The sequence below is a fragment of the Dolichospermum planctonicum genome (assembly GCF_005402965.1).
Classification (GTDB): Bacteria; Cyanobacteriota; Cyanobacteriia; order Cyanobacteriales; family Nostocaceae; genus Dolichospermum; species Dolichospermum planctonicum.
Genome location: NZ_BJCF01000009.1, coordinates 1 through 57671 on the forward strand (window position 1 = coordinate 1; position 57671 = coordinate 57671).

The window sequence follows — 57671 nt, forward strand, 5'->3', positions numbered from 1 at the left end:
ACGGGCAAGGATAAGCCCCAGACTCTAGAACAAATAAGGTAATTTTACGAGTCAGGTCAATCAGAGAGCGAACTATCAGCAATTGACACTGTTTGACCAAGGTTTAACTACGTTAGTTGTGTATCCCGATTTTATTACTGAAATAGATTATGAAAAACGCTTTGGTGGTGATGGTAAAAGCGATTTTACCCTCACCGCTAACTCTTTAATTGGGGTTGAAGTCAAATCTCGTCACGGTAGTATTGATAGAGTTAGATGGTCAGTGAGTGCGGATATACTCAAGTAATTAAAATGAATTATCACTATAATTACCACTATATTAATGCTTATTATAACCGAGGAAATGCCCGATTAGAGATAGGAGATAAACAAGGAGCGATTGAGGATTTTCATAAAGCAGCAGATTTATATTGGCAAGAGGGAAAATTAGCAGAATATAAAGATACACAGGCTAGAATTATAAAATTGGAAATAGAAGCATCTTTAGATATTTTAAATTTTTAACTATAAGTAACTATAAGTAACTATAAGTAGGGCTTGCTGAATAAGTCGTCTGTGAGAGCAGGGAACAGGGGACAGGAGACAGGAGACAGGGGACAGGGGACAGTTTTAACTGTTTGGATATCCTCAATTTTCCAAATCCGACAAAGAAAAATGCACCTTTACAGAAACAAACCGATACAAAAAATAACCCCCTTGACTACCAGTATCAGGGGGTTTACAAAACTTAATATCCGCCTTCTTCTTCGTATTCCACCTGTCGTTCCTTGACCTTTTTCGGGATATTTACCGGCTTTGGTGCATCATCCCAAGCATCACCATCTAAATCATCATCATAGTCATCATACTGGTCAGCGTAGGTCTTTTTAGCAGGTTTGGCCTCGTATCTGGGTGCTTCCTGATAACGGTCAGAGACCGTCGCGTCACTCCAGTTATCTTCTTCATCTTCTTCATACCGAATTGACTCATAGGAACGGGCTTTCATAACTTGACGCTGAGGCCTTTCTTCCTCTACGTAGTCTTCCGTCCATTCCTCTTCTTTGGCTACGGGTTCAGGAATACGCACCTTGGGCCGAGGTGCTTCCAGAGGAACACCGCTGGGTAATTGATTACTCGGTGCAACCGTCCGAGGTGGGGTATAACCAAATTCTTCTTCTGCGTCCCTTTCCCAAGGGGCTTTACCAATACCTAGCCGTTCTAAAACGCCTACAGTTAACTGGTTAACTCTTTCTTCAGCACCTTCAAACACAATCAAGCGACTCGGTCCAGTGCTGACAACTTCATCTATAGAAAGTTCGTAGGTACTTAAAAACTGGTCAGGAATTTGGGGTAATCCCAAAGCAGCAATGACTATAGTGTATATTTTACCTGTTTCGCCATTAAATTTAAAGCCCCGTACCTTGCCTAAAACTTCACCTGTTTCTGTGATAACTTCCCAGTTCATGAGATTACTGAGAATCTCTATTTCCACATCTTCAATGACATCCTCATTATCAACTAAGATGACATCACCGATTTGGTTAATGGTGTTAAGATACATATTGCGAGGGAGACTAGAAATAGAAATAAGGCTGTCTCGCAAACTAAGCGCCACAACCTCTCTTTGATCTACATCAACCCAGACTTGACTCACGATACCTAACCGCTTACCGTTGTCGCGGGTAATTACCTGAGTGTTTAATATATCCGAACGTCTAATTACTTGCTCTGAGGTCATTATATACCTAGTCCTGATCTTTAATCCAGTTTATGTATATCACTATTTTTAACAGAAATTTGTCAGTTGTCACTTGTTAGTTGTCTGCTCCCTGTTACCTGTTGCTGTGGTGATTCTATCATCGGACAGCACCAACTCACAACTATCTTAAAACCAAATATCTCAAAACCAACTAAGTAGGTGAACGTAAAAAAACCGACACAAGTAACGAAAAGTAAAATTGCCCAAAACCTCTTCCCAGTTAAGAGTTAAGAGTTAAGAGTTAAGAGTTCCCTTGTCATAACGACAATTTTTAACGCCAACCTACTTATATCAAAAAATTGTAACTGTTTTACCGATTGTTTTTACATTTTAGCTAATCTTTCCCCATTTGTCCTATCTCAAAATAGACAGTTGTTAACAAAGTATCGCCAAAATGCCAAAATAGAGATCACCAAACCAGTTTTGACCCCACCCTAACCCTCTCCTTAACAACAGGAGGGAAAAATTGTGATCAATAATTGAACGCAAATAAACGCAGATAAACGCAGATAAGGAAGGATGATCATAAGATCCCGGACTTTTATGATAAGTTAAGACATTAATGAAAATAATTGAATTGAAAAAATCAGGGTTCTGAGGCTACTACACAAAATGGCAATTAAGAAAAGTGAACTTTACAGTTCTTTATGGAAAAGTTGCGACGAATTGCGGGGAGGTATGGATGCTTCTCAGTATAAAAATTATGTATTAGTTTTATTATTTGTTAAGTACATTTCCGATCGCTATGCAGGTGTAGAAGATGCCACCTTAGAAGTCCCTCAAGGTGGGAGTTTTCAGGATATTGTCAATTTAAAAGGAAAACCAGATATAGGGGCGAAAATCAATGAAATCATCCAGAATCTAGCCACAGCTAATGACTTAGGTAACATCTTTAATGATGCGGATTTTAATGATGGGGATAAATTGGGGAAAGGGAAGGAAATGCAAGATAGGCTTTCTAACCTGGTAGCTATTTTTGAAACCCCCGCTTTAAACTTTAGTAAAAACCGCGCTGATGGAGATGATATATTAGGTGATGCCTATGAGTATTTAATGCGGAATTTTGCCACCCAGTCAGGTAAAAGCAAAGGACAATTTTACACCCCTGGGGAAGTTTCCCGCGTCATTGCTAAAGTCATAGGAATTAACACCGCAACCAGTCAAGAACAAAGTATTTATGATCCTACCTGTGGTAGTGGTTCATTATTATTAAAAGCAGCAGATGAAACCGATGTAAAAATCAGCATCTACGGGCAAGAAATAGATAACGCAACCTACGCATTAGCGCGGATGAATATGATTCTACATGGACATCCTAGTGCGGAAATTTATCAAGATAATACCTTATCAACTCCCTATTTTAAAGATGATCAAAGTGGGTTAAAAACCTTTGATTTTGCAGTTGCAAATCCTCCTTTTTCTGTGAAAGCTTGGAGTAACGGCATTAAATTAGACAAAGATGAATTTAACCGATTTGATGGTTATGGAATTCCACCAGTTAAAAATGGTGATTATGCCTTTTTATTACATTTAGTTGCTTCTTTAAAACCTCATGGTAAGGGAGCGATAATTTTACCCCACGGGGTGTTATTTCGAGGGAATGCGGAGGCAGATATTAGAAAAAATCTGCTGCAAAAACGGATAATTAAAGGGATAATTGGCTTACCTGCTAATTTATTTTATGGGACGGGGATACCGGCCTGTATTATTGTCATAGATAAAGAAAACGCCGAAAATCGGCAAAGTATTTTGATGATAGATGCAAGTAAAGCTTATATTAAAGATGGCAACAAAAACCGACTGCGAGAACAGGATATCCATAAAATAGTAGATGTTTTCAATAAACAGTTAGAAGTTCCCAAATACTCGCGGATGGTGCTTTTTACAGAAATTGCAGCCAATGATTATAATTTGAATATTCCCCGTTATATTGACTCTCAAGAAGAAGAAGATATTCAAGATATTGCAGCCCATTTATTAGGGGGCATACCTCAGCGCGATATTGCAGCATTACAAGATTATTGGCAAGTTTACCCAACTCTACAACAAGATTTATTTGCAGCAACAAATAGAGCAGGATATGTACAGCTAAAAATTGCAGTTTCCGAGGTCAAAACCTGTATTTTTAATCATCCTGAATTTATCCAATATAGTCAAGAAATTGACAAGGTTTTTCAAACCTGGGAAAATAAACACACCCCGTTATTAACAGCTATTCAACCAGGGGATAAACCCAAGGAAATTATTTACACTTTATCCGAAGATTTGTTAACAGCATTTGCAGATAAAAACCTGATTGATAAGTATGATGTTTATCAGCATTTGATGACCTATTGGTTAAAAACAATGAAGGATGATGTTTATATTTTAGTTGAAGATGGTTGGAAAGCGGAATTAACGGAAATTACCAATAAAAAGGGGACTATTACAGATTATGTCTGTGAATTGATTCCTGAAGAATTGATGATTAACCGCTATTTTCTCACGGAACAGGGGAAAATTGCCCAGTGGGAAATACAGAAAGATGATCTAGTCCGACAACAGGAAGAAATGCAAGAAGAATATGGTGGAGAAGAGGGTTTATTAGCAGAAGTGACTAATGATAGTGGGAAAGTTACTAAGACTAGTATTAATGTGAGAATGAAGGAAATTCAGAAAAATCCGCTTTTTGCAGATGCAGATGAGTTAAAGGTGTTAAAAAGTTATTTAAAATTGATTGAAGCGGAGGCAGAAATGAGTAAGAAAATTAAGGATCTGACTCTATCTTTACATAATCAGGTGCTTAAAAAATATCAACATTTAACAGAGGAAGAGGTGAAAATTCTGGTGGTTAATGATAAATGGATGAGGACATTAAAACAGGGTATAATTGGGGAAATGGATCGGATTTCTCAACGGTTGACGCAAAGGATTAAGGAGTTAGGGGAACGTTATGATCTGCCTTTATCTGTGTTAAGTTCTGAGGTGGAGATTTTGACTCAGAAGGTTGAAGGACATTTGCAAAATATGGGAATGATTTGGTGATAGTTATCTTTTGTAAAGGTAGAGACGTTCCATGGAACGTCTCTACAAAGGTTTAAAACGACGTACAGATTTGCAAAATATGGGGATGGTTTGGTAATGGAAATTAATATTAAAGATGGTTATAAGGTTACTGAGGTGGGGGTTATTCCTGATGATTGGGAAGTGAAGAAATTGGGGGAATTGTTGAAGTTTAAAAATGGAATAAATGCAGATAAAAAATATTATGGAGAAGGAATAAAGTTTATTAATATATTAGAAATTATACAAAAAAGGTATCTTTTTTATCAAGATATACCAGGATTTGTAACTATAGATTCAGCTACTATAAAAAGTAATCTTGTGCAATTAGGTGATATATTATTTAATAGAACATCTGAAACACAAGAAGAAGTAGGATTAACATCAGTTTATTTAGATAATAAAGATGTAGTTTTTGGTGGTTTTGTTATCAGAGGAAGACCAATAAATAATTTACTAGATTACTTTTTTTCTCAATATGCTTTCTCTTCAGCTATTGTCAGAAATCAGATTATAAAAAGAGGACAGGGTGCTATTAGAGCAAATATTGGACAAAGTGATTTAAAAGAGGTTTGTATTCCCCTTCCTCCGCTTGCTGAACAAAAAGCGATCGCTCATGCACTGAGTGATGTAGATAACCTAATTACAGCCATAGATCAACTGATCACGAAAAAGCGTAACCTTAAACAGGGGACAATGCAGGAACTCCTCACGGGTAAGAAGCGTTTACCTGGTTTTAGCGGTAAGTGGGAAGTGAAGAAATTGGGGGAATTAATCAACAGTTTGCAGAATGGATATGGATTTTCTGCAAGGGGCTATATTAGAGTAGGTATTCCAATTGTTACAATGGCTCAAATTGGATTAGATGGTTCTTTTCAATTTGATGAGTCAAAAGTCAACTTTTGGACAAGTTCAGAATTTGAATCTCTTAAAAACTATCATCTCAAATATGGAGATGTAATTATTGCTATGACAGACGTAACACCTAGTAAAAATTTAATAGGTAGAATGTGTCAAGTAAATAGGAGAGAAACTTTTCTTCTTAATCAAAGGGTTGGTTTATTGAGAATAGACAGAGAAAAGATTAATCCATTATTTTTAGTAGCATTATCAAATTTATCAAATACTAAAGGTTGGAGAGATTACTCTAAATCAGTTGCTTCTCTTGGGGTACAGGCTAATATAAGCACTAAAGATATTTTAAATGGAACAATAAAAATACCAACTATAGAAGAACAAAAAGCCATAGCTGAAATACTAACAGACATGGATAAAGAAATAGAAGCATTAGAAAAAAAACGCGACAAATATAAAACCATAAAACAGGGAATGATGCAAGAATTGTTAACAGGAAAAACGAGAATAATTGATAATTGATAATTATAGGATCTTCCTTTGCGACTTGACGGGAAACCAAGACCCTATAAAATTGGTAATATTGACAGGACTTACGCAAAATATCTCTCAAATCCTCATTTCTCCGTGACCTCTGTGCCTCTGTGGTTCGTTATTCCATGAATCTTGCGTAAGTCCTATATTGAATAGAGCTTAAAAATTCGTGAACATAAAACCAACATCAGAAACAATATAAACCTATGACCTATACCCCAGTAAAAACCCTCACCTTTGAGCAATTTTTAATTGAATATGGGGACAATACCCGCTATGAACTAATTGACGGAGAACTCAGAGACATCGAACCCACAAGACCCCATGAAGAAGTTGCGGGAAATATTGCCGGCAGAATTTACACCGAGATTATTGATAATAAATTAAACTGGTTAATTCCCAAAACCTGCTTAATTAAACCCCCTGCTGCGTCAGCTACAGCACTGCGTCCAGATGTGATAGTTTTAGATAAAATCAAACTTAATCAAGAACCACTTTGGCAAAAAGAGCCAATAATTTGTCATGGTAATACTATTAAATTAGTTGCGGAAGTTGTCAGCACAAATTGGCAAGATGATTATGCTAGAAAAATAGAAGAATATGCCTTTTTAGAAATACCAGAATATTGGATAATAGACTTTTGGGCATTAGGTGGAATGCAATTTATTGGCAACCCCAAACAACCGACGTTAACAATTTGTCAATTAATTAATGGAGTATATGAACAAGAAAAATATCGTTTAGGAGATAGTATTTTTTCTCCTCTATTTGCAGATTTAAAACTTAAATTACATGATACAGCAAGTAGCTTTGAGTGAGGTAAATATTATGCGGGCAAGATGCCCGCACCACAAGAGTTTTATCACTAATATTTGTACTTCATAATAGCGGTAACTGCTGTATCATGCCATAAAATTTAATGAAAAATCAGGTTGTAGGTTGGGTAAAACGAAGTGAAACCCAACTTACAAATCTTTGTTTATTTGCGCTTTGGGGTGAAACATATCTGCTCATGTTGGGTTTCATGCTTCAACCCAACCTACAAATCTGCTCATGTTGGGTTTCATGCTTCAACCCAACCTACAAATCTATTTATAACATATTAATGGTGCGATCGCTTTGGTATAACGGTGAAATTGTGCAGTGGCATATAATCTTATTTAGTCAGACTGTCTCTAGTCATGCTCTTAAGATTCTTGAGAAAGAGCTAAGATACGCTGATATAGCTGGGGACTGATGCGAAAACCAGCCCGGTTGATTAAAGCATCCATAACAGGTTGAACTTGAGGGATAAGACTTCTTTGTTTAGCAACAAGCAGAATGCCCAGAATACCAATAATAGGTACTCCAAGCCGGAGAGCTTCTTGCCGTCCTAAGCGTTCATCAATGAGCAAATCATCGGCTTGTAGTTCAAGTGCCAAGGCTATAGCATTTGCTTCTCCGGCATCAAGTCCCCGTTCCTGTTGAAGTTGGTTAGCAAGTTGGAAGTTGTTGAGGAATTGGGTTTGAATCCAGTCTAGTTGGAGAATAGCTGAAATGGTAGGATTGCTGGCCGCTACCAGTTCACTGGCAACCACGTCAGGAATAATAACCTTATGGTAAATAGTTTCTAGCAACCCAAGACGATCAACAAGGGCAAGATTTGAGAGAGCAGAAGTATCACTGACGACAATCATAGCCAGCCCCGACTCCGCAGGTGTTGAACATCCTGCTCCAGGTCTTCCACATCATAATGGACGCAAATATTCCGGTCCGCCAGCAGCTTTTGAAAGTTCATTATGTCTATTCCGGCAATTTTGCTGGCACGGCTGAGGGAAATCCGCTGCTGCTGGAATAGGGCAATGGCTATTTCCCGGAGCCATTCACTCTGGTTAAAAGTTTCAGTTTTACTGAGGTTATCAGGTAGGTTTAGAGTAATTTGCATCAATTTGTCCTCACGCATTCACTTCTAATTTTCAGGAGCAAGTAATTCCGTTTCAAACCCTCAAAACCAAAATATCACTATATCCCAATATCCCAGATGATTGCAAAAATTATTCAACCCAACCTACAAATCTTTGTTTATTTGCGCTTTGGGGTGAAACATATCTGCTCATGTTGGGTTTCATGCTTCAACCCAACCGACAAATCTTTGTTTATTTGCGCTTTGGGGTGAGACATATTAAAATAGTTAAATCCTATCAAACCGTAATTGTCACTAAAAGGGTTAAAAAATGAGTGAAGTAGGACAATCAGAACGCGCAACCCAAAACCGTGTAGTGCAACTATTCCAACAACAACTAGATTATACATATTTAGGGAATTGGCACAAACGCGACAATAATAGCAACGTTGAAAGCGACTTACTCACCATATTTTTACGCGATACCCAAAAATATAATCATACTATTATCAATCAAGCTATTGATGAACTAAATAAACTTAATCAGGATACAGCTAAAAACCTTTATGACGTTAATAAAGAAATTTATGGCTTATTACGCTATGGTGTAAATATTAACCCAGAAGCAGGTGAAAAAACTCAAAGCGTTTACTTAATAAATTGGCAAGAACCCTTAAAAAATAACTTTTATATCGCTGAAGAGGTCAGCATTAAAGGGGAAAATGATAAACGACCAGATATAGTTTTATACGTTAATGGCATTGCTTTAGCGGTTCTGGAACTCAAAAGCAGTACCGTCAGCGTTTCTAAAGGTATCCGTCAAAACCTAGATAGTCAAGAATCAATATTTATTAAGTCTTTTTTTAATACAGTTCAATTAGTTGCAGCAGGTAACGATACCCAAGGGCTGCGTTATGGAACAACTAAAACATCAGAAAAATATTATTTAACTTGGAAAGAGGACAGTTATCACCAGATTACAAACCTTTTAGACAAACACCTGTTACAACTGTGCGAAAAACATCGCTTTCTCGACATTATTTATAACTTTATCCTCTTTGACAGTGGTATTAAAAAACTCTGTCGCTCCCATCAATACTTAGGCATCAAAGCCGCCCAAGACCACATAAAGCGCCAAGAAGGTGGGATAATTTGGCACACTCAAGGTAGTGGAAAAAGCTTAACCATGGTGTGGTTAACCAAATGGATTCGAGAATTTGACCCAAAAGCCCGCATTTTAATTATCACTGACCGGGAAGAACTGGACAACCAAATCAAAGGCGTTTTTTTAGGTGTCAATGAAAACATCTATCGAACCAAAAGCGGACAGGACTTAATTACCCAACTGCAAAATACCACACCCTCATTAATTTGTTCATTAATTCATAAATTCGGGAAAAAGCAAAATAATACCGAAACCCAAGAATATGAAGACTATATAAAAGAACTAAAACGTAATTTACCGAAAAAATTCCAACCTTATGGACAGTTTTATGTATTTGTAGATGAATGTCATCGCACCCAAGCGGGTAAACTACATAAAGCCATGAAAGATATATTACCAAATGCTCTTTTTATTGGTTTTACAGGTACACCCTTATTAAAACAAGACAAACAAAGCAGTTTAGAAGTTTTTGGTAAATATATTCACACTTACAAATTTAACGAAGCAGTGGGGGATAAAGTCGTTTTAGACTTACGTTATGAAGCCCGGAATGTTGAGCAGTATATCACCTCCCAGAGGAAAATAGATCAATGGTTTGCAGACAAAACCAGCGGGTTAACAGAAACAGCAAAAGCCGAACTGAAAAAACGCTGGGGAACAATGCAAAAAATCCTCAGTTCCAAATCTCGCTTAGAAATGATAGTTAAAGATATCATCTCAGATTTTAGCACCAAAGAACGATTACAAAATGGTAAAGGTAACGCCATACTTGTAGCTGGTAGTATTTACGAAGCTTGTAAATATTATGAATTATTCCAAAGTGCAGGATTTAGTCAATGTGCGATCATTACATCTTATGATCCTACCATCAAAAGTATCAAAGGTGAAACCACAGGCGAGGGAAAAACCGATAAAATACATCAATATGAAATCTATCAAAAAATGCTCAATGGACAAAAAGCAGATAAATTTGAACAAGACGTAAAAAACAACTTTGTTAATTCACCCGCGCAGATGCAATTATTAATAGTAGTGGATAAACTATTAACTGGTTTTGATGCACCTCCCGCTACTTATCTTTATATAGATAAAAAGATGCGAGACCATGGTTTATTTCAAGCAGTTTGTCGGGTTAATCGTTTAGATAGTGAAGACAAAGAATATGGTTATATTATAGATTATAAAGACCTATTTGCAAGTTTAGAAAAATCCGTTCAAGATTACACTTCCGCCGCTTTTGCAGATTATGACATCGCTGATATAGCTGGGTTATTAAGTAACAGATTAGAAAAGGGCAAAAATGACCTAGACACCGCTAGACAAGCCCTTAAAGCCCTCTGTGAAGCCGTAAAACCCCCTTATCATACGGCAGACTATACCCGTTATTTTTGTGGTAATACGGAAAACCCAGAGGATTTAAAGAACACCGAACCGCAAAGACTACTATTATATAAAAGTGTCAATTCTTTAGTTAGAAATTATGCCAATATAGCCAATGAAATGGCAGCAGCAGGATATACAGAGCGGGAAATTTATCAGATTAAAAAAGAGGTTAAACATTATCAACAAGTTAGTCAAGAGATAAAATTAGCCAGTGGAGATTATATTGATTTTAAAGCCTATCAAAATGATATGCGGCAGTTGATAGATAGTTATATTGGTGCAGAAGCAAGTCAAATTTTAGCAAACTTTGAAAATCTAACTTTAGTAGAATTAATAGTTAATCATGGAGTGAATGCAGTTGATAGTTTACCCCCAGGAATTAGAAACAATCAAACCGCAGTAGCGGAAACCATAGAAAACAACCTGCGGAAATTAATTGTTGAACAACAACCCACCAACCCCAAGTATTTTGATAAAATGTCAATTTTACTCCAAGAACTAATTGACAACCGTAAAACCGCAACAGCAGAATATGAAAATTATTTACAGAAAATTATCATCTTAGCTCAAGAAATTCACCAACCGAGTAAATCATCAACTTATCCGCCCTCATTGAATACCTCTGCAAAAATCGCATTATATGATAATCTAGATCAAGATGAACAATTAGCGTTAACAATAGATAGGGTAATTCGTCAAACTAAACAAGATGGTTGGAGAGGAAATAAAGTCAAGGAAAGAATGATCAAAAATGCCATTAAGAAATATTTACCTTTACCAGAACAGATAGATGAGATGATGGAAATAATCAAAAATCAAAATGAGTATTAAATTAATTAAATTAAGTAAGTGAACGGAAAAAACCGACATACAGCAGTTCCCGATATTATGAAGTACAGATATTAATAATAAAACTATAATAAAACTCTTGTGGTGCGGGCATCTTGCCCGCACAAAGTGTACCTCACTCAAAGCTACTTGCTGTAAGTAACGAAAAGTAAAGTTGCCCAAAACCTCTTCCCAGTTAAGAGTTAAGAGTTAAGAGTTCCCTTGTCATAACGACAATTTTTAACGCCAACCTACTTAACTTAATGGGTAATTAAAACCATAATAAAAATCATAAACATGAATATGGAAACCTATCAAATAACCGTCAGTGAAATAATTATAGATGTGGTTAGAAAAGATATTAAAAACCTGCATTTAGCCGTTTATCCTCCAGACGGTCGTGTCAGAATTGCCACACCTTTACATATTAATGATGAATCTGTGCGCTTATTTGCAATTTCCAAATTAGCTTGGATTAAAAAAAATCAAAGTAAATTACAATCAAAACCAACTCCGAAAACAATAGAATATTTATCAGGAGAAAGTCATTATTTTCAAGGTAAAATCTATATATTAAATGTAATTTATGAAAATTCCCCTCAAGTGGAAATTAGCAATAATCAATATCTGAATTTGTATGTAAAACCCGGAAGTAGTACAGAACAACGTCAAAAAGTTCTCAATTCTTGGTATCGTCAACAATTAAAAGCACAAATTCCCCCGTTAATTACTAAATGGGAAAAAAATATTGGTGTGAATATCAATGACTGGGGAATAAAAATGATGAGAACAAAATGGGGTACTTGCAATATTCAAGATAAACGCATTTGGTTAAATCTGGAATTGGCTAAAAAAGACCAACAATGTTTAGAATATGTGATAGTTCATGAAATTACCCATCTTTTAGAACGGAGTCACGGGTCTGAATTTCAGGCCTTAATGGATAAATTTATGCCTAATTGGAGAAAATATAAAGAGGAATTAAACCGTGATTACAAATGCTAGTAGCCTTACCCTGAGCAATCTCCGTCAAACCTTTGGCTTAAGACTCAATTCTAGCGATCGCTTTTTTGATGAATGGTTAAATAATGCAGCGACTCTAACCGAATCAATCTAACCTACGAGGGATTCCTAGGTCGCGCAACGCTTACGCACCTAACCCCAACAAGCGAACTAGCCCTAATGAATAATCAAGCTATCTCTGGTCATTTCTAAAAAATCATAGGTCAAAAACAATTCGATTATTTGAGTAATATTTTGTACAAAAAGTTGTTCAATTTGTTTGTTACTAACATTACCTGTAGTTATTAGTAGTAGTTTATAAGGCTCTTGTTTGATTAAGAAAGAATCTAAAAAATCTTTATCTTTGGTAATAACAATTCTCTGTTCCAGGATTGATAGTTTGTTGATTTCCAAATCTGGAGTTGCATTTTTTCAAGGAAGATTCTTGGTATGTATAACATCACAACCTAAGTTCTCTAATAAATTGGCAATTCGCATTGGTAATTGAGCATCAATCAAGAATTTCATGAAACTAATTGGAGGATACTTTTAACTTGAGTGAGTCGAGTAGCAAAGCTGAGAACTGCTAAAATGTCTTCATATTCTAAATCATCATAATCTTCTAAAATATCCTCAATATTCATGCCTGAACTCAAAAGTTCTAAGATCATTTCCACCGGATAGCGCAATCCACGAATACACGGTTTACCATGACAAATATCATGGTTAATTGTTATTCTATTTAATAGCAGGTTATTCATGATATTTAGATGTTATGTTGGTACTAAATTAATTATACTTGATTTTTCGATTTCTATGACAATAGAAAAAAGCGAAATGAAAGTCAGTGTTGCGAAGGCGCACTTGGTCAATCCAACCGACAAGCGATTCCTAGGTCGGGCAAAGCTTACGCACTTTAGTCAATCAACCTACAACTGAACTCACCTGCTTCAAGTAGCTTGAATATTACAGCAGTTCCCGATATTACGAAGTACAGATATTAATAATAAAACTCTTGTGGTGCGGGCATCTTGCCCGCACAAAGTGTACTTCACTCAAAGCTACTTGCTGTAAGTAAAGTTTCAGGTCGGATGCAGCGATTTGTTAGACATCATAAACTGTCAATAAACTCTTCGACTGTGACTTGCGCTTGTTTTAGAATTCCACTTAATGTACCAACCTTCAATTCCTGATGCACAGGGACGACACAACCAATTTCACCATCTTAGGTTTCTTTCTTCATCACAACATGACTGCCTGTTTGACGAACTTGCTCGAAGCCTAAGCGTTCAAGCGCTCGAATTGCCTCTTTACTTGAGATTAGTGGCAGCTTAGGCATAACTAACCTCAATACTGGTAACAAATCTCGGAGATGTTTCTGGTAAGGAAAATTCCTCTAGGTAAAGCCGTGTGGCTTCTTTCAAACCAGCGATCGCCTGCTCGATCGTTTCCCCTTGATCTACTGTGCCAACTTCTGGACATTCAGCAATGTAAACATCATCTTCTTTGTACAAAATAACTGTAAAGATGCGATTTTTCATCGTCTCTTATCCTTAACAGCTTGCTCTGAAAATTATAACATCACTGTTCCCTATCGCACTTTATCAATCCAACCTATGAGCGATTCCTAAGTCGCGCAACGCTTACGCACTGATATGATTTTGACTTTCTCTTGAGAAGTTACTCCGAGAAAATCGCTTTTGTGCCAGTAATAAATAAGGTGCGTTACATTTCATTAACGCACCCTAGAGGATCGGCGATTCCTGCGGAGCGCTTCGATATAATGGCTAAGTTGAGTGGCGGATAACATCGGGCGCATCACCACCAAGATGTCGCCCCCGTCCGCTCCAACGTGTTCTTATATCTTGCTTTCGTGATAAGCTCACAACTTCTCTACCGCTTTCAGCTTGTTGCTTTTGCAAATCAGCAAAGATAGCTTTCAAGTCATGATTGAATGATCGAGAATACTGTTCACGAATTTTGTGGATCTCTTCCACAATCTGATCATGAAACATAATCAACCTCCTAGAAGTTCATAGGGTGTACAAAGAATCGGCAATTCGTATCCAAAATCAATGCTGATCTCCGCCAATTTTCGCTGAATTTGAGCATTGGCAATGTGCTTGCAATTCCATGTCAGCAGATAATCCATTCCGTGAACAGTTGCAACTGCGATATGAACAGCATCAATATCAGCTTTTGCTGGAAGGTTGCTGCGGCCTAAAAATTGCTCTGCTAAATCCAGCACGGATTGGTTTAAGTTGAGTAATGATAGATTGCTAAAAATTTCTAGTCGTTGAGATGCAATTTTGGCATCTCCTTGGGTAGTTTCTTTCAAGACTGCTTGGGATGAGTACAGTTGAAAGTCACTGCGCCGTGTATTCCACCACTCCCTCGTTATCTCTATATTAGCCGCCACAATAATGTCTCTGCTTGGTCGAGCAGTAAGGTAGCCTAAGATACTGGTTTCAATATAGACAGTTTCACTCATACACGGTAGATTGTAAGCTACTTCATTTTAGCTTATATTTTAGGTGCGTTACATTTCATTAACGCACCCTACAGGATCGGTGATAGCGAAGCGCGACCTAGGAATCCCACTACATCCAAAATCATCCTATTATTCAGAAGTACCCCTCGAAAAGTAGATGCACAAAGTAAGGTATTGTTACAATAATTGTTTTTAGAAAAATCATGAGCGAAAAAATTAAAACTCGATTTTTAGAACTGGATGCTTTGCGAGGTATCGCAGCCTTTAGCGTTGTTTTATTTCACTATACTACGCACTATTCAAATCTATTCAAGCATTCGCAAGATTTATATTTTGACTTTGGATCTGGACGACATGGCGTGGAATTATTTTTTATTATTAGTGGTTTCGTGATTCTGATGTCACTAGAGAACACTAAAAGAGGTTTAGATTTTATCGTTGGACGTTTATCCCGTCTTTATCCTGTTTACTGGGCTGCTATTATTATGACTTTTTTAGTTGTTGCTTTTAGCAAACAACTTCCAACGAGAGAGGTGAATATTTTTCAAGCTTTATTCAATTTAACAATGCTCCAGGATTTTCTTAATATTCCGCAGGTAGATGGTGTTTACTGGACGTTAAGTATTGAACTTTCTTTCTATATATTGATGTTTACAGTTTACAAACTAGGTCAATTAAAGAATATCAGCTTAATCAGCCTTGTGTGGCTATCACTAACAACTTTCTATGCTTTTAAGACCTATATAGCTCGTTGGAGTTTACTCACAAAATTAACTTCTCATATTAACTTTTTTAATCATGATGATACTCCTCAATTAATGCTCGTAAATTTAGTAGGAAAAATACCGGAATTGGGAATAAACATACAATATATTTTTGCGAAGATATTTATCTTTAATTATGCTCATTTATTTATTTTAGGCATTACTTTATATTTAATTAAACGCAGTGGATTGTCTTTTTGGCGATGTATAATACTACTGGTTTGTGTACTCGTTCAAAGAATAGCTTATACCCAGGAAAGTTCGTGGAATACAACAATTTTTGTAGCTGCTTTTGTCGTAATTTTCTATTTAGCAATTCAAGGTTATCTAGGATTTATAAAACTCAAACCGCTGCTTTTTCTTGGTAATATATCTTATAGCCTCTATCTCATCCACCAAAATATAGGTTATGTAATCATTAAAACTCTGTACAGCTATAAAATAAATCCTAATATTAGCATCTTAGTAGCAATTGTATGTTCTCTAACTCTAGCGATACTAATTTCTAAATTTATTGAATATCCTGCTATGAATTTCATTAAGAACAAATATAAAAAGCTGATTCTACCGAAATTCTTAACGGGTAATGGGTAATGGGTAAACTTCTTACCTATCACTTAATTAGATGATTATAACTTAATACCCAAAACTTGAGTATATGCACCTCTAGCTTGAGTCACCCCAATTGTCCGCTGTGCTGATTCTATCATCGGCCGGCGCAAACTCACGACTATAAACTGTGCTTGTTCTGCTTGTTGTTTAATCATTCTCGCTAACCTTTCCACATTTGACCCATCTAAAAACATATCCACCTCATCAAAGGCGTAAAATGGGGAGGGACGATAACGCTGGAGGGAGAATATAAAACTCAACGCGGTTAAGGATTTTTCCCCCCCAGACATGGAAGCAAGACGTTGGACGGGTTTACCTTTGGGGTGCGCGACTAGGTTTAAGCTACTGTTAAAAGGATCTTCGGGATTATCTAGTTGCAAATAACCGTCCCCGTCTGATAAAATGGCGAAAATTGATTGAAAGTTTTCGTTGACCGCGTCGAAGGCTTCTTTAAATGCTTTTTGACGTAACGTGGTAAAGTTTTCAATTCTTAATAATAATTCTGTTCGTTCCCCTTCTAGGGTCTCTAATTTTTCGGTAAGTTCTTGGAGACGACCTTTGACTTTATCGTATTCTTCCAAGGCTAACATATTTACAGGTTCCATGGCCTGTAACCGTTTGCTTAAACTCCGTAATTCTTTTTGTAAGTCCTCTAAATTAACTTTACCAGGAATTTCTGGCAGGGGACTGGGTAATTCTGCACCTAAGTCTCGTAACTGGGTTTGTAGCGCTGTTAACTCTTCTCGGCGTTTTTCCTGGGTTTGTGCCAGTTTCTCTATTTCCCATTGTAATTGCTGTTGACGCAATAAGAGCGATCGCAATTCTGTTTCTGTCAGATCCCGATTTTTCTTCTCCTCTCCTAAATTTTCCGCCAATTTCTGCAAATTACTCTCATTGACAGCAATTAAATGATTTAATTCTTCAATTTGGTTATTGACTGTTGCTATTTGCTGTTTGCTGCTTGTTTCTTCCTGTTGATATTGAATAACTCGCGCTTGGGATTCTTCTATTTTTTCTTGTAACCGCTGTTGTTGATTTTCTAAGTTTTTTAACTGTTGTTGTCCATCCCTTAGTGCTGTTTCCCGTTGTTGCAATTCCTGCTCTTGCATTTTCATGGTACTTTGAATTTGTTGCCATTCTTTGGGAGTTTGGGAAGATTCTAAATCAGTTAATATCAGTCTCAATTGTTGTAATTGAGTTTCTTGTGCTGGTAATTCCCGATTTAAAACTTCTAAACGGGATTGTGCAGATGTGAATTTTTCCGTATTTTGGGAAAGTTGACCGCGAGTATTTTCTAATTGGCTTGTTAAATTCTTAATCTCTTTATTTAATTGTTCTAAATATAATTGTTGTTCTCTCTTTGCTTGACGTGCTTCCGTTAATTCTTGACTCAGGGCTTTCATGGAAGTTGCTAAAGTATTAATAGCTTCTCCACAACGTTCTAAAATCCGATCAATATCCATTAAGCGAGTTTTTAAATTTCCTACCTCTTCCCCTTCCCCAGTTTCACCTTTTTCAAACCGCAAGGAGGAGCGCTGGCTACTACTACCTCCCGTCATTGCTCCACTTGTTTCTAGTAATTCCCCTTGTAGGGTGACAATGCGATAGAGTCCGATATTTTTTCGTGCTTGAGCAAGACTAGCAAAAATCACCGTATTACCAAAAACATACGTAAAAACATCTAGATAACGGCGATCGCATTCTACCAAATTTACCGCATAATTAATAAAACCATCAGCTAAACGCAGAGTTGCGTCCTGAGTAAATTTAGGGACTTTAATCTTATTCAAAGGTAAAAAAGTCGCCCTTCCTGCCTTTTTTTGTTTTAAGAGTTCAATTCCCGCAGAGGCTACATTATCATCTTCCACAACAATATATCCCAACCGACCACCAGCAGCGGTTTCCAATGCTAATTGATACTTAGGTTCAACCTTCCCCAACTGCACCACCAAACCACACAAACCGGGCATTTCTGACTGTAAAATTACCTTACTAGCTTGTGTTCCTTGTATTTCTTGTTGAGCTTGAGTCTGTGCTTCTAATTTATCTAACTGACGTTGTTTCTCCCGTTGTTCTTGTAAAAGCCGCTTTTGAGTATCTTGTTGAATTTGTAACTCTTGTTCTGTGGCGGTGAGATTTTCCGCTAAATTCTGAATAGGTAAACTAGCAGCATTAAATTCCGTTTCGACTTGTGCAAATTCAACTTGTTTTTGAGTTAATTCTGGTTGTAAAGTGGCTATTAATTGAGATTGTTCAGAAATCAGCAGTTGTAATTGAGTATTGCGTTCTTGTAATTGAGCTTGTTCCGTGCGTTGAGGTTCAAGAATATGTAGTAAAGATTCTATATTCCGATTTAGTTCCGTTTGTTGTTGTACCCAAGCTTCCGAAGCACTAGCAACCTCCGCCGCAGCTTGACGAGAATTTTCTAAATTTATTACTGCATGATTTCTTTCTATTTGTAGAGACGCAGTATTTAACGTTTCCACATTATGTTTTTCTATTGCTTCCTCTAAAGAGAGTTGATATTGTTGAATTTCCTGATAAGTTTGATTTAAACGCCTTCCAGATTCTTGAATAAGAGCTTCTAACTCCTTGTGCTGACGTTGGAGTTGTTTGCGTTCCGCTTCTTGAGTAGCAAGATGAGATTGAACTGCTAAAAGTTCCTCCTCACCCAAAGCCTTAACCCGGAGATTGCGTTGTTCTAGTTCAGTATTTTTCTCGTCAATTTGGGTATTAATTATTGTTAACTGATTAGTAAAATCTCTGAAATTGCGATCGCCTTCTTCAACCTGTGAAACCAGCTTTTCCTGTTGTAATTGCAGAGAACGCCAAGATAGAACCGCTTCCCAAGATTGCTTTTCCAGAAATTCCGTCCGTAGCTGTTGATACTTCTGAGCCTTAGCCTGATCTTGATAAAGTCGCTCACATTGTACAGTCAATTCATTCTGAATAATACGACAACTATCTTCCCGATCCTTCACCTCATCCAAAGTTGACTTAGCTTGAACAATCTTACGATCATAAGTTGCCACCCCGGCCAACTCATCAATAATTTCTCGACGTTCGCGCCCATTCATCGAGATAATACTAGTAACATCACCCTGTAAAACCACATTATAACCTTCAGGATAAATCCGCAATCTCTCCAAATCCTCATGTAACTCAGTCAGAGTACAAGCTACACCATTAATATAATAATTAGACGTATAACCACCCTGTTGAGACACCCGCAACCGACGGGTAACACTCCAGTCAGAGGATTTTGGATTTTCTTCTGCTTCCCCTTCCTCCCCTTCCTCCCCTTCCTCCCCTCGCGTCTGTGCTTCTGTGCGAGAGACATCCGAAATATCAAAAGTTACAGTTACACTAGCTTCCAGTGCAGAACGTCCCTGATGTTTTTGAGCGTTATTAACTAAATCCGGTAAACGTTCCGCCCGCATACCCTTAGAACTAGCCAGGCCTAAACAAAACAGTAAAGCGTCAAGAATATTTGATTTTCCAGAACCATTAGGACCAGATATGACAGTACAACCTGGTAGCAGGGGTACAGAAGTCGTACCACCGAAGGATTTGAAATTGGTAAGTTCAACGCGCTTGACGTATACCATTATAGAACTAATTACTGTAAACTCGTTAAAACAGGGTATTGTAGGTAATCATAACATACTTTTGCTATTTTCGCCGTTCATCTTGAATAATCTTGGATCATCTTGGATAATTTTATGCAAATTCAAACACCAGATTGGGTTAAACACGCGGTTTTTTATCAAATATTTCCCGATAGATTTGCAAGAAGTCAGCGTTCCCGTTCCAGCTTTTTAAATAATAGTAATTTAGAAGCTTGGGATACTATACCGACAATTCAAGGTTATAAAGGAGGGGACTTATGGGGAGTTTTAGAATCATTAGATTATATCCAAGATTTAGGGGTTAATGCTATTTACTTTACGCCCATTTTTCAATCTGCGAGTAATCATCGTTATCATACCCATGATTATTATCAGGTTGATCCAATGTTGGGAGGAAATCAAGCTTTAAGAGAGTTGCTAGATGCCGCCCATGATCGTAATATGAAAGTTGTCCTTGATGGTGTTTTTAATCATTCTAGTCGCGGGTTTTTCTTTTTCCATGATGTTTTAGAAAATGGCTCTAATTCTCCTTGGGTAAATTGGTTTAAAATTGAAAATTGGCCGCTTGCTCCCTATGATGGTAATTTACCAGCTAATTATGTTTCTTGGGCTGGTATCCGTTCTTTACCAACCTTTAATCATGATCATCCAGACGTTAAAGAATATATCATGAAAATTGCTGAATATTGGTTAGAATTTGGTATTGATGGTTGGCGTTTAGATGTACCCTATGAGATTAAAACCCCCGGTTTTTGGCAGGAATTTCGTCAACGAGTTAAAGGTATTAATCCCCATGGTTATATTGTGGGTGAAGTCTGGTCAGATGCCCGTGAATGGCTCGATGGTACACAATTTGATGGGGTCCTTAATTATTTATTTAATCAGGCTGTCCTAGCCTTTGTAGTGGGCGATCGCATCGTTTTAGAAGAAGTTAAATATAACAGTTATTACCCCTATCCTGCCCTAGATGCGGCTGAATATGCTACTAAAATGCAAGCCCTTTTAGAACTTTATCCCTGGGAAATTCAACTAACCCAACTAAACTTACTTGGTAGTCATGATACATCTAGATTAATTACCATTGCTAATGGCGATCAAACCAGTGTAGAATTATGCAGCTTGCTATTATTTACCTTTCCTGGTGCGCCCAGTATTTACTATGGTGATGAAGTGGGTTTACCCGGAGGGAAAGATCCTGATTGTCGTCGTGTTTTTCCGCCAGAATCTAACTGGAATCAGAGAATTTTCAATACTCACAAACAATTAATTTCTCTCCGCAATAATTACCCAGCTTTGCGAATTGGTAACTATCAGATACTCTACGCAGCAGCAACAGTTTACATATTTGCACGAACCTTAGAAAATCAAGAATTAATTATTGCTGTAAATGTGGGAACTGAATCTATAACAGTGAATATAGATTGTAGTAACTTGCAAAATCAGCCCAATCAAGTTTTATTTGGGAATGGAGATATATCATGGAAATGCGATCATCTTTGTTTAACTATTCCCTCCCGTAGTGGCTTAATTTTACATTGATTCCATTTTCCATTGCAGATTCAAAATCTAAAATCCAAAATCTAAAATCCAAAATCTAAAATTGGATAATATTTTTAGGGAAATTGTAGGTAATCTAATAACCGGGGGAATGCTGCGCGGTACTAAGTTCTCGTCGTGAATATTTAGTTATGTACCATCTTTCCCCCAATTTAGATACAATCTATAAACTCAATACAACCCTAAGGTAACTAAAATGACAGTCACTACCACCCCTACCCTTAAACTCCCCGAACTCCTAGCACCCGCTGGTAACTGGGAATGCGCGAAAGCAGCCGTAGAAAATGGTGCAGATGCGATTTATTTTGGTTTAGAAAAATTTAACGCCAGAATGCGGGCTGAAAATTTCACAGCAGCAGATTTACCGGAATTAATGGAATTTCTGCACCTGCGGGGAGTCAAAGGCTATATCACTCTGAATACCCTGATTTTTCCCCAGGAACTAACAGAAGCACAGCAATACCTCAAAACTATCATTTCTGCTGGTGTGGATGCTGTCATCGTTCAGGACGTGGGTATTTGTCGGCTAATTCGTCATCTTTCCCCGGACTTTCCCATACACGCTTCAACACAGATGACTATAACTAGTGCAGCGGGGGTACAATTCGCTAAATCTTTGGGTTGTCAACTAGTAGTTTTAGCGCGGGAATGTTCAATTTTAGAAATTAATAAAATTCAAGCACAAATATTATCAAAAAATACTGCCTTACCCTTAGAGGTTTTCGTTCACGGTGCTTTGTGCGTCGCATATTCTGGACAATGTTTAACCAGCGAAGCATTAGGAGGACGTTCCGCAAATCGAGGAGAATGCGCTCAAGCTTGCAGAATGCCTTATGATTTAATTACTAATGGGGAAGTTGTGAATTTAGGTAATCGCAAATATTTATTAAGTCCTCAAGATTTAGCAGGTTTGGAAGTTTTACCAGAATTAGTCAAATCTGGAATTACTTCTTTAAAAATTGAAGGACGTTTAAAAGCACCAGAATATGTTGCTAATGTAACTCGCGTTTATCGTCAAGCCTTAAATCAAATTATCAAAACTCACATAGAGACATTTTCTCATAGAGAAAAAGACCAATATGATTTAGAAATGGCATTTTCTCGCGGACTATATACAGGTTGGTTTGAGGGAATTAATAATCAAGAATTAGTACATGGAAGATTTGGTAAAAAACGGGGTGTTTATTTAGGAGAAGTGACTCGGATTAGAAATGCAGAAATAACAGTCAAATTAGCAGCACCCGTTAAACCGGGAGATGGGATTGTTTTTGATTGTGGACACCCAGAAAGGAAAGAAGAAGGGGGAAGAATATATGCAGTTATTAAAAATGGTCAAGATACAATATTAACCTTTGGCAAAAATGATTTAAATTTCCATAGTATCCATATAGGTGATAAAGTTTGGAAAACCAACGACCCAGAATTAGATAAACAAATTCGTCAAAGTTATACCGGAGAAAATCCCCAATTTACCAGACCTATAAATATAGAAGTATATGGAGAAATTGGAGAAAAATTAATAGCCGTATGTCGTGATGAATTGAGTAATATTGTTCAGGTAGAATCAGCAATATTCATAGTCGAAGCACATACAAAACCTCTCTCTAAAGAAAGATTAAAAGAACAATTTGGACGCTTAGGAAATACACCTTTTCATTTAGATAATTTCATAGATCATCTCAACGGTAATATTATGTTACCCGTGAGTGAATTAAACCGAATGCGTCGGGAAATAGTCAGTAAATTAGAAGAATTGAGAAGTAAACCCAAACTTTGGCAATTAAATCATCACGCAAAATGGCAAGATTTAATTATTTCTAAGTCTACTATTTCTAAATCTACAGATGTCTCCGCGTCTCCTTCTTTGATTGTTTTAGTCAGAAATATCGCACAATTACAAGCAGTATTAACAGCAAATATCAAAACCATATATTGTGAATTTGAAGATCCACGCAACTATAAAGCAGCAGTAAAAATGGTGCGAGAATCTCAAGCAGAAATCAGCATTTTCGTTACACCACCTCGCATAACCAAACCCGGAGAAACCTGGATTTTAAAACAAGTTCACGCTTCTCAAGCTGATGGTTATTTAATCAGAAATTATGATCAATTAGAATACTTTACCACAGAAAGATGTATTGGTGATTTCTCTCTAAATATTGCTAATCCCTTAACCGCAGATTACTTTAAAAACCGCTTTAATTTAGAAAGATTAACAGCATCTTACGACCTAAATATTAACCAACTTCAACATTTAATTACCAATTATCCAGCGTCAAACTTTGAAGTCACAATACATCAACATATCCCCATGTTTCACATGGAACATTGCGTATTTTGTGCCTTTTTATCTACAGGAACAGATTACACCAATTGCGGTAGACCTTGCGAAACACAAGCAGTTACAATTAGGGACAGGGTAGGTAGTGAACACATTCTCAAAGCAGACGCAGGATGTAGAAATACAGTATATAATAGTACAGCACAAACCGGGGCAGAATATGTACAACGGTTGATAGAATTGGGTTTACAGCACTTCCGCATTGAATTTGTCAACGAAACACCAGAACAAGTACAAAAAACAATACAAAGTTATCAAAAATTACTGCAAGGAGAAATCATTGGTTCCCAACTCTGGAGAGAATTGAAGCTACAAAACCAATTAGGTGTAACTCGTGGTGCATTGGGGATAATGTAGCTAAACTGTGATAAGTAGTATTACAATGCTGATAAACCTTGTTTACTACTTTCTATGTCAAGTCTAATCCCTCAATGTCAGCAATTACAAGCACAAGTTGAATCTATTCTCCAACTTTTACACCAAGAAACAGCTTTACGTTCTCAAGACATTACACCAGTGCAAATTTCCTTAGATAAAGCCATTTCTCCCAAGTTTGAAATTGTCTTTGCTGGTGCTTTTAGTGCGGGTAAATCAATGTTGATTAATGCACTATTAGAGAGAGAATTATTATATAGTGCAGAAGGACACGCAACAGGCACAGAATGTAAAATTGAATATGCACCAGCAGATTCAGAAAGAGTTGTTTTAACCTTTTTGAGTGCAGCAGAAATTCAAGAACAAGCGGTGTTTTTATGTCAACAATTGGGATTTAATACCGTGGACAATATCAATAAACAAGATGTAATTGATTTATTACATCAAGATTGTACAGCAATTATTCAACAAGAAGGTGGAGAAAGTAAATCAGAACGTGCAAAACAAGCAAAAGCATTGATTTTACTATTAGCAGGATATGTTGCAAACAAAGAAAGAATTAACAGCTTTAATAATGCAACCTTTTCAATGGAACAATTTAATTTTACCAACCTCAAAGAAGCCGCAGGATATGCACGCAGAGGTAGTAATAGCGCGGTTTTAAAACGGATTGAATACTATTGTTATCATCCTCTTTTAGAAGATGGTAACGTCATTATTGACACACCAGGAATTGATGCACCAGTCGAAAAAGATGCAGTATTAACTTATAGAAAAATTCAAGATTCAGAAACCTCAGCAGTAGTTTGTGTTCTCAAACCTGCGTCAGCGGGAGACATGACCAAAGAAGAAACTGAACTGTTAGAAACAATGCGGGAAAATGCAGGGATAAGAGACAGAGTTTTTTATATCTTTAACCGCATTGATGAAACTTGGTACAATAATCAACTCAGACAAAGATTAGAAGATCTAATTAATAGTCAATTTCGAGATAGTAACAGAGTTTATAAAACCAGTGGTTTGTTAGGATTTTACGGAAGTCAACTGAAAAAAACAAGCACACAGGATAGATTTGGATTAGATTCGATTTTTGCAGAAAGTGTTAAAGGTTTAGACGGGAAAGAAGAAACACCACAATTTGTCAATGAATTTAATCGCTACTGCGTTGCTTCAGGTAAACTTTCTCCCAGTCAATTTAGAATTTCTCTCCATGGTTATGAAACTTCTAATAGCAACTATGTGAGAATTTTAAGCGAACAGGGAACACCATTAATTAACCAACTCATTCAAGATAGTGGAATTGAAGAATTTCGTACATCAATTACTCGCTATCTCACAGAAGAAAAACGTCCACAATTATTTAAAAACCTCGCAGATGATTTAGAAGATATTTGTATCAAACTCAAGAACCACTATCAAAGTGTGCAAATTGATTTAGATAGTCAACCGCGAGAAATCGAAAGTATGAAAGAATATGAGTTGCAAAAATTAAATCAGCAACTCCAACAAATTGGCAAAGAATTTAATCAACATATTCATGATCAAGTCAACAAAATTATTAACAATAATTGTCAAGAATTTGAAACAGATTTTCGACAATTACAATCACGCATGGTTCGTCGTCTAGATGAATTACTAAATACCTTTTCCGTTGCAGAAGCTTACCGACGTGCGACTTTAAGTCATCCTAGAAACGCAACTGCACCCTTATTAGCTATTTTAGTAGAGGCTTTTTATTACCTGTCAAATCAGTTGGAAGATATTTTAATAGCATCTTGTCAACAAGTAATTAGTAATCTATTCCAACAATTAATGGCAAAAATTAGACAATCAGAATATTACCGTCAATTATATCGTTTGTTAGGTAATGATGGAGGAATTGAATCACAGATAAAAGAAATAGAAAAACTGATTACTCAAACTTTAGTAAATAGTGCTAGTGTTGAATGCGATCGCTTTGTCAGAGAAAGCCCTAGATTTTATAATGAACGAACTTTTTCTATCTATCAATTTCGACAAGTGTTAGAACAAACTTCCCAAGCGTATGATGCAGAAAGTATAGTTGAGGCTGAACCTGCAATTAGACAATTATTAAAGTTAGATTTTGAACCGAAAGTTTCCCATACTATTCGTCAATCTTTCCGTCAAACTATCAACCAAACTATTAAAACTCAGTTATTACCAATGGGAGAAAAACAAGCAGATGAGATATTACAACAATATCCCCAAGCCCGGGCTTATTTAGAGAAAACATTGCAACAAGAAGCAGGGGAAAAAATTGCCAATAATCAACGTTTGTTAAGTCAGGTTGAGGGAAAAATTGCGGCATATAATACAGCAGTTGCGGGAATTAATGGCTGTTTACAAGCTATGCAGTTATATGAACATTTACTGCCGATAATTGGTGAAGAAGAAGTATAATGTTTTTGGTGAATGCGGGGTTTTTCTGTGTTCACCTAATTTTGATGTTTCGCACAGAGAACAAAGGGTAAGAAAGAAATGGAAGATAATTTTAAAATTATAGATTTTGAACAAAGTGATGTTGTGATTGATTTTGATGGTTATATTTTTAAAGCCAGTCAATTAGATATAGCTTTATCAAAAGTAATCTTAGATAACGGTAGTTTAAAGCACTTAAACCATGAACTAGAACGTATAAAGAGTCGTGTTCTACCATCTGTTAAAAACCCCGATGATTGGATAAATAATGGTGTAGATTGTCAGATTTTAAAACCTAGTAAAAATTGGCAAAAAGGAAAATTAAGAATGAAAGTTTGTCTAGAATTTTGTCCTGACGAACCAGAATCACCCCTTGATGAAGTACGACGTAGATACAACGAAGCTACATCATAAATAAATTAGTCCACGCAGGTGGACTTTGTTTGTGTAGACGCGATTTCTCATCGTCTCAATTGTCTAAATCAGGATTTTATAAAAGGTGAATTTATGTTACAATCAATAATTAATAATATACTTATTAATATAATTAGATAATTAGTGAAGGTGTTGAAAAATAAAAATATAAACACCAAACCACATCCTGTAAATCCTAGATATCTTGATTCAGACAATATAAATCTATGTCAAACAACATCAAAACCAGAATCGAAAAATTCAACAACGGACGCAACCCAGAATTATTAAAATTAAAATACAAGAAACTCGCTACTGATCCATTTTCTTTCTTTCGCGGAACTTGTCATTTATTTTATGAAGACCTTTCTCAAAATTCCGGGATGAATTTAGCACCTCTAACTTGGATTTGTGGAGACCTACATTTAGAAAATTTCGGTAGTTATAAAGGTGACAATCGTTTAGTTTATTTTGATATTAATGATTTTGATGAAGCCGTTATCGCACCTTGTACTTGGGAAATAGTGAGATTTATTACGAGTATTATTGTGGGTTCTCGTACTTTGGGAATAGATGAAAAAGAATCTCTAAATTTAAGTCAACTTTATCTCAAAACTTATTCACAAACTTTGTCCAAAGGAAAAGCTAAAACCGTAGAAAAAGAAACTGCTAAAGGTTTAGTTAAAGATTTATTGGAAAGTTTAAAAAAACGAAATCGTGCTGATTTCTTAAATAAACGTACTCAAGAAAAGAAAGGTAAACGGCGGTTAATTGTTGATAATAAGCGGATTATTCCAGCAACAGCAGCCGAACAAGAAAATGTTGAGAAATTAATTAAAAATTGGCATCATACTACAAATCAAAATGCCGATTTTTATCAAATTCTAGATATTCAAAAACGCATAGCTGGTACTGGTAGTTTAGGTTTAGAACGTTATATCATTTTGGTAGAAGGTAATGGTTCTCCCGATGAAAATTATTTACTAGATTTTAAAGAAACTCAATCCAGTTCTTTACAGCCTTATTTACCAGTTTCTCAGCCACAATGGGAAACTCCAGCTAAAAGAGTTGTCGCTATTCAACAACGTTTACAAGGAACTTCTCGAGCATTATTAGAAGCAATAAATGATAGTGATAAATCCTATCTTTTACGAGAATTACAACCAGAAGAAGATGCAGTAAATCTACAAGCTTGGGATAGAAAATTAGGGCGTTTGCAAAAATTAATTGAAACAATGGCTCAAGTAACAGCTTGGGACCAATTACGCAGTGGAGGGAGACAAGGTTCTGCAATTGCTGATGAATTAATTAATTTTGGTCAATCTTCCTGGCATAATTCTATTTTAGAATATGCAGTTTACTACTCTCAAAAAGTCAACCAAGATTTTCAAGAATTTCGTCAATCAATATAACCCACATTCCGCACCCATTCCCATACCTCCAGAAGTCAGAAACTACATTGTTCAAAGAGATAAATATCAATGTCAAAGCTGCTGCGGTGACATTTTGACACCTAGCCAAACCAGACCACCTTACCTCTTACCTCCGTGTTCTCTGTGCCTCTGTGGTTAGATAAATCTCTTTAAACCACTTAGTTATCCCCTCAGCTAAGGTACGCGCCATTTTCCGCTGTGCTTGGGGATTAACTATCTCCTCAAATTCATAGGGATTACTCATAAAACCCAACTCCAATAATACCGCAGGTGCAACACTGGGACGAGTCAAAGCTAAATTATTCCAAAATACACCATAGTGAGGTCTACGGAGATTGGTAACTACGTAATTTTGCAAAAATACCGCCATGCTGTGGGACTGGGGATGATACCAAAAAGTACCAAATCCTTTAGTATTTTCCGCATCACCATTATCCGGTAAAGAGTTATGATGGATGGAAAGAGCGATCGCTGGTTCTTCTGTATTAATAATTACCTGACGTTCTACCAAAGATAGATCTCGATCATCTTCTCTAGTCATTACCACCTTAGCGCCGCGCTTCACCAATTCATCCCGCAGCAATTTAGAAATTACCAAATTCACATCTTTTTCTAAATACCCATTTGGTCCACTAGCACCAGATTCTTTACCACCATGGCCTGGATCAAGTACAATCTTGATACCAGATAAAGGTCGGCGTTTGATCTGGGGAAAATGGGGGGGATGACGTAAAGTTAAAACTAGAGTTGTATTGTCATATCTCAGCTTATAACCCCACTGTTGGATATTTTTGAGGTTAAAGGTGTATTTCACCTGTTGAGGGCTTACCTGATGCCAATCTAGGCGAGAAATGAGGGGGTTATCATCTAGGCGAATTGTATCTGTTTGGGCAGTAGTATTGTAAAGGGTGAGAGTCAAGAAATTATTTCCCTGTTCTACACTCACAGGAACAGCAATTTCTAAAGGAAAAATCATCTCTGTGGCTGTATTTAGTTGCCGATAGCCCACACTGCGAATCACTGTCTGTGGTGCAACAGCACCTGCTATAATTTTAGTCTCTTTGCTATTAATCCAAGCGCCATAGTCTAAACGCAGCCATTCACCTTCTTTACCCGTTACCGTCGTCATAGTCCCCTTAGGTAAGGGAGTCAGTCGTGAATAATCTGTACCGGGTCCTGTGCGAGTAACGCCTAATTCTGATGTAATTTCTGCAACTGCTAACTGTGCTGGGGACAGAATTTCGATTTTTCCTAACCCAGTTTGAGTTATTCTTTGATCATTCAGTTGTAAATTAAATTCAGGTTTTCCTAAATCAGCAGCATTTGTGACTGTTGTACAACCTTGGTATTTGCTAAGACTAGAACGATTAGGCTGATTGAAACCTGTTAAAATACTCGAATTAGGAGGTAATTGTGCAAATGATGGTTGAGGTAAAAGGGCAATATTTTGATTTACTAGATTTTGATTTACCAGATTAACCCAGATAGTAGCTTGAGGCGGCGCAACTGCACTAAAACAAATTAATTCTCCTGGTAATCTGGCAATATCCACAGCAGGAGTCAAGGAGTTTTTGGCAAAGCCTAAACCTTGGGGTAACTCAGGTTGAGTAGATACCCTGTTAATTTTAAGCTCTCGTTCTTGATTTTGGTAACGGACTTTAAATATATTTTCTCCTAATTGCAAGGGAAAACTGGGGGAAAAATGCCCAGACTGGCTACGTTTAATCACTTTACCATTAATTAAAACTTGTCCTGCCGGTGGCGCAGTACCAATAAAAAATATTTTTTCTGTGCTGGTTTGGTAGTTTGTGGGGGGAAAAACTACTAAAAGTGATTCTCGCGCTAATGCAACCCAGGAGGTGAATAAAAAATTAAATAATACTAATCCTAATAATCCTAAAAGTTTTTTCATGGACAAATACAAGGGTTTTCAGAGTAGGAACTGTGGCAAAATGGGGAAGATGAAATAAAACGTCAATTCATCCCGCATACAAGCTTCTCAAATCGTCTACACAAATTCTCACTAGGGACGAAAATCTATTTTTACAAGTTACTAGCAATTGAAAATACTATGACTAAGTTTATCTTTGTGACTGGAGGCGTTGTTTCCAGTATTGGTAAAGGCATTGTAGCAGCAAGTCTGGGTCGTTTGCTCAAATCCCGGGATTATTCCGTTTCCATTCTCAAACTTGACCCCTATATTAACGTTGATCCAGGCACCATGAGTCCTTTTCAGCATGGGGAAGTTTTTGTTACCCAAGACGGTGCAGAAACGGATTTAGATTTGGGACATTATGAACGGTTTACGGATACATCTATGTCTCGCCTAAACAGTGTTACTACTGGCTTGATTTATCAGTCAGTTATTAATAAGGAACGCCGAGGAGACTATAATGGTGGCACTGTTCAAGTAATTCCCCACATTACCAATGAAATTAAAGACCGAATTGTCAGAGTTGCTAAAGAAACTAATCCTTCTGCGGTAATTACAGAAATTGGCGGTACGGTGGGTGATATTGAATCACTACCGTTTTTAGAAGCAATTCGTCAATTACGCAAGGAAGTCGGCCGGCGCAATGTTCTATATATGCACGTTACTCTATTGCCTTGGATTGCTTCAGCAGGGGAAATGAAAACCAAACCCACTCAGCACTCTGTTAAGGAATTGAGATCAATTGGCATTCAACCAGATATTCTAGTATGTCGCAGCGATCGCCCCATTCCTGTAGGTTTGAAACAAAAGTTATCAGAATTTTGCGACGTAGCTGTAGAATGCGTAATTCCTGCCCCAGACGCTCGTAGTATCTATGAAGTACCAGTAATTTTAGAACGGGAAGGACTAGCAGAACAAGTCCTTGATTTGTTGCAAATGGAACAACGTCAACCCAATTTACAAGAATGGGAAACTATGGTAGAACGAATGTATACTCCCAAATACAGCGTCGAAATCGCCATTGTTGGTAAGTATGTCCGGTTAAGTGATGCCTACCTTTCCGTAGTTGAATCCTTACGTCATGCGGCTATTGCTACCCACGGTGATTTGCGTCTGCGGTGGGTAAATTCCGAAGCCCTGGAAACTGAACCAGCAGAAAACTATTTATCCGGTGTAGATGGTATCATAGTTCCCGGCGGTTTTGGTAGTCGAGGCATAGATGGGAAAATTGCGGCCATTAAATACGCCCGCGACCGGCAAATTCCCTTTTTAGGGTTATGCTTAGGAATGCAGTGTTCTGTGATTGAATGGGCTAGAAATGTCGAAGGTCTATCTCATGCCAATAGTGCTGAATTTGATCCAAACACCAATGATCCGGTTATTAATCTTTTACCAGAACAACAAGACGTAGTAGATTTAGGCGGAACAATGCGCTTGGGACTTTATCCCTGTCGGATACTTCCCAACACTCTCGCTTTCCAACTTTATCAAGAAGAAGTTATTTATGAACGCCACCGTCACCGTTATGAGTTTAACAATGTTTACCGAAACCAGTTATTAGATTCTGGTTATTTGGTCAGCGGTACATCTCCCGATGGTAGACTAGTGGAAATAGTCGAATATTCCAAACACCCATTTTTTATCGCTTGTCAATTTCACCCTGAATTTCAATCTCGCCCCAACGCACCCCATCCTTTATTTAAAGGATTTATAACCGCTGCTATTTCTCAAACCCATTCTACTACGAATATACCAAAGCCAGTCAAAGTATCTTAATTTTCCATTATTAGCATTGTCAATGCTAATTTAGCAGCACCCACCATTCCCGCTGCATTTCCTAATTCTGCTGGAAGAATTTGTAACCCTGCGCGGGAAGTTGGTAAAACCCGTTTTTCGATTTCTGCTTGTAATGCAGGTAAGAAAAACTGAAAACTCGCGCTCACACCACCACCAATAATAATTGCCTGGGGTGTCAGCACATAGAGTAAACTTGTTAAACCTCTTCCTAAATCTCTACCATATTCTTGCCAGAAAGTCAAGGCTTTTTGGTCTCCAATTTTGGCAAGTGCGCCTAACTCCGCTGGTTCTTTGCCTGTACGGCGACGGATAGCAGCAATGGAAGTATATTGTTCTAAAGAACCTTGATTGCCACTATTGCACATTGGTCCATCAGGATTTAAGGTAATTAAACCTAATTCTGCTGCTGCTCCTTGATGTCCCACAAATAATTTACCATCGAGAATAATTGCCCCACCAACTCCAGTCCCCAAAGTCAGTAAAATCAAATTGGGGAAATTGCGGCCAGCACCTAACCAAGCTTCTCCTAAACCAGCACAATTAGCATCATTAGCCAAAATTGTCGGTTTACCAGTTTTAGCTTCTAACCAATCTGCCAAAGGTACATTATCCCATCCTACCAGATTAATAGCAACTTTGGCAACTCTTCCCGCAGCATCAGCAGGTCCAGGAGTACCTAAACCGATAGCGATAGTTTCCTGATTAGGGTCAATTTCCGCTATAGCATCTACTATAGCCGATAATACAGCTTCAGGTGTTGCAGGTTGGGGAGTATCTACAGATAAAGATTGCAAACAATTACCATTTGCTGTAAAACGTCCCAACTTAATCCCAGTTCCTCCTAAATCAATACCAATTACTTGTTTTGTCATTAGTCCGTTATCCGTTGTCCGTTATCAATTACCTATTCCCACTTCTATTGATTTTTGCTGATAACTTGTACCTTTGCAAATGGGTATGAAGTTTTATGTACCTGTTGCCAATCTGTAATTGGACTACCTTTTAAAATACCAGATAAAGCTAAAGAAAGCACTAATCCACCTGTAGCAGCCGCAATTAATGTAATATTATCGTTCACAATCATCTCTCAGGTTATTATTTGTCAATTGTTTTTAATTCATTGTCAATTGTTGCTTATCCATTGCCAATTGTTACTTATCCATTGTCAATTGTCAATTATTCTTTCTTTTGAGACGAGGATTAACAAATTCATTTAATCCCTCACCAAGTAATGATAATCCAACCACTAAAGAAGTCATCGCTAAACCAGGAAATAGAGTAGTCCACCAAATGCCTGTAGGTAATGCTTCTAAAGCCTGTTTTAAATCATATCCCCATTCTGGTACTTCTTCAGGTAATCCTAACCCTAAAAATCCTAACCCGCCTAAAACTAAGATAGCATCTGCCGCATTGAGAGTAAATAGAACAGGTACGCTTTGAATGACATTTAAAAACAGATATCTTGATAAGACAACCCAAGTAGAAGCGCCCATTGCTTGTGCCGCTTCAATGTATACTTCAGTTTTGACGCTGACTGTATGGTTACGAACGACCCGATAATATTGGGGGATATAGGCTATACTAATAGCGATCGCTGCATTTAAAATTCCTCTTCCCACCACAAAAGCCAATGTTACTGACAGTAATAACCCTGGTAAAGTATAAATACTATCCATGAGGAATAATAGAGCTTTATCTAATTTTCCCCCCAAATAACCACTTACCATCCCCAAAGGTACACCGATGATCATGCTCAAAGAAGTCGCTAAAGTCACAACTTGCAGCGCAGCTTGAACACCAAACACACTACGGGAAAAAACATCATAACCTAAACGACTTGTTCCAAACCAGTGTTGAGCGGAAGGTGCTTGATGAATAGGGTGAGAAAGAAATTCCTTAGGGTTTTGTAACCAGCCCCAACTTTGAAAAATAGGAGCAAAAAAGGCTAAGAAGATGAAAAAGAGAGTTATACCCAGACCAATCTGCATTAATCGCTGAGATAGGCTGGGATTCTTCGTAAATTTCCAGAAATTTGGTAATTGCTTTTTTGTAATCGTCATCTAAACACCAGCTTGAAAAATTTGATTAACAGTTAAACTCAACTCTGGACAACACCTGCTATATGTTTAGTTGATTATGGCATGACAGGGCGGTGGTTAGCCGGGATTTTTAGTTAAGCCTTTTCAGCTCTGCATGATCAAAAGTGGTACAGCGATTATAATCTGCTATATTAATGTCATGAGGTACACCTTTGGCGAGCAAGATGCCCGCACCACAAGATTTTTATTATTAAATTAATATCTATACCTTATCATATCGGAAACTGCTCTATTATATTTCCAATTCCCTGAAATATTAAACTATTATCTACAATTAATCGGGTTGCTATCTCTGGAAATTGTTGCTCAAGATGGTTTTTTAATAACTTACTATCACCACCAGTTATGATCATCTGACTATCAGGAAATAACCCCCACCAAGCCTCAATAAAATCTTTTATCCCACTTAATAAAGTGTAAATTACTCCACTTGCAATAGCCTCTGATGTATTCATCGCAAATCGTGGTGGTAAATTGGTCATTAAACTAGTTTCTAATAATGGTAATTGTCCCGTTTTTTGTCCTAAACTGCTCAATTGTAACCCCAAACCCGGTAAAATTGCTCCCCCAAGTAAACATTTATTACCGTCTACACCTGTAAAAGTCAATGCTGTACCGCCATCAATTACTAAGGTGGGAAATCCCCAAGTTATTCCTGCACCCCATACCGCTAAAGCGCGATCAATTCCTAATGTCGGGTACATTCTCTGTAATGGTACATCTGCTAGGGTAATCAAACGCAAATAGGGGTAAATTTGCCAAAGTGCGGTTTGCTGGGGAACAACAGAAGCAAAAATCACAGGTACAGGATAATCTGGGGAAATAGGAAGAATATCCCCAGGTAAAGAAATCACTCTCAACCAATTATCTAATGTTGGAAATTGCGCTAATTGTTGGATAATAAATGCAGATGGATGAAATGTATTCCCAGTTAAGTATAGGGTTTTATCTATGAATAATCCCCAATGAACACGGGAATTACCAATTATTAATGCTAAGGAAAGATGCTGTTGATTTTTTGCAGGAGAATGATTTGCCAATGTTTTAATTTTCTTAACTGAACTATAGGTTTTTTAATAATAATTAATAATAAACCTGTGCCACAATAGGAGAAAGGCATAAATACTCAATTTATTAAGGAGGGGCGTTATGGTATTGCTCACAGAAAAGTTAAAAAAGCGTTTGACTATAAATACCATAGATATCAGTGAAAATACTACAGCGATTCGCTCTTTAGACTGGGACAGAGATCGCTTTGATATTGAGTTTGGTTTGCAAAATGGCACAACATACAACTCTTTTCTAATTCGTGGTGACAAAATAGCCCTAGTTGATACCTCCCATGAAAAATTTCGCCAACTTTATTTTGATACCCTCACTGGTTTAATTAATCCCCAAGATATTGACTATTTGATTGTCAGTCACACTGAACCAGATCACAGTGGACTAGTAAAAGATTTATTACAACTCGCTCCGAATATAACCGTTGTTGCGTCAAAAGTAGCAATTCAGTTTTTAGAAGATTTGGTACACCAACCATTTAAGCGTAAAATTGTTAAAAATAGCGATCGCTTGGAATTAGGCAATGGCCATGAATTAGAATTTGTCATTGCTCCGAACTTACACTGGCCTGATACCATTTTCACCTTCGACCACAAAACCCAAATTCTCTACACCTGCGACGCTTTCGGTTTACATTACTGCTCAGAAAGTACCTTTGATGACGACTTAGCAGCCATAGAAGCCGACTTTCAATATTACTATGATTGTTTGATGGGACCAAATGCCCGTTCTGTCTTGTCCGCAATGAAGCGTATGGCAGAATTAACAACCATTCGCATGATTGCCACCGGTCACGGACCCCTATTATACCACAATGTGGAAGAATTGACAAGCCGTTATCGCCACTGGAGTCAAGGACAAACCAAAGCCGAAACCCCCGTAGGCATATTTTACGTCTCCGAGTACGGTTTTGGCACGCAAATAGCCCAATCTATCGCTAATGGGATTACAAAAACTGGTGTCCCTGTCGAAATAGTAGATTTAGCCAGCGTTAACGAACTACAAGAACTCCGGGAACTGGTAGGACGTTGTACAGGTTTAGTAGTAGGAATGCCTCCAGTATCAGGTAATTCTACCATTCAAGCGGCACTCAGCACCGTTTTAGGTTCCGCCAAAGAAAAACAAGCCATTGGCATTTTTGAAACCGGTGGAGGAGATGATGAACCTACCTATCCCATATTAAATAAATTCCGGGCTTTAGGCTTAAATATCGCTTTCCCCGTCATTGAAATTCGGGAAACACCCACAGCCAACACCTATAAAAAGTGTGAAGAAGCGGGTACAGACTTAGGACAATGGGTGACAAGAGATAAAAGCATCAAAGCCATGAAATCTCTTGCGGCTGATTTAGATAAAGCCTTGGGCAGAATTAGCGGCGGTTTATATATTATCACAGCCAAAAAAGACGACGTATCCAGTGCCATGTTAGCTTCCTGGGTCAGTCAAGCCAGCTTTAAACCCTTGGGCTTTTCCATCGCAGTCGCCAAAGATCGAGCGATAGAATCACTGATGCAAGTAGGCGATCGCTTCGTTCTAAATATACTCGAAGAAGGCAACTATCAACCATTAATGAAACATTTCTTAAAAAGATTTGCCCCCGGTGCTGATCGTTTTCAAGGAGTGAAAACCCAACCTGCGGAAAATGGCGCACCTATACTTACAGATGCCCTAGCTTACGTAGAATGTGAAGTAGTCAGCCGCATGGATTGTGGTGATCATTGGGCAGTATACAGCACAGCCTACGCCGGTAGAGTATCAAATCCCGATGCCATGACAGCCGTACACCACCGGAAAGTCGGGAATCACTATTAAAACCCTACCCCTAGCCCCTCCCCGCAAGCGAGGAGGGGGATAAGAGGGAAGTAGAGTTATGTTCAGAAATCTTTGATTTTATTCAACTGTTGGCTCAAATCAATCCAGAATCAACCGACTCTGCTAACATCTTCTGAGCCGACCGCTGCTGCAACTTTCTCCGCAACATCAAAGCACCAAAGACAATCGCCATACCTGCTGGCGCGGCATTAGACTCAAAAGGAACAGGAGTCGCAGCAGTAGCACTGAAGTCGCTAATTGTTACACCTCCCCTACCAAACATATTATCATTAGTGGCAATGCTAAAGCCGAATGTATTTCCATTGGGAATTAGGGTGGTATAAGTGCCACCAGCATTACTATTTGCTATGGTAGTATAACTACCATTCTGATTTACGTCAAACCAATCAAAATCAGGTACATCTTGTGTACTATATACCCATTTGAAGCTGATATTAACAGGGAAGGGAGGGGCTTAGTATTAGTAATACTGTAAGTGGTTCTGCCAAAACTGTCTGAGCCATTATCACCGCCAGTCAAAGTAATAGAATTTGGAGCATTACTTGTATTTACCAAACCATCAGCATTTGAATTTGTCAGATTCCAATTGCTAGGTGCGTAATCACCAGTAAAACCAAATGTTATAGCCCTAGCAGGAGCAGAAAGGGCTAGAATGCTTACCAGGGAAGCAACTACCCCCCATTTTTGAACGTTAGTGCTGATCATGATGTCCTTTGTTTCTTATGTTTTTAATTTCCTCAGATGTACCGAATCAGTACTTACTCTTATAATACTTGTAACCCAGTCAAATAGCAATAGCAAAAGATGAAAAATTATCACATACCCAATCCTAATTCTTGTCCCCCCTCCTCGCTTGCGGGGAGGGGGTTAGGGGGTGGGAAAAGAGAGAAGTAGAGTTATGTTCAGAAATCAAGGAGATAAAGTATCATGTCAGAAACTAAACCCCGTGATGTACAAATACTGCCCATTGGTACAGATACCATAATATTGCGATCGCGCAGTTGGGCTAGATTAAGATTTGAAATTGAATATGCTTTAGCTAGATTTCCAGGCACAATAAAAAAATAGCAACCGGAGAAGGTATCTATGGAAATTGCACCACATATCAGCGTAGATAGTGGTATCCACCACGGTACACCTGTTATTACCGAGACTCGCGTTCCTATTTCCATCATTATTGGCTCTCTCGCTGGTGGCATGAGCAAGGAAGAAGTCATGCAAGAATACGAACTCAGTAAAACCCAAGTTGAAGCTGCTCTCAGTTACGCTGCTGATCTGGTTAAACACACCCAAGTCACTGCACTGGGAGCATAAATCTTGAACTTCCTTGTTGATGAAAATATGCCCCGTTCCCTAGCACCCCAAATTGCGGCGCTGGGATTTGAGGTGCAAGATGTACGGGACATCGGGTTACGCGGACATCCTGATACTAAAGTTATGGAAGCTGCTATTGCTGCTGATGCCATTATCATCACCCGTGATAGAGGACTTGCCAATCCTAAAACTTGGCCGGAAGCCTTCACGGCTGGAGCTATTTTCATTAATCTTCCCGATGATACTCCAGCTACCAGCATCAATACCAAAATTATTGAACTTCTAACTAACCGCTTACCCGTCTCTCTCTTAGGCGCTTACACTACTCTCGAACCCCGTCGCGCCCTCTCTCGTCCTGTCTGTCGTAGACTTTAAAAAAACTTATCATGCAGGGGGGAGGAGAGGGGCAGGAGTTTTTCCCCGTTACCAATTACCAATTACCAATTACCAATTACCAATGACTAATAAACCCCGTGATGTACAAATATTGCCCATTGGTACAGATACCATAATATTGCGATCGCGCAGTTGGGCCAGATTAAGATTTGAAATTGAATATGCTTTAGCTAAGGGAACAACGGCTAATTCTTATCTCATCCAAGGCGATAAAAATGCCCTTATTGACCCCCCTGGCGAAACTTTTACCGAAATCTACCTCCAAGCTTTACAACAGCGGTTTAATGTCAAAAATCTCGATTATGTGATCCTTGGTCACGTTAACCCTAACCGGGCTGCGACGTTAAAAGCTTTACTGGAAATTGCTCCTCAAATTACCTTTGTTTGTTCTAACCCCGGAGCGATAAATTTACGCGCTGCTTTGGAAAATCAGGATTTATCAATTCTGGTTATGCGGGGGGAAGATACCCTTGATTTAGGTAAAGGACACCATTTACAATTTATTCCCACTCCTAACCCCCGTTACGCTGACGAACTTTGTACCTGGGACCGGCAAACAGAGATATTATTTTCTGATAAACTATTTGGGGCGCATATTTGCTCAGACCAGGTATTTGATGAAGGTTGGGAGGTGTTTAATGAGGATAGACGCTATTATTTTGACTGTTTAATGGCACCTCACGCTAAACAAGTCGAAACAGCTTTAGAGAAATTAGCAGATTTGTCCGTGCGAATGTACGCTACGGGTCATGGTCCAATTGTGCGCTATGGTTTAATTGATATTACCAAGGGTTACAGAGAATGGACTAAACAGCAAACCTCCGCTGATATGACCGTGGCTTTAATTTATGCCTCAGCCTATGGTAATACTGCAACTTTAGCACAAGCGATCGCTCGCGGTATCACTAAGGCTGGTGTGAGTGTCGAGGCCATTAACTGCGAATTTACCGAACCCGAAGAAATCAAAGCCGCTGTGGAAAAATCCGCCGGTTTTGTCATAGGTTCTCCCACCTTAGGAGGACACGCACCCACACCGGTGCAAACAGCTTTAGGAATAGTCCTCTCAACTGCGACTAATAATAAATTAGCGGGGGTATTTGGTTCTTTTGGCTGGAGTGGGGAAGCGGTTGATTTAATTGAAAGTAAACTTAAAGACGCAGGATACAGATTTGGTTTTGACACCATTCGCGTCAAATTCAAACCCAATGAAGTCACCTTACAAACCTGCGAAGAAGCGGGAACCGATTTTGCTCAAGCATTGAAAAAAGCGGCGAAAAGATTAGTTGTAGCTAAACAACCTGCTACAAATGTAGAACAAGCCGTGGGGCGCATAGTTGGTTCTTTGTGTGTAGTTACAGCAACCGAAGGAGACATCAAAACGGGAATGTTAGCTTCTTGGGTGACACAAGCTAGTTTTAATCCGCCAGGTTTAACTATTGCGGTTGCTAAAGACCGGGCTATGGAAAACATGACGCACACCAATAACAAATTTGTCGTTAACATCTTAGCGGAAGGGAGAGAAATCCGTAAGCAGTTTATGAAGGTTTATGCTCCCGGACAAGATAGATTTGCGGGTTTAGACATTCAAGAAGCCAACAATGGAGGTATTATTATCAATGGTGCTTTAGCTTATCTAGAATGTTCCGTACAAAGTCGCATGGAAGCTGGTGATCATTGGTTAGTTTATGCGACTGTTGATGATGGTAAAGTCTTAAATCAAGATGGTGTCACAGCGATACATCATCGCAAATCAGCGAGTTATTATTAACACCTTACGTCTTAGCCCCTCTAGGATTAGATAGAGGGGTAATTTTTTTACGCTATGATGTAAAATGTCTGCTAATATTTTTGATCACTTTAAATAATGCTTGATTTTCAACAATTAGAACCTCAAATACCAAATCATCAAACACAAAATATTGAAATTGAACATATTAACACCCAAATATACCAGCACTTTGCTGATAAATTCTGCATAGAAGATGTTCTCAACCGGAAGATTGTTAGTTTTCAGGCTAATAAACTTAAACCTATTTACCGATGGTACAAATATAAAGAAGCTTTTTCTGCTTCATTGGTAGAATATTTACTAGATAAATATATAATCGAATCTGGCGAAATATTAGACCCTTTTGCTGGTAGTGGAACAACTTTATTTGCAGCTAGTAATATAGGATTAAATGCTGATGGAATTGAATTACTCCCTATTGGAAAAGAAATTATAAATACTAGGCTCATCTTAGAACAAGAATTTACAGCAGATGATTTCACAAAAATTTTATATTGGTCTAAAAATTGTCCTTGGGAGAAATCAAAGACTCAACAAAATATTCAAGAAATAAAAATTACGACAGGTGCATATCCTCAAGAGACATTAAACGAAATTCAAAAATATATCGGTGCTTACCAAAATGAAAATTGCAGAGTCAAGCAAGTATTACAATTTGCACTATTATGTGTTTTGGAAGCAATTAGTTACACTCGCAAAGATGGGCAATATTTACGTTGGGATTATCGTTCTAGTCGTCAACAAGGTAATATACCTTTTAACAAAGGAGAAATTCTCAGCTTTAAACAGGCAATTAGTATTAAAATTACGGAAATTTTAGCAGATATTCAAACTGGTAGTCAACAAGGTGAACTTTTTCCCAGTAAAACTAAACAAGGTGGGATTCGTTTGTTTACAGGTTCTAGCTTAGATATAATGCCACAATTGCCAAATTCTTATTATGATGTAATTCTTACTTCTCCTCCTTATTGCAACCGTTATGATTACACTAGAACTTATGCTTTAGAACTCGCTTTGTTAGGAGTAGGACAAGAGGAAATAGTCAATTTTAGACAACAAATGTTAAGTTGTACAGTTGAGAATAGACCGAAAGATCTATTAGCAATTAATTCTCAATGGTCAAATGCTATTTTGGCTACAGATAAACAGAAATTACTCCAAGTTATTTTGCAATATTTGGAAGAACAAAAATCCAAAAAACAATTAAATAATAATAGTATTCCGAGAATGGTAAAAGGTTATTTTTATGAAATGGCTTGCATAATTTATGAATGTTATCGAGTCATGAAACCACAAGGGCTGATGTTTATGATTAATGATAATGTGCGTTATGCTGGTGTGAGTATTTCAGTGGATATGATTTTATCGAATATAGCTGAGTATCTGGGATTTAAAGTAGAAAATATTTTAGTTTTACCCAATACTAAAGGCAATAGTAGCCAGCAAATGGGGCTACATGGACGTGATGCACTGAGAAAATGCGTTTATGTTTGGAGAAAAGTTTAATTTCATCAAATTAAGGTAATTAAAATTGGCATATAAAAATCATTTAAATACAGGTCTTGATTTAGTAACAGCTTATGAAAAAACTAGAGCTGGTTTTGTTGCTTTAGCTATTGAAAGAAACCGTCGGGCTACACCATTGATTGATCAAGCAAGAGTATTAAAAACTATTGCTTCTCAAGTTAATAGTCCTGCTGATTTAATTAATCTGGTAGAAATACAACCTGCTTTATTAGCTGCATCTGGAATTTCTGATAAAGCGAGAGGTTATTTACAGCCACAGGATAAAATACAAGCTATCCAAGGATTAATTAAGGAGTTTTTAGAACCAGCAGGTTCAGATTTTATAGAAGAATTAGTTTATAGATTTTTGTTAACAAGAGGAGATACGCTAGGTGGTTCAATGAGAAATGTGGGTGGAGTGTTAGCACAGCGTAAATTCACTCGCGCAATTTTGGCTAATCTTGCACTTGCTAATATTTCTTATTATTGGTTACATTCTACAACTAAAACATGGATTCCGATGACAGAAGAAGATGCAGGAATAGATTTATATGTGAAGGGTTTAAGTTGGTCTATTGGCAACAAAAATAGAACAATAATTTATAATATTACAGTTCCTTTAGTGAAAAGTAATATTGATGTTTGTCTTTTCAACTGTGGTTATCAACAAATTTCTCCAACAATTTATAAAATTCCCAATCTTTATATTACACTGGGAGAATTAAAAGGAGGAATTGATCCTGCTGGTGCTGATGAACACTGGAAAACAGCGAGAACTGCTTTATCTCGAATATGGAAGGCATTTTCTCAAGTTGATTTGTCACCACATACATTTTTCATTGGTGCAGCTATTGAAAAACGTATGGCTGAAGAAATATGGAATAATTTAGAATCTGGTAAATTGAGCAATGCTGCTAATATGACAAATGATACTCAAGTTGACTCGATCTGTCACTGGTTAATCAGTTTATAGGATTTCCCAGAATACAAGCCATTTTATCCGATCTTGTCCTGCCACTTGAGGCAGGGCCTCATCAACTGCATTCCTAGTCTCTGACTAGGAACAAGAGCAAGGTTTAATCAAAATTACCAGCTTTAAAAATTTGTTCAGCAGTCAACTTTAATTCTGGGAAAGTTGATGATAGGATCAATTCACTACCTGTAAATTGACTAACTTGGTATTCTCCCTCTATCAGTTGATGAATGGAAATAGTTGGTTGTTTAGGACTACCAATAAACCTTTTACTTCCCAGTGCTAAATAATCCACAATCCAATATTCAGGAATACCTAATTTTTCATAATCTCCCAGTTTTTTATAATAATCATCTTGCCAATTTGTACTCACAACTTCAATAACTAAAGGAATAGAATCAGGGTCAGAAATTACTGCTGATTTTCTCCAGTTTGGGTCATTCGCTAAAATGTTTCTATTGATTACTAACACATCTGGTAAATAACTAGATTCGCTTCCTGGTGGTTTAACAAAAGTAGTTTTTGGGATTCCATAAGGTAGATTCAAGGGTAAATACTCAGCCGTGATTCTCTCAGCTAAAAAGCAAATAATATCTTCATGAAAACCTACCGGTGGATTCATTTCAACTATTACTCCATCATGTAATTCATAGCGTCCCTTATCAGGTAGCCATTCTATAAATTCTGCAAAAGTTACTATTTTTGGTAAGGCTTGAAGCATAATTTACTTACCTTTGTAAATTCAAAATTCTTCAAATTGCAGCGACTCCTAGAGGGAAGGATGGTTGTAAGCGAGTAGAAATAAGTCTAATCTCATTATTATATTGTGTATATACAACCACTAATATTTGACCAAGAGCATCCATTTTCCAAATTTAACCATGTTTTATTTTAGTTATTTTAGTTATTTTAGTTATTTTAGTTATTTTAGAATTGCTCGTTCCCGATTTTATCATTGAACTTAGATCAAAAACCGATAGACTCAAAACTGTTGATTAACCCTGCCAGAAAAAATGCAGGAATATATATATAAATAATGGTTTAGAATTGGGCTGGTTAATTGACCCCCAAAATCAATAAGTAGAAATTTACAGAGTGGAAAAACCTGTATAAATTGTTCAATTTCCCGTATTGCTTTCTGGAGAAGACCTATTACCAGGATTTGAATTGCCAGTTGAGAAAATTAATAGCAAAAAACTACCCACCCCGCTAACGGAATAGGTAATTTTTTTAGCATTTAATAACTAAAAGTCTTAGCTAAATTTCGCTTAGTAACGGTTACGTGAACCACCACCACCGTAGCCGCTACGACCACCAGCAGAAGGACCTCTGTCTTCTTTGGGTTTTGCCTTGTTCACTTTTAAGTCACGTCCCATCCATTCTGCACCATCAAGAGCTTCAATAGCAGCGGCTTCTTCAGCTTCAGTACCCATTTCTACAAAACCAAAGCCGCGCAAGCGACCTGTCTCACGGTCTGTAGGAAGTTGAACACGTTTCACAGCACCGTACTCTGCGAAAACTTGACTGAGAGCATCTTGTGTAACTTCATAAGAGAGGTTACCCACGTAAATTGACATAGAATATTTCCAAAATCATAAGATTGTAGAGATTTAGATTTCGGAGAGAAGTCTGTATATACCAAAAGGGAAAGCCTGTCAATACTAACAACAAACATTACTGCCGAATTAATTTCCACTCTCTCATCATTACACAAAAAATCGTAATTGTGCAAAGAAGTTTAAAAAATGTTGTAAAAAGTAATATTTACTATTTATGAGCAGCCATTAATTAACTTTCCCCTCCGCAACTCAACCTTAAACCTAAGCTTATCGCGGCTTTTCCAAATATTGACCAATCTGAAATGTTTACCAGCGCTGAAAATAATGCTTTTATGGTGCAATATTTAATACCATTTATTTTAATTTATTCCTCAAATACCGAATTATTGCCTTGAGTTCGCCAACAAACAGTTTAACACAGGGTTTTAGGATTGGTTGACACTTGCGCGTCTTTAGTCACCTAAATGATAAAAATTTATTGAAACCATTATCAGTAGGGTTTGCTAAAAAAGTTGTCTGTGGAGGTAGGCAAAGTTATCCAAAAATTCACCTATTTTAAGCCTTATTTAGATTTTGCGCTTTTACCTAATTGTAATGCTTTATAGTTTGAGTGAAGATGAACCTGAGGAAATACCACAGTTTACATTAAAGTCGAGGGCTAATCAAGGGAATGGGAAAAAACAAAGGAAGTAAGTTATAATATCAACAATTTATATATTGTTTAAGTTATGAAAATCATTTCACTGCGACTCAAGAATAATTTTTTAGGTTGGGATTTTGATGAAGTTGATTTTTCATCAAATTTAACTCTTTTGGTAGGTGTTTCTGGTGCAGGTAAAACTCAAATTCTGCGGGCGATTACTGATTTAAAGCGTATTACTAATGGAGGAGCAATAAATGGCTTTGAATGGAAAATAAAATTTTCCACTGTCAATGGTACTGAATTTATCTGGGAAGGTAGTTTTGATACTATTGAAACTGATGATCTAATTATTGATGATAAAGATGAAATAGAAAAACCATCATTAGTTCATGAAAAATTAACTTCAAAAAATAAGATTTTAATTGAACGAACTCAAGAAAAAATAATTTTTAATGATCAAGAAATGCCCAAGCTTTCTTCACATCAATCAATGATCTATATATTGAGAGAAGATAGTATTATTCAAGAAGCTTATGATGCTTTAAATAAAATAGAGTATCATGATCACACAAGAAGCTGTGGATTCCGTATATTATCTAATAAACCTTTACACTCTCTCACAAATAAATACACAACTTTAGAGAATATAGTAAATAGCCATGAAGATATTCTAACTAAACTATATCTGACTTATTTTCATAAATTAGAGGTTTTTGATAAAATTAAATCAAGATTTATAGATATCTTTCAACAGATAGAAGATATCAAAATTGACATTGAGTTTTTAGGCAAAAACAATCAAGTAGAAAGTTCTCTTACTTATATTATTATCTTTATCAAAGAAAAATCTGTCCCAAAATGGATTAAACAAAATAGAATTTCTTCAGGTATGTTACGGACACTTATTCATATTAGTGAAATATATCTTTCAACTCCGGGAACTGTAATATTAATTGATGAATTTGAAAATAGCTTAGGGATAAATTGTATTGATATATTAACTGATGACTTAATTCATGAAAATAAAAATTTACAATTTATAGCTACCAGTCATCATCCTTATATTATCAATAATATTCCTTATGAATATTGGCAAATCGTTACTCGTAAAGGTGGACACATTAATATTCGTAATGCGTCAGATTATCATTTAGGTAAATCTAAACAAGAAGCATTTCTTCAATTGACTAAAATTCTCGAAAAACAATTATGAATTTCTATTTTGTATTTGAGGGGAAAACGGAAGCGATTGTTTATAAAAAGTGGTTATCTGTACTTCTTCCAAATTTAACGGAAGTGGATAGTTTTGATGCTGTCAGTCAGAATAACTATTATTATGAAAGTGATATGGGTGTTCCTGACTGTTATCGAGTTGCTGCTAATGCTATTCAAGAAATTAACGAAGTACCAAAATATGACTACTTGGTACTATTCACGGACGCAGATAGGTTGACTATTTCCGAGAAAAAAGCAGAAGCATTCGAGAAAATTAAACTCAATTTACAAAATAAACCTTTTCAAACTTTACCAGAAAATTGTCAATTAGAAATTATTATCCAAAAAGTTTGTAAAGTTTGTATTGAAACTTGGTTTTTAGGAAATAGAAACTTTTTTGTTAGAAACCCACAAAACAACGAAATTTTAAAAAAATATATCAAGTATTTTGATGTCAGTCAAAGTGATCCTGAAGATTTAGCAAGTGAGTTTGAACAAAACGAAGAAAATACACGAGAGATTTTTGGATATAAAACAAAAGCTTTATTTCATGAAGGTTATTTGAGAGAGATTTTCAAAGAACGTAATTTATCCTATAGTAAATCTAGACCAAAAGAAGTACAAGAAAAATTTTATCTTGAACAATTATTAACCAGAATTAAAACAAACCCAGATCATTTACATAGTTTTCAAAAGTTCATAGAATTTTGCTCAAAAATAGATGTGCAAGAAAATACATAAAATATAATCCTACACTAATCCTATTCGGTGCAGTGTAGGACTATCATAACTTTTAACCTACCGAGATTATTTGTGGTCGTGTTGCTACTTTTTCCATGGCCGCAAAAACTTCTTTTCTAGCCCATTGATCTGCGTTTAAAATGTCATCTAAAGTGGGATTTTGTTGGTTATCATCTTGATGGCGATCGCAGACAAATTCGATACATTTAGGAATATCTAAAAATTGAATTTTCTCATCCAAAAATAACGCTACAACTTGTTCATTTGCCGCATTTAATACAGCGGGCATAGAACCACCAGCCCTACCAGCAGCATAAGCTAAACGCATACAGGGATATTTTTGATGATCTGGTTCACGGAAAGTTAAATCACCAGATTTGACTAGATTCAATCTTTCCCAATTAGTGTAAATTCGCTCTGGCCAAGATAAAGCATAAAGCAAAGGTAAACGCATATCTGGCCAACCCAGTTGGGCTAAAACTGAAGTATCTTGTAATTCTATTAATGAGTGAATAATACTTTGGGGATGAATGACAATTTCGATGTTGTTATAATCTACCCCAAATAAATAATGAGCTTCAATGACTTCCAGACCCTTATTCATCAAAGTTGCAGAATCTACGGTGATTTTTCGTCCCATTGACCAATTAGGATGTTTAAGAGCATCCGCAACTTTTACCGTTGCTAATTTTTCTACAGGCCAATCTCGGAAAGCACCACCGGAAGCGGTAAGTAATATCTTCCGTAACCCATCTTTGGGAACACCTTGGAGACATTGGAAAATGGCGGAATGTTCGGAATCTGCTGGTAATAATTTAACTCCGTGTTTTTCTACTAAAGGTAAAACTACGGGAGCGCCAGCAATCAGAGTTTCTTTATTGGCTAAAGCAATATCTTTACCAGCTTCAATGGCGGCGATAGTCGGTAATAAACCTGCACAACCAACAATACCAGTAACAACGGTTTGAGAATCGCCATAACGAGCAACTTCTATCACTCCCTGCTCTCCAGCCAGTAAAATGGGTTGGGGATTTAAATCTTTAATGGCTTCTTTGAGTTCTGGTAATTTATCAGCAGCGGAAATGGCGGCGATTTCCGGGCGAAATTGACGAATTTGCGCCGCAAATAACTCCACATTCCTGCCAGCAGCTAATCCAACAATGCGGAACTTATCTGGGTGTTCACAGACGATATCTAGGGTTTGAGTACCAATTGAACCAGTAGAACCAAGTAGGGTAATGGCTTTCACAATTTTTTAAGAATTAATAGATAATTTTAACTATAAATGCCTTGGGACTCGTTGATCAGGGGAATTTTTACAATCATCAGACTTACTGACCAATTGCAAATTGTAGGTATATTTAGATAAATCTACATGATATGATTTTAATCATAATTAAACGCAGATAAACACAGATAAACACAGATAGACTCTGATACATGAATGGATTTCATGATTCCGTGCAGTTTTAGATGAAATTGGTATTAATGCTACATTAATTAATCTCTATGACAACCTTTGCTATTTTCGCCATTAATGCTTAACATTACTTAAAAGTAACATCAAATCAGGAAAAACAAAAGCCTATGGTTAAAGCACAAATAGCGATCGCTTCTCTTCGAGACGCTGCCCGTAGCTTGCCTATAATCGCTACCAGCATCGCTAAATTTATTTGGACGGATAATTTCTTATTTCCCGCTGCTATGTGGTTTTTAAGTCGTCTATTGGTGGGGATTTCTATGTTGCTGATTGCTCCCAATCTCCCCCCATTACCAGATGGAATTACGCCCCATTTGGGCTGGGGGATTTTTAATGTTTGGGATACTGTACATTATCGGGCGATTGTTACTGAAGGCTATGAATTTGTTGATGATGGTAAACAACATAATTTAGCATTTTTCCCCCTGTTTCCTGTCAGCATTTTTATCTTCATGAAATTGGGTTTTTCCTTTGAAATAGCTGGATTAATCATCAATAATTTAGCATTTTTAGGTACAGTTTATTGTTTATATTCTTGGGTAAAAAAACAATCTGGCATCAGTGCAGCCCATTGGACAATTGCTGTCATAACTTGTTGTCCCATGTCTTTATTCACAGGAGTAATTTACACAGAAGGTTTATATTTGTTATTGAGTACAATAGCTTTACGTTCCTTTGATCAAAAACAATATATTTGGACAGCAATTTGTGGAGCAATGGCAACAGCAACACGCCCCACAGGCATGGTATTAATCCCCGCATTTTTAATCACAGCTTGGCGACAGAATAAACCACCAATTGCCTATATAGCAGGTTTATTATCCGCTACAGGTTTATTAGTATTCAGTGTGTATTGTGGGCTAAATTTTGATAATTTTTTAGCCTTCATTGCTGCACAAAAAGGGTGGCGGCCTTCCTTAGGTTTTGATTGGGAAGGTTGGTTAAATATGTTTATGCAAATTCCTTTTGGCAACAATTGGTATTTTGGTTGGGTAGAAAATGATGAAGGTGGAGTTAAAGACTTTTGGTATCCGCTGTTTTTTAGTTTAATTGTCATTAGTTCTTCTTGTTTATTCTATTGGCGTAAATATTTCCATCCCCAGATATTCCGTGCTGCTTATGTCATAGTCATATTATTATTAATAATTGCAGACCAAGGATTAATAAATAATTTGCTCAATCTATCTATGATATTAGGTAGTAGCTACCTCCTATGGTATTTCCGTCAGCAACTAACTCCCATTATGGTAGTTTATGGTTTTTGTGGTATTGGTTTACTTTTAGCTTCTGGTGGGACAATTTCTTTAAGTCGTCTTGCTTATGGCATTGTACCTCTGAGTGCAGCTATAGGTGTCTGTTTGTCTCGCTATCCCCGTCAAGCTTATTTATTGATGGGTATATTTATCACTTTGTTAAGTAAATTAGCAGTGGGTTTTGCCCAGGAAATTTGGGTTGGTTGAGGAGGTTCTAACTATTGTTTTTTGTTTCAGGTTCTGCAATTTCAAATTTGACTTTATTATATATATCCTGCAAAGAAATTGTGAAAGGTACTGTTGTCAGAGATATATTTTCATCTTCTGCATCATATTCACAAAAATTCCATCTTTTTTTCCCAATTTTAGAAAATTGTTCTACATGAATACGGTTTTGATCAATTAATAGGTATTCTTGAAAAGTGGGAATTGTTCTGTAAGCGGCAAATTTATCTTCTTTGTCGTAACTTTTAGTAGATTTAGACAAAACTTCTATAATTACCTGGGGGTTTGTAATTGTATCTGTCCGATTGTTGACAAATTCCGGCTCATCTGCAATAATGATCACATCTGGATAAGTGTATATTAGCTTTTGAGGTATCCATAGACGCATATCACCCATGAAAACTTCGTAATTTTGATTTTTGAAGGCAAAATTCAGTCCAGAGCTTAAATTCAAAGAGATGCGGTTATGATTTATAGATGGACCAGCCATAGCAATGATTTGTCCGTCAATGTATTCGCTTTTGTAGTCAGCAGTTGCTTCTAATTCCAGATATTCCTCTGGAGTGTAATATTGCTTTTGGATTAGTTGCATATTTTTGATTAGAAAGCTATGTATATTAATTTAATATAACATCTTATTTAGGATTCCTATAATCGCTATATCAGCAATTATTATTAATTAACCAGTTTATATATCAATTTTCTTATATTACTCAATTCCCGCATGAAAAATTGCACTAAAGTATGGTACTATTTAGTAGTGATTAATTGATAGTGATTAATTGATAGTCCACAAAATAACCTTGTTTATCAATAGATAAATAACCACCAAAATCCTCTTTTAGGTTAGGTAAAATTCAATATGAATTTTGTTTGGAAACGGCTTACCCAGAATAATATACTGTTTAGCAATTCTTGCACTACTTTATTTTTTTTAATTGGTTTACCTGCTATTCTCCATCATGCTATGTGGCGCGATGAATTAAATGTTTGGCTTATTGTTAGAGATAGTCAATCATTATTTGAATTATTTCATAACATTCATTATGAAGGACATCCCTTTGTTTGGTATATCTGTTTGGCTATTTTAAAACAAATCACAAATAACCCTGTGATTATGCAAATATTTCACCTATGTTTAGCTACATCATCTGTTTATTTATTTACTCGATATTCCCCATTTAATTATTCACAAAAGTTGTTATTTTGTTTAGGTTATATTCCATTTTATGAATATTTATTAATTAGCAGAAATTATGCAATTGGGTTATTATTATGTTTTTTGTTCTGCATTATCTATCCTCAAAGAAAACAGAGTTATCTTAAACTTTCTATTGTTTTATTATTAATTGCTAATTCAAATGCTTATTGCTTAATGTTAGCAATAGCATTTAGTATTACTTTATCGTTAGAGTATATTTTTCAAAAATCTTTACATCAAAACCTTTTAGCGAAAAAACATGACATTATTTTAAGTAGTTTAATTGTTTTAACTGGAATAATTATCTCCTTGATTCAACTTATTCCTCCTCAAGATAGTAAATTAGCTGGAGGTTTATCAGGAGTTATATTAAACTTTGACTTTAAACACTTAACTACTACTTTAGTAAGGCTTTGGAATAGTTATATTATTATTTTAGTTCCTGGTGAATCTCAACAATTAAGCCTCATTTTATTTTCTATTTTATCTATAGTATTTTTCGGATTTTTCACAATATCATTTTTCAGAAAACCACTTGTTTTGTTTCTTTACACTTTTGGAACAATTGAAATTCTTGTCTTTACATACGTTAAATTTTTAGGTAGTCCTCGTCATTATGGGCATTTGTATATTTTATTAGTTGTATGCCTTTGGCTTGCTAGTTATTATTCTCAAACATCTTTATTTTTGCAATTATTTCCCCGAAAGTTGAAAACTCATATTATACAAGTTATTAAATGGACAAAACCTTATTATTTATCTGTGATTATGTTGATTTTATATGTGCAAATGGCGGGAGGAATATTTGCTTTTGGTAGAGACATGATTATTCCTTTTTCATCTAGCAAAGAAGCATCTGCTTATATAAAGGAGAAATATAAATATCAATTAAATGATATGTTTATTGTAGGGAGTAAAGATTATACAATGTCACCAATTGCTGGATATATTAATCGCCAAATTTATTATCCAGAAATTCAAAAGATAAGTAGCTTTGTGTTATTTACTACTAAACGACAAGAAGTTGATCAAATGGAAATTTTAAGCCAAGTCAGTCAAATCAGCAAACAACAATTAAAACCCATATTATTGATTTTAAATAAACCATTAGAAATTAATCATCCTGACTTAAAGATTGATCCTATCAAGGAATTTAAAAAAGGCTTTAATTATGATGAGCGATATTATTTATATTTTATTACACAAAAATCTACATCTAGTGGGATATAATGCCTTAATTCAAAATTAAGTCACGGTTTAAGTTGCATTATCACCAATAAGATGTATACTTTTTTTAGATATTTACTTTATCAATCTGAAAAGGACATAATCCTAATATATGGAAATAATTAACTGTCAAAAGCTTATTAATAATAGTTTATTTTTTCCCATAGTAATGTGGTTAACAAGCAGACTTACTATAACAATAGCAATGCTCGTATTTGCCCCTTTGTTGCCGATACCAACAGATGGCATGAAAGCTACATTTAGCTGGGATATTTTTTATGCTTTTGATAGTCTGCATTACGAAAAAATAGCAACTTCTGGCTACAATTTTTCAATTCATGAGCAAGAATATTCAGTTGCCTTTTTTCCGTTATTTCCTTTATTAATTCATTCATTTATGATGTTTGGATTACCATTTAAAGTGGCAGGAATATTAGTCAATAATCTGGCATTTCTGATAGCATTGCTCGTCTTGTATAGTTGGGTAAATGAGTTTTATAGTAAGAGTGCAGCACGATGGACAACTGCCGTATTTACATGGTTTCCAGCCTCTTTATTTTGTACGGTAATTTACTCTGAAGGCTTATATCTTTTATTCAGTACAGCTGCTTTACGAGCTTTTGATAAAAAACAAAGTGCTTGGGTGGCTCTTTGGGGTGCCATAGCTACCGCTGCCCGTCCAACTGGTATAGCATTGATACCAGCCTTTTTACTTACATCTTGGCAAGAAAAAAGGGGAATAAAATTTTACCTTGCAAGTTTAGCTACTGGTGGTGGTCTGTTTATCTATAGCTTGTATTGTCAGATTAAATTTGGTGATGCTTTGGCTTTTATCCATGCACAAAAAGCATGGCGGCCTTCACTTGGATTTGACTGGCAGAGTTGGTTAAGGATTATAATGCAAATTACAATTGGACCGGTTAACACAGTATCAGGATATTTAAAAGATCCTTGGTATCCATTGTTATTTATGATTATTGTAATTAGCAGTTATTTATTGTGGTACTTCCGTAAAATATTAGGTTCTGTCAAGGTGGATTATGGCTTTTACGCTTTAATTTTATTTTTGTGGTTGCTAGGGGGTGATCCATTGATTAATGCAGTCCCGATTTTAGGTGGTGCTTACTTATTATGGCATTTACGCACTCAATTAACCCCTATTACGCTGATTTATGGATTCTGCGCCTTAGCGTTGATTTTAGCCTCTGGAGGAACTTGGTCATTAAATCGTATTGCTTACGGTATTATCTCTTTAAGTGTAGCTTTGGGTGTATTGTTATCGCGTTATCCTCGTTGGGGATATATGTCTATAGGCTTTTTTGCCATACTGGTAATAACCTTTTCTATTCGATTTGCTCAAAAGCTTTGGGTGGCTTGAACTTAGAACTGATTATAGACAGTACCAGCTTTAAAAATATGTTCAGTCAATTAATTAGGGGTGAAATCAATTTAAAACCTTCTGATTCCCCGATAATTTTACTCCCCCTTAAATTCATTTTCTGCAAAGTCTCATTATCCACCAACAAATAAGATTTATGAACAAACTTATCTTGTAAATCTGCAAGAGATGTAGGAATAACTTGACAATCACTATAAAAGTCTAAACTAGGACGACCATCAGGAAAAGAAGTATAAATTTCTGTTCCTGGTGGAATATTATCCCTAATTAATGCTGCAACTGGTAAAACGGGGAATTTTTCATTTAACTCCCATATCCATGATTGAGAACTCATTAACATTGCTAAAACTAAATACATTCCCGCAAATAAAACCGGGATAAATTGACGGTTATGCTGATTAATAAACCATGATGTGATTCCCATAGTCACTGCTAAAATAATGCTCATAACAATTAACAATGGCTGTTTATCAACTAAACTAAAATAAATACAACCTGCTAAACCAATAATAACTAAAAATGCAAAAAATCCCGTCAAAAATCTAGTTTTAAACTTCTCTTCCTGCCAAATATAACTTAAATTAGCCCCAATTGCTAAAGCTAAAAATGGGTATACAGGCATAATATACCAGGGTAATTTGGTACTCATTAAAGAAACTATGGCAAAATAAACAATTGTACCAATGAGAGTTAAACAACCCCAAGCAGTATGACGATTTTTCCAACTTAAATATAAGCCTCCTGGCCAAAATAACAACCAGGGAAAACCATATTTTATCACTTCCAGTAAATAATACCAAATCGGACCGGTATTACCTTCTACAGCTTTTCCCAGTCTATCAAAAGCTTGAGACTGAAAATGCACTTCTAAGAAAATATTACCATAATGTTGCCATTGAGCAAAATACCAAGCAATAGCAGGGAAATTTCCTAAAAACATTCCTATCCATAGAAATGGATTTTTAAATATAGCTAATTGTTTATTAGCAATGATAAATAAACCTGCTATTCCTGCTAAAACTACTACTAACATTCCCTTTGTCAGAGTAATTAAACCCAAACAAAATCCGATACCAACAGCATATTTTCTATCATGACGCGCTTTAAGAACACAAAATAATAATAATAAGAAAAAGGAAATAGTCATTCCATCTAACATTGCTAGTCTACCATGACGGACTACAGGCAATAATGTTAAATAAACCAAAGCCGAAAATAAAGCTGGTAAAGTTTCTGCAAAAATTAACCTTCCAATTAAGTAAAGTAAAGGAACTCCTAGCGCGGTTAAAAATGCTCCCGGAAATCTAGTAGTAAATTCTTGTATTCCTCCTGCATGATAGCAAATAGCAATTAACCACTGCATTAAAGGTGGTTTTAATAAAAAAGGATCTCCTTGAATGGTAGGATAAACCCAGTTACCAGTACCATAAATTTCTCTAGCAACTATAGCATAAGTACCTTCATCCCAATCTCGTAAAGGTAAATTTCCCAGAAACATTAACCATAAAACCAAAGACGCTACCAATAACCCTAATAACCATTGTTTATTGTTCATATTTTAGAAGTGAATTAAGGGGAGAAATTTCATAATATTTGTCACTGTTTTTAAAGTCTTTAATTCTGGGATATCTGGTTTGATTTTTTCTACCATTATTAACTGCTTTTCGGCTTGTCTGGGTTGAAAGTCATATAAATAAACAACTCCTAAATAAAGCCAAGTATAAGGATTTTGTCCATCATATTTAGTTAATTCTGTTAAATTCTGAATTAATGCTGGTGCTTTGCGCTGTAAAAGTTGTGATAGCACTAGAGTATAACGCCAATTTAAGTTATTTGGTTGATTTTTTAAGTAATAATTAGCAGCAAATTCAATTTGTTTTAAATAGTCTTGAGTCGCGTCATATTGATTAAAATTATCTATCTGTACAAAGATATTATCTAACTTGCCATTTTGTAATTCTACTGCTAATTGTGACATTCGAGAAACTAAATCTAAAGGTGGTGTTTTTGTTAATTTTCCTGTGTCTGTAACATTTACAGTTATCTCAGAACTATTTAAACTATTTAAAGGTGTAATTTTACCAGTAATTCTATCTAAATAGAATGCTGATAGTTGATATTTTCCTAGTGGTAATTCCTGGGAAATAAATGTAGCTAGATTCTCAATGACTCGAAAATTTCCCTGGGGATGACATTTTATACCACAATATAAATTACCTAGACCAATTGCATGATCATGATACCAAGCTGATTGACCATTTTGCCATTTTAATAGTAACAAACCATTTTGTAATTCATCCCATGAACCTGTAATTTGATAAGTAACGGAGTTATTTTTACCTATTATAAATTGATTAGCAGTTATAACTTTTTCTAAAGTAACTGATTTCTGATCATGCTGATCATTATTTAATTTTTCAATTAATTTCTCAACAACTATCTGAGGATTTTTCCGATGATATAATCTTAATTTATCACCATGGGGTAATACCCAATCACTTTGTAATTTTAAATCAGGAGAAGTTTCTATCAAAGATTTTAATTTGCGTTTAGTTTCTCCCTTTTCTCCCGGTTCGTCTGGTTCATTATCTTTGGTAACATACCAAGATAAATACTCTAAATCTTGGTCTACTTGCGATAATTTCATCGTTAATTTTCTCCCATAGACGCGAAAATCAGCCAATGTACCGAAATAATCTAAGGTAAATTCATTAACTTGGGGTGTAGAAACGGGAACTACTCCTAAAGTTGTTTTTAAATATGGGGTAGTTTGATAAATTTTCTCGATTAATTCAGCAAGAGGATATTTTTTACTTTCATTATTTGGTAAATGTTTTCCACCATAAGCCTGAATTAGAGGTAAAGGAAATAAATTATTTAGTAAAACTATACCACTTACTATAAAAGTTGCTAATCTTAATTTATTAAACCAGATATTTTCAATTAAATTAAAAAAGTAAGCTAAAATTAAACTAATTACCGGAAAAGAAGGAAGAATAAATCTAATGTCTTTGTTTGTCCCTAGAGAACAAATTACATAGCTACCAATTAAGAAAATAAATAACCAATTTAAAGCAGACTTAGCTAAATTATCTTTAACTGCATTTTGACTAAATCTAGATTTAAAAAGATAAATTAACAAAATACCAATACTCACAAATAATATCGGAAAACCAACAGTTTCTGGGATAGTTTGCGGATAATATAACCAACCAGCAATGGTTGTCGCAGCAGGATCACCCTCTCCTTTTCCCACATTATTAGCATTTAATGCAGAAGTAATAATAGTTAACCAATTTAAACTATACCAAGAACCACAAATTAACCAAGCTAAAATTAAAGATAAGGCTGTTTGAATTAGTTTAATAAATTTACGTTTGCTGATAAAAATAATTAATGTGTAGATACTAGGAATAAGAATAAAAATAAAACCTGTGGGTTTAGCTAACATAATTAACCCTATTCCTACCCCCAATATCAAAGTTAATACCCATGATACAAAACCAGTATGACTATCTTTCCAAATTGTTAAAATGGTGAAA

48 protein-coding genes and 2 pseudogenes (1 of these 50 running past the window's edge) are annotated in these 57671 nt (G+C 36.4%); 27 read left to right on the plus strand and 23 right to left on the minus strand.

Annotation, left to right across the window (positions count from 1 at the left end):
* Positions 1-127 precede the first annotated feature (127 nt).
* Together FFO06_RS06060 and FFO06_RS06065 are read left to right on the plus strand one after the other, a co-directional pair.
* A pseudogene (locus FFO06_RS06060) lies at positions 128-274 on the plus strand (tetratricopeptide repeat protein); the annotation flags it as partial.
* A 17-nt stretch (positions 275-291) separates the two neighbouring features.
* Positions 292-504: a hypothetical protein gene (locus tag FFO06_RS06065; RefSeq protein ID WP_228036604.1), complete on the plus strand. Its 213-nt coding sequence runs from the start codon at positions 292-294 to the stop codon at positions 502-504.
* A gap of 223 nt (positions 505-727) precedes the next feature.
* On the opposite strand, the gene FFO06_RS06070 is transcribed toward FFO06_RS06065, so the two are convergent.
* On the minus strand, positions 728-1717 hold the full coding sequence (locus FFO06_RS06070; protein ID WP_137907234.1) for a PRC-barrel domain-containing protein: 990 nt from the start codon (positions 1715-1717) through the stop codon (positions 728-730).
* Positions 1718-2350: 633 nt separating this feature from the next.
* On the opposite strand from FFO06_RS06070, the gene FFO06_RS06075 reads away from it, so the two are divergent.
* The 3 genes from FFO06_RS06075 to FFO06_RS06085 all read left to right on the plus strand — a co-directional run bounded on the left by FFO06_RS06075 (position 2351) and on the right by FFO06_RS06085 (position 6987).
* Complete coding sequence (locus FFO06_RS06075; protein ID WP_137907235.1) at positions 2351-4762, plus strand: type I restriction-modification system subunit M; 2412 nt, start codon at positions 2351-2353, stop codon at positions 4760-4762.
* Between the two features lie 96 nt (positions 4763-4858).
* Complete coding sequence (locus tag FFO06_RS06080) at positions 4859-6157, plus strand: restriction endonuclease subunit S (RefSeq protein WP_137907236.1); 1299 nt, start codon at positions 4859-4861, stop codon at positions 6155-6157.
* A gap of 218 nt (positions 6158-6375) precedes the next feature.
* Positions 6376-6987, plus strand: a complete 612-nt coding sequence (locus FFO06_RS06085) for a Uma2 family endonuclease (protein ID WP_137907237.1) — start codon at positions 6376-6378, stop codon at positions 6985-6987.
* A 369-nt stretch (positions 6988-7356) separates the two neighbouring features.
* Here the strand turns inward: FFO06_RS06085 and FFO06_RS06090 are convergent, their stop codons facing one another.
* Entirely contained in the window at positions 7357-7845 is a 489-nt protein-coding gene (locus FFO06_RS06090; protein ID WP_137907238.1) for a PIN domain-containing protein, read from the minus strand.
* Entirely contained in the window at positions 7842-8093 is a 252-nt protein-coding gene (locus tag FFO06_RS06095) for a UPF0175 family protein (RefSeq protein WP_137907239.1), read from the minus strand. The genes FFO06_RS06090 and FFO06_RS06095 overlap by 4 nt, the downstream gene beginning before the upstream one ends.
* Positions 8094-8382: 289 nt before the next feature.
* Between FFO06_RS06095 and FFO06_RS06100 the strand changes: the two genes are divergently transcribed.
* The 3 genes from FFO06_RS06100 (at position 8383) to FFO06_RS22270 (ending at position 12544) form a co-directional block, all read left to right on the plus strand.
* On the plus strand, positions 8383-11430 hold the full coding sequence (locus FFO06_RS06100) for a type I restriction endonuclease subunit R (RefSeq protein ID WP_137907240.1): 3048 nt from the start codon (positions 8383-8385) through the stop codon (positions 11428-11430).
* Positions 11431-11724: 294 nt separating this feature from the next.
* Positions 11725-12432 (plus strand): M48 family metallopeptidase, encoded by a 708-nt coding sequence (locus tag FFO06_RS06105; RefSeq protein WP_137907241.1) that lies wholly within the window; start codon positions 11725-11727, stop codon positions 12430-12432.
* Positions 12416-12544 (plus strand): hypothetical protein, encoded by a 129-nt coding sequence (locus FFO06_RS22270; RefSeq protein ID WP_268904589.1) that lies wholly within the window; start codon positions 12416-12418, stop codon positions 12542-12544. The genes FFO06_RS06105 and FFO06_RS22270 overlap by 17 nt, the downstream gene beginning before the upstream one ends.
* A gap of 62 nt (positions 12545-12606) precedes the next feature.
* On the opposite strand, the pseudogene FFO06_RS06110 reads toward FFO06_RS22270, so the two are convergent.
* The 6 genes and pseudogenes from FFO06_RS06110 to FFO06_RS06135 form a co-directional block, all read right to left on the minus strand.
* A pseudogene (locus tag FFO06_RS06110) lies at positions 12607-12957 on the minus strand (DUF5615 family PIN-like protein).
* The gene (locus FFO06_RS06115) at positions 12954-13190 is read right to left on the minus strand and encodes a DUF433 domain-containing protein (protein ID WP_137907242.1); all 237 of its coding nucleotides are present in this window, start codon (positions 13188-13190) and stop codon (positions 12954-12956) included. The pseudogene FFO06_RS06110 and the gene FFO06_RS06115 overlap by 4 nt, the downstream one beginning before the upstream one ends.
* A 464-nt stretch (positions 13191-13654) precedes the next feature.
* The gene (locus FFO06_RS22540; protein WP_268904590.1) at positions 13655-13768 is read right to left on the minus strand and encodes a type II toxin-antitoxin system HicA family toxin; all 114 of its coding nucleotides are present in this window, start codon (positions 13766-13768) and stop codon (positions 13655-13657) included.
* Complete coding sequence (locus tag FFO06_RS06125) at positions 13761-13970, minus strand: type II toxin-antitoxin system HicB family antitoxin (RefSeq protein ID WP_137907243.1); 210 nt, start codon at positions 13968-13970, stop codon at positions 13761-13763. Before FFO06_RS06125 ends, FFO06_RS22540 begins: the two co-directional genes overlap by 8 nt.
* A gap of 246 nt (positions 13971-14216) precedes the next feature.
* Entirely contained in the window at positions 14217-14444 is a 228-nt protein-coding gene (locus tag FFO06_RS06130; protein WP_137907244.1) for a hypothetical protein, read from the minus strand.
* A 2-nt stretch (positions 14445-14446) separates the two neighbouring features.
* Positions 14447-14920 (minus strand): type II toxin-antitoxin system VapC family toxin, encoded by a 474-nt coding sequence (locus FFO06_RS06135; protein WP_137907245.1) that lies wholly within the window; start codon positions 14918-14920, stop codon positions 14447-14449.
* A 203-nt stretch (positions 14921-15123) separates the two neighbouring features.
* On the opposite strand from FFO06_RS06135, the gene FFO06_RS06140 reads away from it, so the two are divergent.
* Entirely contained in the window at positions 15124-16278 is a 1155-nt protein-coding gene (locus tag FFO06_RS06140) for an acyltransferase family protein (protein ID WP_137907246.1), read from the plus strand.
* A gap of 35 nt (positions 16279-16313) precedes the next feature.
* On the opposite strand, the gene smc is transcribed toward FFO06_RS06140, so the two are convergent.
* The gene (gene smc / locus FFO06_RS06145; RefSeq protein WP_137907247.1) at positions 16314-19904 is read right to left on the minus strand and encodes a chromosome segregation protein SMC; all 3591 of its coding nucleotides are present in this window, start codon (positions 19902-19904) and stop codon (positions 16314-16316) included.
* A 114-nt stretch (positions 19905-20018) separates the two neighbouring features.
* Between smc and FFO06_RS06150 the strand changes: the two genes are divergently transcribed.
* The 5 genes from FFO06_RS06150 to FFO06_RS06170 all read left to right on the plus strand — a co-directional run bounded on the left by FFO06_RS06150 (position 20019) and on the right by FFO06_RS06170 (position 28463).
* Positions 20019-21464, plus strand: a complete 1446-nt coding sequence (locus tag FFO06_RS06150; protein ID WP_137907248.1) for a glycoside hydrolase family 13 protein — start codon at positions 20019-20021, stop codon at positions 21462-21464.
* Between the two features lie 214 nt (positions 21465-21678).
* Positions 21679-24180, plus strand: coding sequence for a U32 family peptidase (locus FFO06_RS06155; RefSeq protein ID WP_137907249.1), 2502 nt, complete (start codon positions 21679-21681; stop codon positions 24178-24180).
* Between the two features lie 54 nt (positions 24181-24234).
* Positions 24235-26619: a dynamin family protein gene (locus tag FFO06_RS06160; RefSeq protein WP_137907250.1), complete on the plus strand. Its 2385-nt coding sequence runs from the start codon at positions 24235-24237 to the stop codon at positions 26617-26619.
* A gap of 78 nt (positions 26620-26697) precedes the next feature.
* Positions 26698-27051: a KGK domain-containing protein gene (locus FFO06_RS06165; protein WP_137907251.1), complete on the plus strand. Its 354-nt coding sequence runs from the start codon at positions 26698-26700 to the stop codon at positions 27049-27051.
* Between the two features lie 227 nt (positions 27052-27278).
* Entirely contained in the window at positions 27279-28463 is a 1185-nt protein-coding gene (locus FFO06_RS06170; protein ID WP_137907252.1) for a DUF2252 domain-containing protein, read from the plus strand.
* Between the two features lie 127 nt (positions 28464-28590).
* On the opposite strand, the gene FFO06_RS06180 is transcribed toward FFO06_RS06170, so the two are convergent.
* Positions 28591-30396 (minus strand): N-acetylmuramoyl-L-alanine amidase, encoded by a 1806-nt coding sequence (locus tag FFO06_RS06180; protein ID WP_137907254.1) that lies wholly within the window; start codon positions 30394-30396, stop codon positions 28591-28593.
* Between the two features lie 159 nt (positions 30397-30555).
* On the opposite strand from FFO06_RS06180, the gene pyrG reads away from it, so the two are divergent.
* The gene (gene pyrG / locus FFO06_RS06185) at positions 30556-32193 is read left to right on the plus strand and encodes a CTP synthase (RefSeq protein ID WP_137907255.1); all 1638 of its coding nucleotides are present in this window, start codon (positions 30556-30558) and stop codon (positions 32191-32193) included.
* Here the strand turns inward: pyrG and FFO06_RS06190 are convergent.
* From FFO06_RS06190 to FFO06_RS06200, 4 genes are all read right to left on the minus strand, one after another.
* On the minus strand, positions 32190-33086 hold the full coding sequence (locus tag FFO06_RS06190; RefSeq protein ID WP_137907256.1) for an ROK family protein: 897 nt from the start codon (positions 33084-33086) through the stop codon (positions 32190-32192). The two genes, pyrG and FFO06_RS06190, sit on opposite strands and share 4 nt — an antisense overlap.
* 44 nt (positions 33087-33130) lie before the next feature.
* Entirely contained in the window at positions 33131-33292 is a 162-nt protein-coding gene (locus FFO06_RS21465; RefSeq protein WP_168358792.1) for a hypothetical protein, read from the minus strand.
* A 94-nt stretch (positions 33293-33386) separates the two neighbouring features.
* On the minus strand, positions 33387-34274 hold the full coding sequence (locus FFO06_RS06195; RefSeq protein ID WP_137907257.1) for an ABC transporter permease: 888 nt from the start codon (positions 34272-34274) through the stop codon (positions 33387-33389).
* Between the two features lie 251 nt (positions 34275-34525).
* The gene (locus tag FFO06_RS06200) at positions 34526-35353 is read right to left on the minus strand and encodes a pantothenate kinase (protein WP_137907258.1); all 828 of its coding nucleotides are present in this window, start codon (positions 35351-35353) and stop codon (positions 34526-34528) included.
* 109 nt (positions 35354-35462) lie between these two features.
* On the opposite strand from FFO06_RS06200, the gene FFO06_RS06205 reads away from it, so the two are divergent.
* Entirely contained in the window at positions 35463-37187 is a 1725-nt protein-coding gene (locus FFO06_RS06205; protein WP_137907259.1) for a diflavin flavoprotein, read from the plus strand.
* A gap of 94 nt (positions 37188-37281) precedes the next feature.
* Here FFO06_RS06205 and FFO06_RS06210 read toward each other — a convergent pair whose 3' ends face one another.
* Both FFO06_RS06210 and FFO06_RS06215 read right to left on the minus strand, forming a co-directional pair.
* Positions 37282-37470: a hypothetical protein gene (locus FFO06_RS06210; protein WP_137907260.1), complete on the minus strand. Its 189-nt coding sequence runs from the start codon at positions 37468-37470 to the stop codon at positions 37282-37284.
* Between the two features lie 110 nt (positions 37471-37580).
* Complete coding sequence (locus tag FFO06_RS06215) at positions 37581-37913, minus strand: hypothetical protein (RefSeq protein WP_137907261.1); 333 nt, start codon at positions 37911-37913, stop codon at positions 37581-37583.
* Between the two features lie 222 nt (positions 37914-38135).
* On the opposite strand from FFO06_RS06215, the gene FFO06_RS21110 reads away from it, so the two are divergent.
* From FFO06_RS21110 to FFO06_RS06240, 6 genes are all read left to right on the plus strand, one after another.
* A complete protein-coding gene (locus FFO06_RS21110) occupies positions 38136-38276 on the plus strand; it encodes a hypothetical protein (RefSeq protein WP_162501177.1) in 141 nt (46 codons plus the stop codon).
* An 18-nt stretch (positions 38277-38294) separates the two neighbouring features.
* Entirely contained in the window at positions 38295-38522 is a 228-nt protein-coding gene (locus tag FFO06_RS06220; protein WP_137907262.1) for a DUF433 domain-containing protein, read from the plus strand.
* 3 nt (positions 38523-38525) lie between these two features.
* Entirely contained in the window at positions 38526-38897 is a 372-nt protein-coding gene (locus FFO06_RS06225) for a DUF5615 family PIN-like protein (protein WP_137907263.1), read from the plus strand.
* Between the two features lie 82 nt (positions 38898-38979).
* Entirely contained in the window at positions 38980-40686 is a 1707-nt protein-coding gene (locus FFO06_RS06230; RefSeq protein WP_137907264.1) for a diflavin flavoprotein, read from the plus strand.
* Positions 40687-40782: 96 nt separating this feature from the next.
* Positions 40783-42213, plus strand: coding sequence for a DNA methyltransferase (locus tag FFO06_RS06235; protein WP_137907265.1), 1431 nt, complete (start codon positions 40783-40785; stop codon positions 42211-42213).
* A gap of 25 nt (positions 42214-42238) precedes the next feature.
* Positions 42239-43186 carry an AvaI/BsoBI family type II restriction endonuclease gene (locus FFO06_RS06240; protein WP_028091570.1) on the plus strand — a complete coding sequence of 316 codons (948 nt, stop codon included), beginning with the start codon at positions 42239-42241 and terminating at the stop codon, positions 43184-43186.
* A gap of 103 nt (positions 43187-43289) precedes the next feature.
* Here FFO06_RS06240 and FFO06_RS06245 read toward each other — a convergent pair whose 3' ends face one another.
* Positions 43290-43907 (minus strand): Uma2 family endonuclease, encoded by a 618-nt coding sequence (locus FFO06_RS06245; RefSeq protein ID WP_137907266.1) that lies wholly within the window; start codon positions 43905-43907, stop codon positions 43290-43292.
* 547 nt (positions 43908-44454) lie between these two features.
* On the minus strand, positions 44455-44763 hold the full coding sequence (gene rbp / locus FFO06_RS06255; RefSeq protein WP_137907267.1) for an RNA-binding regulator: 309 nt from the start codon (positions 44761-44763) through the stop codon (positions 44455-44457).
* 710 nt (positions 44764-45473) lie between these two features.
* On the opposite strand from rbp, the gene FFO06_RS06260 reads away from it, so the two are divergent.
* Positions 45474-46601 carry an AAA family ATPase gene (locus FFO06_RS06260; RefSeq protein WP_137907268.1) on the plus strand — a complete coding sequence of 376 codons (1128 nt, stop codon included), beginning with the start codon at positions 45474-45476 and terminating at the stop codon, positions 46599-46601.
* On the plus strand, positions 46598-47344 hold the full coding sequence (locus FFO06_RS06265; protein WP_137907269.1) for a hypothetical protein: 747 nt from the start codon (positions 46598-46600) through the stop codon (positions 47342-47344). The genes FFO06_RS06260 and FFO06_RS06265 overlap by 4 nt, the downstream gene beginning before the upstream one ends.
* 52 nt (positions 47345-47396) lie before the next feature.
* On the opposite strand, the gene FFO06_RS06270 is transcribed toward FFO06_RS06265, so the two are convergent.
* On the minus strand, positions 47397-48593 hold the full coding sequence (locus FFO06_RS06270; RefSeq protein WP_137907270.1) for a 1-deoxy-D-xylulose-5-phosphate reductoisomerase: 1197 nt from the start codon (positions 48591-48593) through the stop codon (positions 47397-47399).
* 338 nt (positions 48594-48931) lie between these two features.
* Between FFO06_RS06270 and FFO06_RS06275 the strand changes: the two genes are divergently transcribed.
* Positions 48932-50284, plus strand: coding sequence for a putative hexosyltransferase (locus FFO06_RS06275; RefSeq protein WP_236097079.1), 1353 nt, complete (start codon positions 48932-48934; stop codon positions 50282-50284).
* Positions 50285-50291: 7 nt separating this feature from the next.
* Here FFO06_RS06275 and FFO06_RS06280 read toward each other — a convergent pair whose 3' ends face one another.
* Positions 50292-50894, minus strand: coding sequence for a Uma2 family endonuclease (locus FFO06_RS06280; RefSeq protein WP_137907271.1), 603 nt, complete (start codon positions 50892-50894; stop codon positions 50292-50294).
* 270 nt (positions 50895-51164) lie between these two features.
* On the opposite strand from FFO06_RS06280, the gene FFO06_RS06285 reads away from it, so the two are divergent.
* Positions 51165-52733, plus strand: a complete 1569-nt coding sequence (locus FFO06_RS06285; protein WP_137907272.1) for a hypothetical protein — start codon at positions 51165-51167, stop codon at positions 52731-52733.
* 109 nt (positions 52734-52842) lie between these two features.
* Positions 52843-54108, plus strand: coding sequence for a mannosyltransferase family protein (locus tag FFO06_RS06290; RefSeq protein ID WP_137907273.1), 1266 nt, complete (start codon positions 52843-52845; stop codon positions 54106-54108).
* A gap of 46 nt (positions 54109-54154) precedes the next feature.
* Here the strand turns inward: FFO06_RS06290 and FFO06_RS06295 are convergent, their stop codons facing one another.
* Together FFO06_RS06295 and FFO06_RS06300 are read right to left on the minus strand one after the other, a co-directional pair.
* A complete protein-coding gene (locus FFO06_RS06295; protein WP_137907274.1) occupies positions 54155-55684 on the minus strand; it encodes an ArnT family glycosyltransferase in 1530 nt (509 codons plus the stop codon).
* Positions 55685-55687: 3 nt separating this feature from the next.
* On the minus strand, positions 55688-57671 hold the 3' portion of the coding sequence (locus FFO06_RS06300) for a hypothetical protein (protein WP_137907275.1). Its footprint extends 485 nt past the window's final position; the window shows 1984 of its 2469 coding nt (coding positions 486-2469); its start codon lies beyond the right edge, outside the window; its stop codon occupies positions 55688-55690.

Coding starts and splice junctions, on each gene's coding strand:
- FFO06_RS06065 (WP_228036604.1), top strand. CDS start 292: ATGAATTATCACTATAATTACCACTATATTAATGCTTATTATAACCGA.
- FFO06_RS06070 (WP_137907234.1), bottom strand. CDS start 1,717: ATGACCTCAGAGCAAGTAATTAGACGTTCGGATATATTAAACACTCAG.
- FFO06_RS06075 (WP_137907235.1), top strand. CDS start 2,351: ATGGCAATTAAGAAAAGTGAACTTTACAGTTCTTTATGGAAAAGTTGC.
- FFO06_RS06080 (WP_137907236.1), top strand. CDS start 4,859: ATGGAAATTAATATTAAAGATGGTTATAAGGTTACTGAGGTGGGGGTT.
- FFO06_RS06085 (WP_137907237.1), top strand. CDS start 6,376: ATGACCTATACCCCAGTAAAAACCCTCACCTTTGAGCAATTTTTAATT.
- FFO06_RS06090 (WP_137907238.1), bottom strand. CDS start 7,845: ATGATTGTCGTCAGTGATACTTCTGCTCTCTCAAATCTTGCCCTTGTT.
- FFO06_RS06095 (WP_137907239.1), bottom strand. CDS start 8,093: ATGCAAATTACTCTAAACCTACCTGATAACCTCAGTAAAACTGAAACT.
- FFO06_RS06100 (WP_137907240.1), top strand. CDS start 8,383: ATGAGTGAAGTAGGACAATCAGAACGCGCAACCCAAAACCGTGTAGTG.
- FFO06_RS06105 (WP_137907241.1), top strand. CDS start 11,725: ATGAATATGGAAACCTATCAAATAACCGTCAGTGAAATAATTATAGAT.
- FFO06_RS06115 (WP_137907242.1), bottom strand. CDS start 13,190: ATGAATAACCTGCTATTAAATAGAATAACAATTAACCATGATATTTGT.
- FFO06_RS22540 (WP_268904590.1), bottom strand. CDS start 13,768: ATGCCTAAGCTGCCACTAATCTCAAGTAAAGAGGCAATTCGAGCGCTT.
- FFO06_RS06125 (WP_137907243.1), bottom strand. CDS start 13,970: ATGAAAAATCGCATCTTTACAGTTATTTTGTACAAAGAAGATGATGTT.
- FFO06_RS06130 (WP_137907244.1), bottom strand. CDS start 14,444: ATGTTTCATGATCAGATTGTGGAAGAGATCCACAAAATTCGTGAACAG.
- FFO06_RS06135 (WP_137907245.1), bottom strand. CDS start 14,920: ATGAGTGAAACTGTCTATATTGAAACCAGTATCTTAGGCTACCTTACT.
- FFO06_RS06140 (WP_137907246.1), top strand. CDS start 15,124: ATGAGCGAAAAAATTAAAACTCGATTTTTAGAACTGGATGCTTTGCGA.
- smc (WP_137907247.1), bottom strand. CDS start 19,904: ATGGTATACGTCAAGCGCGTTGAACTTACCAATTTCAAATCCTTCGGT.
- FFO06_RS06150 (WP_137907248.1), top strand. CDS start 20,019: ATGCAAATTCAAACACCAGATTGGGTTAAACACGCGGTTTTTTATCAA.
- FFO06_RS06155 (WP_137907249.1), top strand. CDS start 21,679: ATGACAGTCACTACCACCCCTACCCTTAAACTCCCCGAACTCCTAGCA.
- FFO06_RS06160 (WP_137907250.1), top strand. CDS start 24,235: ATGTCAAGTCTAATCCCTCAATGTCAGCAATTACAAGCACAAGTTGAA.
- FFO06_RS06165 (WP_137907251.1), top strand. CDS start 26,698: ATGGAAGATAATTTTAAAATTATAGATTTTGAACAAAGTGATGTTGTG.
- FFO06_RS06170 (WP_137907252.1), top strand. CDS start 27,279: ATGTCAAACAACATCAAAACCAGAATCGAAAAATTCAACAACGGACGC.
- FFO06_RS06180 (WP_137907254.1), bottom strand. CDS start 30,396: ATGAAAAAACTTTTAGGATTATTAGGATTAGTATTATTTAATTTTTTA.
- pyrG (WP_137907255.1), top strand. CDS start 30,556: ATGACTAAGTTTATCTTTGTGACTGGAGGCGTTGTTTCCAGTATTGGT.
- FFO06_RS06190 (WP_137907256.1), bottom strand. CDS start 33,086: ATGACAAAACAAGTAATTGGTATTGATTTAGGAGGAACTGGGATTAAG.
- FFO06_RS06195 (WP_137907257.1), bottom strand. CDS start 34,274: ATGACGATTACAAAAAAGCAATTACCAAATTTCTGGAAATTTACGAAG.
- FFO06_RS06205 (WP_137907259.1), top strand. CDS start 35,463: ATGGTATTGCTCACAGAAAAGTTAAAAAAGCGTTTGACTATAAATACC.
- FFO06_RS06210 (WP_137907260.1), bottom strand. CDS start 37,470: ATGTTTGGTAGGGGAGGTGTAACAATTAGCGACTTCAGTGCTACTGCT.
- FFO06_RS06215 (WP_137907261.1), bottom strand. CDS start 37,913: ATGATCAGCACTAACGTTCAAAAATGGGGGGTAGTTGCTTCCCTGGTA.
- FFO06_RS21110 (WP_162501177.1), top strand. CDS start 38,136: ATGTCAGAAACTAAACCCCGTGATGTACAAATACTGCCCATTGGTACA.
- FFO06_RS06220 (WP_137907262.1), top strand. CDS start 38,295: ATGGAAATTGCACCACATATCAGCGTAGATAGTGGTATCCACCACGGT.
- FFO06_RS06230 (WP_137907264.1), top strand. CDS start 38,980: ATGACTAATAAACCCCGTGATGTACAAATATTGCCCATTGGTACAGAT.
- FFO06_RS06235 (WP_137907265.1), top strand. CDS start 40,783: ATGCTTGATTTTCAACAATTAGAACCTCAAATACCAAATCATCAAACA.
- FFO06_RS06245 (WP_137907266.1), bottom strand. CDS start 43,907: ATGCTTCAAGCCTTACCAAAAATAGTAACTTTTGCAGAATTTATAGAA.
- rbp (WP_137907267.1), bottom strand. CDS start 44,763: ATGTCAATTTACGTGGGTAACCTCTCTTATGAAGTTACACAAGATGCT.
- FFO06_RS06260 (WP_137907268.1), top strand. CDS start 45,474: ATGAAAATCATTTCACTGCGACTCAAGAATAATTTTTTAGGTTGGGAT.
- FFO06_RS06265 (WP_137907269.1), top strand. CDS start 46,598: ATGAATTTCTATTTTGTATTTGAGGGGAAAACGGAAGCGATTGTTTAT.
- FFO06_RS06275 (WP_236097079.1), top strand. CDS start 48,932: ATGGTTAAAGCACAAATAGCGATCGCTTCTCTTCGAGACGCTGCCCGT.
- FFO06_RS06280 (WP_137907271.1), bottom strand. CDS start 50,894: ATGCAACTAATCCAAAAGCAATATTACACTCCAGAGGAATATCTGGAA.
- FFO06_RS06285 (WP_137907272.1), top strand. CDS start 51,165: ATGAATTTTGTTTGGAAACGGCTTACCCAGAATAATATACTGTTTAGC.
- FFO06_RS06290 (WP_137907273.1), top strand. CDS start 52,843: ATGGAAATAATTAACTGTCAAAAGCTTATTAATAATAGTTTATTTTTT.
- FFO06_RS06295 (WP_137907274.1), bottom strand. CDS start 55,684: ATGAACAATAAACAATGGTTATTAGGGTTATTGGTAGCGTCTTTGGTT.